Below are 55,107 nucleotides of genomic sequence, written 5' to 3' on the forward strand. Positions count from 1 at the left end.
TGGCGCCCCCCCTGCGAGTATTCGCATTCCAGGCTAGCCCGGACGACCGGCGCAGACGGCCGGAATCACACTGTTACCAGGCGGCATTCGATCGCGATTCGGTCACGGGAGACCGCACCGGTCACGACTCGGGACGGCGCAACGCGCGGATCGTCGCGTCGACGACGAGTTCGGCGTAGTCGTCGTCGACGCTCTGGTCGGGGGTCGCCAACGCGAACAGCGCGTGACTGAGCACGGTGCCGGTGACCATCTCGAGCAGCAGCGTCGCCGAGGTGTCGGCGGGGAGTTCACCGCGCTCGACGGCGCGGTGCACGATCGTGCGCGCCGCGAGCACGCGGCTGCGGTTGAGGGTGTGGATCAGCCGGGCGAGCAGTTCGGGATTGGCGCGGGCATCGAGCGCGACGCGCAGGCTCACCAGGCCCGGGGTGGTCCGGTAACCGCGCAACAGTTGCCGGGCGAGTTCGACGAGATCGGACCGGAGCGCGCCGGTGTCGATCGGCACGGGCAGCGGACTGCGTGCTTCGAGGGCCTGGACCAGCAGGTCGTCCTTGCTCGACCACCGGCGGTAGAGGGCGGCGCGGCCCACCCGCGCGCGTCGCCCGACCGCGTCGATCGTGAAGCCACGCCAGCTCGTCTCGGAATACACCTCGAGCACGGCGTCGAAGACGCGGTCCTCGAGGTCGGCGTCGCGGGGGCGCCCGCGGCGGCGCGGTGCGGGTACTTCGGTCACGTCGGGCAAGTGTGCCAGACCACTCCTCGATTTACAGACTGAAATAGTCCGTATTAAGCTGGCCGCGTCCTCCTCCCCCCGAGCAGACCGAAGGAACGCCATGACCGACCCCACCCGGGTTCCCGTCGTGATCGGCGTCGGCGACCTGCGCTCCGGCCGTGCCGGTGCGCCCGCCGACCCGCGTGAACCGCTCGACCTCATCCACGAGGCCACCCTCGCCGCGATCGCCGACTCCGGCGCCGATCTCGCCACGCGGATCGACACCATCCACGCGATCAGGACCGCGAGCTGGAACTACGACGACCTGCCGGGCCTGCTCGCCGAACGTCTCGGCGCGACACCCGAGCACACGTCGACCACGCCGATCGGCGGCCACTGGCCGGCGGCCCTGCTCGACCGCATCGGCCACGACATCGCCGCGGGCACCAGCACCGTCGCGCTGCTCGTCGGCGGCGAGGCGCAGGCCTCGGCGACCAACTCCTACAAGGCCGGGACGGATCCGGTCACGCTCGGATGGACCACCGCCCCGGGCGGCCCCGCGCCGATCAGCAACGAGGACCTCGGCAGCCCCGCGATGCAGCGCGCCGGCATGATCGTCCCCACGCGCGTCTACCCGCTGTTCGAGAACCGGCTCAGCCACGATCTCGGACACTCGCGCGAGAAGTCGCTCGACTGGTCGGCGACGCTGTACGCCGCCTTCTCCGAGTTCGCCGCCGAGAACCCGGCGTCGTGGAACCCCGAGCGCCGCACCGCCGACGACATCCGCACCATCGCCGGGAAGAACCGCCTCGTCACCGACCCGTACCCGCTGCTGGTCAACGCGATGCCGTTCGTCGACCAGGCCGCGGCCGTGGTCGTCACCTCGCTCGCCGTGGCCCGCGAACTCGGCGTCCCCGACGACCACCTGCTCTACGTGTGGGGCGGTGCCGGCGCGACCGAGCCCTCGGACGTGCTCGCCCGCGGCGACTTCGGACGCTCGGCCGCACTCGACGACGCGCTGCGCCGCACGCTCTCGGCGACCGACCTGCGTCCCGGCGACTTCGACATCATCGACGCCTACAGCTGCTTCCCCGTGGTCCCGAAGCTGCTCATCGAGCAGCTCGGTCTCCCCCGCGACACCGTCCCGTCGGTGACCGGCGGGCACTCCTTCTTCGGCGGCCCGCTCAACAGCTACACGCTGCACTCGGTGGTGTCGGTGGCAAAGCGGTTGCGTCAGGACGGCGAGCTCGCCCTCGTGCACGGCAACGGCGGCTACCTGACCTACCAGCACGTCGTGGTCCTCGGCTGCGCCCCGCACACCGACGGCTACGTCGGCGACCCCGACCACGTGCTGCTCGAGCCGTCGGCACCCGAGGCCGCCACCGACTACAGCGGTGAGGTCCAGATCGTCACCGCCACAGCCGAATTCGGTCGCGACGGCAACCCGTTGATCGGCTTCCTCATCGGTCTCACCCCCGACGGCCGGCGTGTCTCCGGCCAGACCGACGCCGCCGGCGCCGCGGTCCTCGCCGCCGGAGCCGACATCGTCGGCGAGACCGTCCACGTCACCGACAACGGTGGCAATCTCACCGTCACCCGCATCGAGCACCTGTCCCCCGAGGAGTCCCAGTCGTGAGCGAACCCGTCGTTCTCGTCGAGAAGCGCGAGCACGTCCTGCTCGTCACCATCAACCGTCCCAAGGCGGCCAACAGCATCAACGCCGACGTGCACCAGGCACTCGGTGAGGCCTGGGACCGCGCCGAAGAGGATCGCGACGTGCGCGTCGTGGTGCTCACCGGTGCCGGCGACGCCGTCTTCTGCGGCGGCGCCGACCTCAAGGCCCTCGGCACCAAGGGACCGGACGGGGTCACCCCGCCCGAGACCGCCCACTGGGGCTTCGCCGGTGTCGTCAAGCACCACATCTCCAAGCCCGTCATCGCCGCGGTCAACGGCACCGCGCTCGGAGGTGGCACCGAACTCGCCCTCGCGAGCGATCTCGTCGTCGCCTCCGAGACAGCCGAATTCGGCCTTCCCGAGGTGCACCGCGGCCTGATCGCCGGTGCCGGCGGCGTCTTCCGCATCGGCCAGGCCATCCCCCGCGCCGTCGCGATGGAACTCGTCCTGGCGGGCAAGCCGATGTCGTCCGCCGACGCCCTGCGCTGGGGCCTCGTCAACCGGGTCGTCCCGCAGGCCGACGTCCTCGACACCGCTCTCGCTCTCGCCGCCGACGTCGCGAAGGGCGCTCCGCTCGCCGTGCAGGCCAGCAAGACCGTCGCCCGCGGCATCATCGACGGCAACGTCCCCGCCGAGGACCTGCCCTGGGAGCTGACCGACAAGGCCCTCGCACGTCTCACCACCAGCGCCGACACCCTCGAAGGCGTCATGGCCTTCATGCAGAAGCGCGAACCCGTCTGGAAGGGCGAATAGGCATGACCACCACCGAAGTGATCCGCTGGGACACCGACGAGCAGAAGGCACTCCGTCAGCTCGCCGCGGACTTCACCCGCAAGGAGATCGTCCCCCACCTCGACGAGTGGGAACGTGCCGGCGAGATCCCGCGCGAACTGCACCGCAAGGCCGCCGACGCGGGCCTGCTCGGCGCCTCGGTCGCCGAGGAGCACGGCGGCTCGGGCGGCACCGCCCTCGACATGCTCGCGATCCTCGAGGAGATCATCCTCGCCGGTGGTTCGTCGGGCCTGATCTCGGCGCTGTTCAGCCACGGCATCGCGACCCCGCACATCGTCTCGTCGGGCAACACCGACCTGATCGAGCGGTTCGCACGTCCCGCGCTCGAGGGTCGCGCCATCGGTTCGCTCGCGATCTCCGAGCCCAGCGGTGGCTCCGACGTCGCGAACATCCGCACGACCGCGCGTCGTGACGGCGACGAGTACGTCATCAACGGTGCGAAGCTCTACATCACCTCGGGTACGCGCGCCGACTTCGTGACCACCGCGGTGCGCACGGGCGACGCCGGCGCCGGCGGCATCTCGCTCGTCGTCGTCCCCACGGACACACCGGGTTTCACGGTCTCCCGCAAGCTCGACAAGATGGGCTGGCTGTGCTCGGACACCGCCGAGCTGTTCTACGACGACGTGCGCGTGCCGGTCTCGAACCTCATCGGCGCCGAGAACTCGGCGTTCGGTCAGATCGCGCAGCAGTTCCAGGGTGAGCGCCTGTCGCTGGCCTTCCAGGCCGTCGCCACCGCGCAGCGCTGCTTCGACCTGACCGTCGAGTGGGTGAAATCCCGTGAGACGATGGGCCGCCCGCTGTCCAAGCGTCAGGTCGTGCGGCACCGCCTCGCCGAGCTCGCCACCGAGATCACCGCGGCGAGGACGTTCTGCCGTTCGGTCGCCGAGCGGTGGGTCAACGGCGAGGGCATGCTGCTCGAGACCTCGATGGCGAAGAACAACGCCGTCAAGGTGTGCGACCACGCCGTCATGGAGGCGGTTCAGCTCGCCGGTGGTATCGGCCTGATGCGTGAGAGCGAGGTCGAGCGCCACTTCCGCGACGCCCGCGTCCTCGGCATCGGTGGCGGCACCAACGAGATCATGAACGAGATCATCAGCAAGCTGCTCGGCCTGTAGGTCTCCGCCCGAACTCGGGGGAGGAAATGTGCGACTTTCCTTGCGGAAGCGCACATTTCCTCCCCCTACTCGTTTCAGTCACGCGCACGGAGCATCTCCAGGGCGACGACGACCACCACGGCGATCACGACGTGCATCAGCGTCAGCGCGACGGTGCTCGGCGTGTCGAAGTCCGCGGAGATCGTGCCCTGGATCGTCGCCAGCGGCAGCAGCGCCCCGACGACCTGCGCGATCCGCGCGAAACCGTTCCACCACAGGGTGAGCAGGGCGGCGACGGCGAGACCGACGGTGAGCGGGACGACGGACATGAGCACCACGCCACCGGGCGCCGCGCTCACCACCTCACCGGCGTCGGTGTGTTCGAACGAGCCTCCCGCGACGAGCCCGGCGGCCCACAGCACGAGGTTGACCACCAGTGCGGTCACGACGGACGCGGCAATCACCACCGCGGAACGCGCGAGCCGGGACTGCGGGAGATGCGTAGAGGTACCGGATGTTTCGGTGACGGACATGAATCCTCCTGATGGGCGTTCCTTCTGACGACGCCCATCCTGCGACCTCGAGCCGACTCGAGGTCAAGAGGATTCAGTCGAGATCTTCGGCGAGCTCCATCCACTGCTCCTCGGCCGCTTCCTTCTCCGCGACCACCTCGCGCAACTGCGCGTCGAGCTTCTGCAGCCGGTCGGGATCGGTCGCCGCCTCCGCGAGGTCGTGGTGCAGCTTCTCCTCCTTCTCGGTCAGCTTCGCGACGAGACGCTCGAGGCGTGACAGTTCCTTGCGCGCGGCACGTTCGGCGGCACCGTCGCGCTTCTTCGGCTGCTCCGCGGCGTCGCCGGTCTTCGAGACGGTCGACGCCACCGACGGCACGTCGCCGTCGCCCATGGCCGCGCGCCGGCGCAGGTACTCCTCGATACCACCGGGAAGGTTCGTGAGCCGGCCGTCACCGAACAGGGCCCATGTCGAATCACAGATGCGTTCGACGAGATACCGGTCGTGGCTGATGACCACGAGGGTTCCGGCCCAGCCGTCGAGCAGGTCCTCGAGCTGCTGGAGGGTGTCGATGTCGAGGTCGTTGGTGGGCTCGTCGAGGAGCAGCACGTTCGGTTCGGCCATGAGCACGCGCGTGAGCTGCAGGCGGCGACGCTCACCACCGGACAGGTCGCCGACCGGGGTGCGCTGCCGGGCCGGGGTGAAGCCCAGGCGTTCGGCGAGCTGACCGGCGGAGATCTCCTTGTCGCCCAGCGTGATCCGCTCGGCCACCTCCTTGACGGCCTCGAGCACCCGCATGTCGGTGGGCAGATCGTCGAGTTCCTGACGCAGCCAGCCGATCTCGACGGTCTGCCCCTGGATGCGACGTCCCTGCGCCGGTTCGAGTTCGCCCGCGAGCGTGCGCAGCAGGGTCGTCTTGCCCGAGCCGTTGACGCCGACGAGACCGATCCGCTCACCCGGGCCGAGACGCCAGGTGAGGTCGCGGACCAGTTCGCGGCCCTCCGGAGTGGTGAGCGTGGCGTCCTCGAGTTCGATGACGACGCGGCCCAGGCGACGCTTGGCGAACGACGCCAGCGCCACCGAGTCGCGCGGCGGCGGCACGTTCGCGATCAGCGCTTCGGCGGCCTCGATGCGGTACTTCGGCTTGGACGTGCGGGCCGGGGCACCGCGACGCAGCCACGCGAGTTCCTTGCGCGCGAGATTGCGGCGGCGCTCCTCCATCGCGTCGGCCTGGCGGGCACGCTCGGCGCGCGCGAAGATCCAGTCGTTGTAGCCGCCCTCGTAGCTCTCGACCTGCCCGTTCACGACCTCCCAGGTGCGGGTCGCGACGGTGTCGAGGAACCAGCGGTCGTGGGTGACGACGACGAGCGCGCTGCGCCGCGACAGCAGGTGCTCGGCGAGCCACTGCACGCCTTCGACGTCGAGGTGGTTGGTGGGCTCGTCGAGGACGAGCAGGTCGAGATCCTGCACGAGGGCTGCGGCGAGGGCGACCCGGCGACGCTCGCCGCCGGACAGGCCGTCGACGACCGCGTCGAGGCCGAGATTGTCGATGCCGATGCCGGTGAGCACCGAGCGGATGCGTGCGTCGCCCGCCCACTCGTGCTCGGCCACGCCGAGCGGCCCGAGGACGACCTCGCCGACGGTCGAGCCCTCCTGCAGACCGCCGCGCTGAGTCACGACGGCCATGCGCAGACCGTTCACGCGGCTCACCCGGCCCGAATCGGGCTCCTCGATGCCGGCGAGCACCTCGAGCATCGTCGTCTTGCCGCCGCCGTTGAGGCCGACGACACCGATCCGCTCCCCCTCGTTCACGCCGAGGGACACCGAGTCGAGCAACGGCTTGATGCCGAACGACTTCGAGACCTGTTCGAGGTTGATCAGATTCGCCACGTGGAGCAACGCCTTCCGAGGATTGCGGGGATGTACTACAGGATCAGGGGTGTGCGGGATCGGCGTCGCCGACGACACGGGCGCCGGGCACCGGACCGGAGGCGACCCGCACCGTACGGCACACACCGGCACCGGCGAGTTCGGCACTCACGGTGACCGCGGCGTGCTGGTCCTCGACGAGGAACGCGCAGGTGGGGCCCGAACCGGAGACGATGCCCGCCAGAGCACCGGCCTCGACACCCGCGCGGAGCGTGCGTCGCAGCATGGGGTCGAGCGACAGGGCCGCGGCCTGCAGGTCGTTGCCGAGCAGGGGCGCGAGCTGGTGGGCGTCGCCGGAGCCGAGCGCGGAGAGCACGGCATCGGCGCTGCCGACGCGCTGAGGTTCCCCCTCGGCGCGCAACCGGTCGAGTTCGCGGAAGACGACCGGTGTGGACAGGCCGCCCTTCGCGAGGGCCAGCACCCAGTGGAAGGTGCCGCGGGTGAGGACGGGGACGAGGCGCTCGCCCCGTCCGATTCCGATCGCCGTTCCGCCGTGGAGGCAGAACGGCACGTCGCTGCCGAGGCGGGCGGCGAGATCCGCGAGGTCCTCCCGGGGTGCCCCGATCCCCCACAGCGCGTCGAGCGCGACCAGCGTCGCGGCCGCGTCGGCACTGCCACCGGCCATTCCGCCGGCGACGGGGATGCCCTTGTCGATCGTGATCGCCACGTCGGGGGTGCGCGCGGCCCGCTCCGCCATCATCTCGGCGGCGCGCCACGCCAGGTTCGTCGAATCGGTGGGCACCACCTCGGCGCCCGTGCCGCGCACCGTCACGCTCAGGGTGTCGGCGGGGACCACCGACACCTCGTCGTACAGGGACAAGGCCTGGAAGACGGTGTGCAGGTCGTGGTAGCCGTCGGGACGGAGGTCGCCCACCGCGAGATGCAGGTTGACCTTGGACGGGACCCGCACTGTCACGGGGGTCGGCACGACGGAAAGCACGAGTACAGAGCTTACTCGGGATACGGATGCTTCCCGACCGCCGCGGCCACGCTCTACGATCGGGCGACTCGTGAACACTCTGGAGGAAATGTGACTCGATCCGTACGCAATGCGGTCGCCGTCTGCGTCGTCGCTGCGGCGGCCACGCTGGGAACCGCCGGCGTCGCCTCGGCCGAACCGGCCCCGCCGCGCGTCTGCTCGCTCGGCGACCTGGTCCTGCGCTCGCTGAATCTCGTGGACTGCGTCAATCCGCCCACCGGCTCCGCCGGAGTGGCCACCGGTTCGGCCGACTCCGCGGGGTCGTCGACCGGCTCGTCCGGCGTGGGCATCACCGGTTACGGCGCACTGATCGGCTGACCGGACACAACGAATCCGGGCCGGCACCCTTTGAGGTGCCGGCCCGGATTCGGAGAGTTATCGGTATCAGCCGATGACGGTGACGCCGGTGGCCTGCGGGCCCTTCTGGCCCTGGCCGATCTCGAAGCTCACGCGCTGGTTCTCCTCGAGGGTGCGGAAGCCGCGGCCCTGGATCTCGGAGAAGTGCACGAAGACGTCAGCGGAGCCGTCCGAGGGAGCGATGAAGCCGAAGCCCTTTTCGCCGTTGAACCACTTCACAGTACCTTCAGCCATGTTGCTGTCCTTCACTTGCAGGCAGAACGGATATAGACGTTCTGTCTCGTCGGGAGTCGGTTTCGGCTCCCGGGTCTGTCACTACACGGCTGAAACGATTCCATCGTGGCTATCGCCTCCGCTCGCAACCAGAAATGTGCGAGGGGTAAACCACGAACACACTACCTAACGACCGAGGACAACTTAACCACACATCGCAACGGACCACCAGGAAGAGTGACCGGGATCACTCCACCCCCGCGAGCCGCACGAAGGCTGCGGCGTCGAGCTTCTCCCCGCGGGTCGACGGCTCGATACCGGCCGCCAGCAGGCGCCTCTCGGCTTCTGCCGGCGAGCCCGCCCATCCACTCAGCGCTGCGCGCAACGTCTTTCGGCGTTGGGCGAAGGCCGCGTCGACGACGGCGAAGACACGGGCGCGCGTCTGCGCGTCGGTGGGCCACGGCGGCTCTGCGTAACGGTCGATGCGCACGAGGCCCGATTCCACCTGGGGAACGGGCCAGAAGACCGCACGCCCCACGGCGCCGGCCCTGCGGACGTCGCCGAAGAACCGCGCCTTCACGCTGGGCACGCCGTAGATCTTGCCGCCCGGTTCGGCCGCGAGCCGGTCGGCGACCTCGGCCTGCACCATCACGAGAGCAGTTCGCAGAGTAGGGAATTCGGAGAACAGGTGCAGCAGCACCGGCACCGCGACGTTGTAGGGCAGGTTCGCAACGAGCGCGGTGGGCGTGACGGGAAGGTCCTTCGGCAGCACCTTCATCGCGTCCATGTGCACGACGTCGAACCGATCGGCGAGCTGCGGGGCCCGCTCCTGCACGGTCGTGGGAATACGCTGCGCGAGAACGGGATCGAGCTCGACCGCGACCACGCGGTCGACGACGTCGAGCAGGGCGAGGGTGAGCGAGCCCAGGCCGGGCCCGACCTCGAGCACGACATCCTCGGGGCCGACCCCGGCGACGTTGACGATGCGGCGCACCGTGTTCGCGTCGTGCACGAAGTTCTGGCCGAGCTGCTTCGTCGGGCGCACCCCGAACTCCTCCGCGAGTGCGCGGACCTCGGCGGGTCCGAGCAGCGCGGCGAGGCCGCGCGGAGAAGCCGGGGTGGCCCTCGGAGTGGTTTCGGGATCGTCTGCTGACACGTGGTGAACCTAGCGCACTCGGAAGCAGGTCACACCGTGCACACCCGAGCCGGTCAGCGCAGACCGAGCTTGCTGGTGCAGGCCGGCCATGCGCCCCAGCCCTGGGCCGCCTGGACCTTCTCCGCGACGGCGATCTGCTGCTCGCGCGTCGCGAGATCGGCGCGCGGCGCGTACTGGGTGCCGCCGAAGCCGGCCCACGTCTGCTGCGTGAACTGCAGGCCGCCGTAGAAGCCGTTGCCGGTGTTGATGGCCCAGTTGCCGGTCGCCTCGCACTGGGCGATGGAGTCCCAGGTCGACGCGCGGCCCGAGGCCGGCACGGCGGGCTTCGGCTTGGTGCCGACGCGGACCACGACGGGCCGCGGCTCGGCGAGGACCTTCGAGGCGGTCTCGGTGCGTCCGACCTCGACACCGTTGACGATGTGGACGTCGAAGGTCACCGACCGCTCGCCCGGAGCACCCGGGTCGTTCACAGCGGTCTCGCCCTCGAGCATGTTCGGATCGTCCACGCGGTTCTCCGGCGGGGCGATCGGCAGGTTCTCGGTCCGCGACTCGGTCCGGTCGCGGGTGACCACGACCTCCATGCCCTCCTCGAGCTCCGCGTCGAGGGCAGGGGTGACGCTGTCGGCCTGCTCGAGCCTGGTGCCCTGGGACTCCAGGAACTCGGCGACCGTCGGCGCTGCGACGCGTACCTCGGCGGCGGGCGCGCCGTTGTCGGCGAAGCGCACGGTCTTGGGGTTGACGACCTCGAGATCGGCGCCGTCGAGCGGAAGACGGTGCGAACGCGAAGCGGAGACGTAGGCGTCGTCGGAGAGGCGGAACTGGTCGAGTGCCTCGTCGACGGTCAGCGCGGTGGTCCACACCGAGCGCTCCTCACCGTCGACGGTCAGACGCAGTTCGCGAGCCTGTCGCAGGACGATGGTGTCGCCGTCGGAGACGGACGAGTCCACGGCCGGAGCCACGACGTCGTTCTCGTCGACGGTGTAGCCGGCGGCGGCCAGGATGTCGCCGACGTTGGAGTTCATCGTGCCGAAGGCACGCTGCTCACCGTCGACGTCGAGGACGACGTCCTTGTGCTGAACCACAGCAGTGGCACCACCGGCACCGAGGGTGACGAAGACGGCGGCGACCACCGAGTAGAACACCGGCGACTTGACGCGATTGATCTTGGTGAAAGGTGACACGATTATTTCCAGACGGACGACAACTGTGATCACAGCACGGTAACGAGACGGCATTGTTATCGCAACTTCATCGCCTCTAGCTGCACAGATGATGATTTCTGTCAGATCACGACGCACGTCACAGATATCGGATCGGTATTACCTCGATCATTTCCGAGTGTCCGAAATTGCCATTTTCGATCGATACTCGGAAAAAGAAATTCCTCTCGATTCGGGCACCGCGGACACGGGCTCGGTGAGGTGACCGAACATCCCGCGCATCTGTGCTCTGCCCCATACGGGGGCGTTCGAGGTGCCGATGCCCACACCCTCCGACGGAGCGGCCGGCTTCGCGGGCACAGCGGTTTCCGGACCGCTCACCGATGGTCGCGGCTGCCGGTGATCGGGTTCGTCAGCGTCCGGCCGATCCGCTGGGGATCGGGAGATCGGCGGATCCGCTCGGTACGGGGAACCGAGGAATCGGCACGGCCGGGGTGGTGGCCGTGCGGGCCATCACGTCCATCAGGACGGCGTGCATGGTCGCGACCTGCACCGGGTCGAAGTTCGCGAGGTCGAGCGGGTTCGCGCGGTTGCGCGTCTCGAGCGGATCGTCGTGCAGGTCGTAGAGTTCGAACTGCGGCAGCGCGCGTCCCGACGGGTCGAAGTACATCGCGTACTTCCACCTGTCCTGCCGGACGGCGCGAATGTGGTTGGGCTGCTTCACCGTCGTCTGCCCGTTGGCCGCGGCGGCGTTCTCGTCGTCGAAGGTGAACAGGACGGTGTCCTGCACCTGTGGCGGCGTGCCACCGGACGACGCACCTTCGATGACGGGCGTGAGGTCGACGCCCTTGAACGTCCACGCCGAACGGTCGGGCACGGCGGCCATCGTCGCGAGGGTGGGCATGACGTCGATCAGCGACGCGAGCGCGTCGGTGGAGACCGGCCTCGGGAACATCACCGGATTACTCACCACGAGAGGGACATTGAGTGTCTCTTCGTAGGCATTGAAGGCCTTCTGGCGGAGTCCGCCGTGCGACAGGCCCATCTCGCCGTGGTCGGCCACCCGGAAGACGACGGTGCGTTCGCGCATGCCCGAAACCGATTCCAGCGCATCGAGAACGGTTCCGATGTGCTGGTCGACGACCTTGTGCATGTAGGCGTACAGATTGACGTACTGCCGTGCCGCCTCGGGACCGACGAGCGGACCGAGCGCCCCGGCGAGCAGCAGGAGCAGCTCGGCCTGGGCGGTGGGCTTGAAGTTGCGGAGCAGGTCCTCGTCGATGGTGGGCGGCAGGTCGATTCCCTGCTCGAAGGCCTCGGGTGCGAAGGCCCCGTAGTTGTTGCAGTCGCCGTCGACCTGATCCCAGGTCTTCGGGTACGAAAGGATGTCGTGGGGGTTGGCGAACGACACGATGAGCGCGAACGGCCTGTCGTCGGTGGCGCTGCGCGACCGCAGGAACTCGGCGGCATCGGAGGCGATCTTGCCGTCGCGGTCGGCGCAGCCACCGCCGAAGTTCTCGGGTGCGGTGTCCTGCCCGGCCTCCGGTGGCTCCCACCCTGCGAAGCCGTACCGCGCGATGTCGTCGGGCGACGGGTCACCGCCGTCGGCCCCCTTGCTCATGTGCCATTTGCCGCGGTAGTGGACGTCGTATCCGGCGGAGAGCAGCATCTTCGCCATGTTCTGGCCGTCCACCGGCAGCACAGGTTCGGTGGGCGAGAGCGTGCCGCCCTCGGTGAGGGTGCTCACCACCCCGTGCTGGGCGGGATAGAGCCCGGTGAAGAACGTGCTGCGACTGGGCGAGCACATCGCGGCGTTGCAGAACGACCGTGTGAAGGTCAGCCCGGTGTCGGCCAGGCGCTGCCGGTTGGGCAGATTGTTGCGCGCCCAGTCGGCCGGCCAGTGCATCGGCTGACGCTCCTGGTCGGTCATGATGATGAGGATGTTGGGACGCTGCGGCGTCCGGGGCTGTGCCGCAGACGTTCCGGCGCCCACGAGGCCGGCAGCGAGGAGCGCGCCCGCGCCCACGAGGAAGGTCCGTCGATTGACATTCCACGTGGTGTCGCGACGCGGAACAGCTTGCTGCACGGCCATATCGATCCTGTCGGAGAGATCCGTGAACGCATATGTCGTGCAGGAGAATAACAAGACATATGCGAAAAGCGCGCGTCATCGGACGGAAAAGGCGCTGCGGACGATCGGGAGAAATCGTCCACAGCGCCTCGGACCCGCAGGTCAGGCCGTGCGCAGAAGCGGAACCTTCCGCGCGAGGAACCGATCGACGCCGAACGCTCCCGCACCGACCGCAGCGAGCAGGAGAGCCCCTGCGCCGAGTGCGGCGACGAGCTCGAAACCGCCGTCGCCGACGTAGATTCCGTTCTCCACGTGCACGATGAAGAACGCGCCGAACATGAGCAGGAACAGCAGGACGCCGAAGACGGGGACGAGCACACCGAGGATGAGCGCGAGACCGCCGAGGATCTCGATCCAGGTGGCGACGAACGCCGAGACGGCCGGGGCGGGCACGCCCATTCCTTCGAAGCCGGCCTTGGTGCCTTCGTATCCCCACGAGTCGAACTTCTGCAGTCCGTGCGCGAGGAAGATGACGCCGAGTACGAGTCGGGCGACGAGGATGCCGAGGTCGCGGACGAGAGGGGTCTTCATGTCGAGCCTTTCGGGTCGGAGGCCGGAGAGCCCCACTTAGTTGAAGCGACAACTAAGATAGCAACCCATGGTTGTAGCTTCAACCAGCCGTCGGAGCCGGTTCCGGTCGGGTACCGGCGAATGCCTCCCCCAGCAACCGCCGCACGCCCACCTCCGTGACCTCCCGGGGATTCGGATACGGCTTCGCCGTCGCCAGTCGTGCCGCCTCGTCCAGGTCGGACTCCCGCAACCCCAGTTCCTCGAGACTCGTCGGCCCACCGGCCGCCGCCACGAGGTCGTAGACGCCCGCGGACGCCGAATCCGTGCCGAGCGCCTGCGCGACCCGCGCCATGACGTGCGGTACCGACGGTTCGTTGTAGGCGAGCGCGTGGGGCAGCACGACGGTGTGCGTGGCAGCGTGCGGCAGGTCGAACGAGCCGCCCAGCACGTGACAGAGCTTGTGGTGCAGCCCCATTCCCGCCGAGGCGAGACAGGTTCCGGAGAGCCACGCCGCGAGCAACAGATCCGAACGCCCCTCGGGATCGGCCGAATCCGCACCGAGCGCCGGGATACCCCGGGCGATCGCGGCCACGGCCTCGAGCGCGAGGGCGTCGACGATCGGATTGGCCTGTTCGGAGTAGAGGGCCTCGACCGCGTGGGCCATCGCGTTGATCGCGCTGGTCACCGCCAACGGAATGGGCATCGAGGTGGTGAACTCGACGTCGTAGATCACGGTCTCGGGAAGGATGTCGGGCGACGAACGTGTGGTCTTCACCCCGTCGGCGGTCTCCCCGAGAACGGGCGTCACCTCCGACCCGGCGTAGGTCGTCGGCAGGATCACCTGATCGATCCCTGTGCGGCGGGCCAGTGCCTTGGCCAGTCCGGTGGTCGAGCCGCCACCGACCGCGACGACCGCATCGACGTCGTGCTCGGTGACCCGGCCGAGCACCCGCTCGGTCACCTCCACCGGCGTGTGCATGACCGCGCCGTCGAAACGCGCGACCTGCAGATCACCGAGATACTTCTCGACCAGCTCCGCCTGGTGCCGCACGTGCTCGCCGGCGAGCAGCAGGACGCGGGAACGATCGAGTCGACGTACTTCGTCCGCGACCCGCGAGGCGGTACCGGGGCCGAAGATCACACGTACCGGATGAGAGTTGTAGACGAAGGAGCGCATGCCCGTATTCTCACGACGGGAGTGGGGACGCGCGTGCCCTTTACGAAAGTCCGTACACCCGCTCGGCGTTCGCGGTGGTGGCCGCGGCCAGTTCGTCGGCGTCCTCGCCCCGCACCTCGGCGAGCGCACGCACGGTGTACGGCAGGCAGTACGACTCGTTCGGCGCGCCCCGGAAGGGATGCGGGGTCAGGAACGGCGCGTCGGTCTCCACCAGCACCAGCTCACGGGGCACGAGCGGCGCAGCTTCGCGCAGGGCCTTCGCGTTCTTGAAACTCACGGTGCCCGAGAAGCTCAGCAGGTATCCGGCGTCGACGCAGCGGCGGGCCATGTCGGCATCCGACGAGAAGCAGTGGAAGATCACCTTCTCGGGTGCGCCCTCGTCGTGCAGGACACGCAGCAGGTCGGCGTCGGCCTCGCGGTTGTGGATCATCAGCGGCTTGCCGAGTCGCTTCGCGAGGTCGATGTGCCAGCGGAAGCCCTCCTCCTGCTCGGCCGGTTCGGCGCACCCGTCGAGCTTGCCGGGCCAGTAGAGGTCGAGGCCGGTCTCCCCCACCGCGACGCAACGCGGGTCGGCGGCGAGCTTCTCGATCTCGGCGCGGGTGGCGTCGTCGAGACTGTTCGCGCGGGTGGGATGAATGGCGACGGCCGCGTGGACGCGGTCGTCCCAGTGCGCGGCCCGCACGGCGAAACGCGCCGCCTCGAGATCGTCGGCGACGGTGACGATGCGTCCGACCCCCACCGCGGCGGCACGATCGACGATCGCGGAGGTCGTCGCGGCATCCTCGGCACCGCACGCGTCGAGGTGCGTGTGGGCGTCGACGAGGGGGCTCAACGGCTGCGGGGCTTCGGGGGCGGGACGGGCTGCGCTCACGCCCTATAAACTACTGGCCACCATGACTGCGCCTGATTCCTCCCGCCCGGCTACCGGCGAGACCACCCGCCCGCCGTTCTACGTCACGACCGCGATCGCGTACCCGAACGGCGCCCCGCATATCGGGCACGCCTACGAGTACATCTCGACCGACGCGATCGCGCGGTTCAAGCGTCTCGACGGCTTCGACGTGCGCTTCCTGACCGGCACCGACGAGCACGGTCTGAAGATGCAGCAGACCGCCGCGAAGGAAGGGATCCCGGTCACCGAACTCGCGTCCCGCAACTCGGACGTGTTCGAGGCCATGGACAAGCGGCTGAACATCTCGTACGACCGGTTCATCCGCACCACGGACGCCGATCACCTCGAGGCGAGCAAGGCGATCTGGCAGCGCATGGTCGACTCGGGCGACATCTACCTCGACACCTACGCGGGGTGGTACTCGGTCCGCGACGAGGCGTTCTACACCGACGGCGAGACCACACTGCTCGAGGACGGTTCGCGGATCTCCACCGACACCGGCACCCCCGTGGAGTGGACCGAGGAGTCCACCTACTTCTTCCGGCTGTCGGCCTATCAGGACAAGCTGCTCGAGCTCTACGAGAAGCAGCCCGACTTCATCGCCCCGGCCACCCGTCGCAACGAGATCGTCAGCTTCGTCTCCGGCGGCCTGAAGGACCTGTCGATCTCCCGCACCACCTTCGACTGGGGTGTGCCGGTCCCCGATCACCCCGATCACGTCATGTACGTGTGGGTCGACGCGCTGACCAACTACCTCACCGGCGCCGGTTTCCCCGACACCGGGTCGGAGTCCTACCGCCGCTACTGGCCCGCCGACCTGCACATCATCGGCAAGGACATCACGCGGTTCCACACCGTCTACTGGCCGGCCTTCCTCATGTCGGCGGGGCTCGAACTGCCGAAGCGGGTCTTCGTCCACGGCTTCCTGTTCAACAAGGGCGAGAAGATGTCGAAGTCGGTCGGCAACGTCGTCGACCCGCTCGAGATGGTCGACCGGTACGGCCTCGACCAGCTGCGCTTCTTCCTGCTCCGCGAGATCTCCTACGGCCAGGACGGCAGCTACAGCCACGAGGCGATCGTCACCCGCATCAACGCCGATCTCGCCAACGACCTCGGCAACCTCGCGCAGCGCTCCCTGACGATGGTCGCGAAGAATCTCGAGGGCACCGTGCCCACGCCGGGCGAGTTCACCGCCGACGACGAGGCGATGCTCGCCCAGGCCGACGCGCTGCTCGCGAAGGTGCGCGCCGAGTTCGACGCCCAGGCCCTGCACCTCGGTCTCGAAGCGATCTGGCACGTGCTCGGCGAGACCAACCGCTACTTCTCGGCGCAGCAGCCGTGGGTGCTGCGCAAGACCGATCCCGAGCGGATGGCGACGGTCCTGTACGTCACGCTCGAGGTCGTGCGGATCGTGGGTCTGCTCGTCCAGCCGGTGATGCCCGATGCTGCCGCGAACATCCTCGATCTCCTCGGTCAGGCACCCGAGGCACGGCAGTTCGACGCCGTCGCGACCCGCCTGGCTCCGGGCACCGCCCTGCCCGCCCCGGCACCGGTGTTCCCGCGCTACGTCGACGAGGACTGAGCGTCCGGTCCGGCGACGGAGAGCCTTTCACCTGCGTGTTCTCCGTCGCCGCGCAAACCTGTCGGTGCCGTGCGCCACACTGCGGCGCATGCGCAGTGATAGAACACATGTTCGATCCGGTGGTCTGAACGAGCACTCCCTGCTCGCCGAGCTGGGCGGTGCCTACGAGCGGGGATGGCAGCCCGCCGACGTGCTCCACGTGACGGCCCGCTCGGGTGGTCCCTCCGATGTCGCACTGACGGCGGCCACGATGCTGTTCGACGCGCAGATCCGGCGCGCGGCCGAACGCGCCCCCGTCGAGTGGGTGCGGCAACTCGACGAGATCGCCCGCCGGCATCCGCGTCCCGCCCACGCAGCCGGGGCACCGACCCTGGCCGACGGTCTGTTCCGCGCGTGCCCCGACGTCACCCGCTTCGAGATCGAAGGGCTCGCCTTCACCTGGAAGTACCTGCCGTCCTTCGCGATCCTCACACCCCCGCCGTCGCGGTGGCCGTCCGTCCGGTCCGGCGACCCGTCCGTGCCCACCCCGCCCGACACCCGGATCCTCGAACGCATCCGGGCACTGTTGTCGAAGGCCGAGTCCACCGACTTCCCCGACGAGGCCGAAGCGCTCACCGCGAAGGCGCAGGAACTCGTCTCGCGCCATGCGGTGGGTGCGGCGCTGCTGGCCGGGCCCGACTCCGGCACCGACCCGGTCGTCGGCCGGCGCATCCACCTCGACAGCCCGTACATCCGCGAGAAGGTCCTGCTCCTCACCGCCATCGGCGACGCGAACCGAGTGCGCACGGTGTGGTTCACCCGGGTGCAGATCGCGACGATCGTCGGCACCGCCACCGACCTGCAGCAGGCCGAGATGCTGTACACCTCGCTGCTCGTGCAGGCCGGGCGGGCCGTGCAGGCGGCCGGAACTGCGGGGCGGCGCGGGTCGTCCGCGACCTCCTTCCGCCGCGCCTTCCTCACCGGCTACGCGCACCGGATCGGCGAACGTCTCCGCGAGGCGGATGTCCGGGCCACCGCCCACGCCGCCGCCGACGCGCAGATGCCCATCACGAAACTCGCGCCCATCCTCGCCAGGCGGTCCGATGCCGTCGACACCGAGTTCCGGCGGCTGTTCCCCGTCACCCGCGACTCGCGTAGTCGCGGCGTCGACGCCGACGGCTTCCACGCCGGTCGCGATGCGGCCGAGACCGCCTCGCTGACACCGGAATCCCGCACGGTCGGTCGCTGACCGGATCGATCGTCGACGAGCCCGACAGCAGGAGACGGGCATCACAGGAATTCGCGGCGGCGCCGTGTCACATCCCCGCGACGAGCGGTGTCCTATCGGTGACACCACTTCCGACAGCGAAGGGAACAGAGCGATGACGACGCAATTCCATGTGGTGGTCGTAGGGGCGGGATACGCCGGCGTGATGGCCGCGAACCGTCTGCTCGCCGAACACCCTGAGGTGGCGGTCACCGTCGTGAACCCGCGACCGGTCTTCGTCGAACGCGTCCGGCTCCACCAGGTGGCGGCCGGATCCGGAACCGCCACACACGAACTGTCCGATCTCTTGCACCCGCGGGCGACGCTGCACGTCGGTTCGGCCGTACGGATCGAACCGCACGCGGTGTCCCTCGCCGACGGGACGGTCCTGCCGTGCGACGCGGTGATCTACGCCGTCGGCAGCACCTCGGGCTCCGGTGCGATCCCCGGTGCGGAGAAGGCGTTCTCCGTCGCCGACCTCGACTCCGCCACGGCCCTGCACGACGCTCTCTTCGAGGCGGACGATCACGCCTCCGTCGTCGTGATCGGCGGTGGGCTCACCGGCCTCGAGACCGTCACCGAACTCGCACAGTCGTATCCGCGGCGCACCCTCGTCCTCGTCGGCGATCCGGGAGCGGCCCTTCCTGCGAACACGCAGCGTTACATCCTCCACCGGCTCGACGAACTGGGCGTTCAGGTCCGGTCGGGAACGCGGGTCACCCGCATCGACGACGGCTCGGTCGTCCTCGGCGACGGCTCCGAGATCCCCGCGACCCTCGTGGTCCGCACGGCCGGTTTCTCCGTGCCCGATCTGGCTCGTCGCAGCGGCCTGCGGGTCGACGACGACGGTCGTCTCCGGGTGCGCGACACCCTGCAGGCGGTCGACGGCACGCCGATCGTCGGCGTGGGCGACAGCATGCCGATCGTCGGCGTGGGCGACAGCATGCCGATCGTCGGCGTGGGCGACGCCGTGGTGGTGGACGGCAACGACCACCTGCGCATGAGCTGCCAGGCCGCGATGCCGCTCGGCACCCACGGCGCCGACACGGTGTGGCAACTGCTGCAGGGACGCGAGCCGGCACCGCTCTCCCTCGGTTTCGTCACGACCTGCATCTCTCTCGGCCGCGATCGCGGCGTCGTGCAGTTGTCGGCACGCGACGACACCCCGTCGAGGTGGGCCGTGCGCGGTCGGCTCGCAGCACCGGTGAAGGAAGCCGTCGTTCGTGGGACCATCCACTCCATGCGACTCCAGGCGCGCGGACGTGCCCTGCCGACCCGACGCGGACCGGACACCGCCGCACGGGAGAAGGCGCGCGTATGACCGGCGACGACGCCTTCACCGAGCATCGTGGGTTGCTGTTCTCGATCGCCTACGAGATCACCGGCAGTGTCGCCGACAGCGAGGACGTCCTGCAGGAGAGCTACATCCGCTGGGCCCGCACCGACACCGGCAGCGTCGACAATCCGCGGGCCTACGCGGCGCAGATCGTGACGCGTCAGGCGTTGAACTCGCTGCGTTCGGCGCAGCGCCGCCGGGAGGACTATGTCGGGCCGTGGTTGCCCGAGCCGATCCTCACCGCTCCCGACGCAGCCGCCGAGGTCGAACTCGCCGAGTCGGTGTCGACCGCGATGCTGCTGGTGCTCGAGACGTTGACGCCCGTCGAACGCGCGGTCTTCGTGATGCGCGAGGTGTTCGGTTTCGAGTACGGGCGCATCGCCGAGACGGTCGACCGCACCGAGAGCGCCGTCCGGCAGATCGCGCATCGCGCCCGCGAGCACGTCCATGCCCGGCAGCGACGCTTCACTCCCGCAGGCGACGAGACCGACCGGGTGGTCGCGGCGTTCCTCACCGCGGCCACCACCGGCGACCTCGACGGACTGCTGTCACTGTTGGCTCCCGACGTGCGGTACCTCGCCGACGGTGGCGGCAAGGTCAATGCGGCCCGGGTTCCGGTCCTCGGCTCCGCGAAGGTCGCCCGGCTGTTCCTCGGACTGGTCCGGCATCCACTGCCCGACATGACCATCGAGCCGGCCGTGGTGAACTCGATGCCCGGTGTCCTCGTGTACTCGGCGGGTGTCCTCGACATGGTGTTGCACTTCGAGATCGACGACGGCCTGGTCACCGGCGTCTACGTGGTCCGCAATCCCGACAAGCTCGCGCATCTCGGGGCTCGTCCCGATGCCTCCGACCAGGCATGACAAGCTGACGCCATGCGGATGGAACGACTCGGCCGCGGCGGCACCGTCGATCGCGTGCTCGGTGCACTCGCAGAACGCGCCAGGATCCTCGCCGTCCCCGCTCCGGCGGCACTGTCGGGCGAATGGTTCGGGGCGGCGGCCGTGCTTGTCCCCTCCGTGTCCGTCGAATCCGTCCCACCGGAGGGAGTCTTCTCCCTCCCGGCGGACGCTCCCGACGCCGTGGGTGACGATCGGCCGCTCATCGGGGGCGGGCGCATCGGTTATCTCGCGTACCCGGATCGCATCCCGGACCGACCCGCATTGCCCCTCGCCGCGAGCGGGTGGACCGACACCGTCCTGCGTCTCGACGCCGACGGGTGCTGGTGGTACGAGACGCTCGGCACCGCACCCTGCCCCGACGATCTCGCCGCGGCGGTGCTCGCACCACCGTCGAGCGCCGCATCTCCGACCGCATCCGACTGGCACATCGACTGGACACCACCGCCTCGCGACGAGCACCGCCGCGGCGTCGAACGCTGTCTCGACGCGATCCGCGCCGGCGAGGTGTACCAGGCGTGCGTGTGCACGCGGTTCACCGGCCGGTGGGGCGGCGATCCGCTGGCGTTCTTCGCCGACGGGATCTCCCGGACCGCCCCGGCGCGCGCCGCCTACCTGCAGGGATCGTGGGGTGCGATCGCGTCGTTGTCGCCCGAACTGTTCGTCTCCCTCCATGGCGACACGCTGCGGTCGAGTCCGATCAAGGGCACTCTCCCCCGCTCCGCCGACCCCGCCGTGCTACGAGCGTCGGTCAAGGACGTCGCCGAGAACGTGATGATCGTCGATCTCGTCCGCAACGATCTCGGCCGTGTCGCCGAGACGGGTTCGGTGCGGGTCGAGGATCTGCTGACCGTGCGGCCCGCCCCGGGCGTGTGGCATCTGGTGTCCACCGTCGCGGCGGAGCGGCGACCGGGCGTGACTGTCGCCGACGTGCTCGACGCGGCGTTCCCGCCCGCATCGGTCACGGGCTGTCCGAAGCTCCGTGCCCGAACGCTGCTCACCCGGTGGGAGGGTTCGGCGCGAGGGGTCTACTGCGGCACCGTCGGCATGTCGAGTCCGATCGCCGGCACCGAACTGAACGTCGCGATCCGCACCGTCGAGTTCGGCCATGACGATGCCGGCAACGGCGTGTGCGCTCTCGGTGTGGGAGGTGGCATCACCGTCGACTCCGATCCCGATGCAGAATGGCAGGAATGCCTGGACAAGGCCGCCAGCATCCTCGCGCTCGGCGACGCGCGGGCAGCAGCTCAGCACACCTCGTCGGGAGGCGACGGCAACTCGTAGCGGTCGAGTACCTCCTCGAGGTGCACCGAGGTGGAACGGCAGATGCGGGCGACGACGGCGTCGGCGTCGAGTCCCCACGTGCGGAGCAGACCGTCGCCGCCGGCGGCGACGATGGTGCCGTCGGGCGCGAAGGTCACCTGCCATCGGCCCGTTCCCATGTCGGTGACCGGGCCACCGATCTCGTGCATGTCCCCCGGGTCGGCGACGTCCCACAGGCGGACGGTGCCATCGTCGCTGCCGCTGACCGCGCGCGTTCCGTCGGGCGTGATCGAGACGGAGTAGACCGTGCCGGTATGGCCGCTCAACCGGGTCTCACGGGCGACGAAGTCACCGGACCCGGTGCGGTCCCAGACCACCACGTCGTGGTCGTCCCCGCCGGTCACCAGCACGTCGCTCGACCCATCGAAGGCCACCGTGTTCACCCCGGTTGCGTGCCCGTCCGAGACGTTCACTCGTGTCGGGGAGCGCGGATCGGTCACGTTCCAGGCGTAGATCTCGCTGTCGGCGCTCGTGACCACGAGACTTCGGCCGTCGGGGCTGATGACGGCACTGCGCACGAGATTCTTCGGCCCCGTCAACGGTTCGCCCCACGGCACCGGTTCGGCGGGATCCGCGATGTCCCACAACTGCACCGAGAGGTCGTCGGCGCCGGTCACAAGGGTCGTGCCGTCGGGTCCGAACGCCAGCGCGGAGGTGAATCTCGTGTCGAGCGGCACCGGCTCGCCGAACGGCTTCGGTGTCGCCGGATCGCGCACGTCCCACAGTTGCACGCTGCCGCCGGACGTCGGTGCCGTGGCCAGGATCGTGCCCGAGGGCGAGAGCGCGCACACGTACGCACCGCCGAGCGGGCGCGACAAGGCGATCCCACCGGCGCGGTTCCAGTCGCCACCCTGACCGACCCGCCAGAGCGTGACATCCGGTCCGTAGCTGCCGGTCGCGACGAGGGCTCCGGCACGATCGATCGCCGGTCTGGTCAGCGCACCGTCGGCCACCGCCACCCGGGTCTGCGGCATCGTCCACACCCGGACGTTGGAATCCTGTCCGCCGGTGACGATGGTGGTGCCGGTCGGGCTCACCGCGAGCGTCGGGACACCGCCTCCGTGCCCGGTCAGCGGCGGGCCGATCTCGTCGAGGCTCCGCGTGGAGGGATCGACGTCCCACAGTTTCGCGGTGCCGTCCCAGGACGCGCTCGCCAGTGTGCGGCCGTCGGGGAGGAACGCGATGTTCCAGACACCGCCGGTGTGGGCGTTCGTCGGCACCCCCAGCGGGCGGGCCGCACGCGGATCGGTGGTGTCGAACAGGTGCAGCACACCGTCGTCGCTGCTCGCCGCGAGGATCGTGCCGTCGCCGTTGAAGCTCACCGAATGCGCGACGTCGCCGAAACCGGTGAGCGGCTCACCGAGCGGCACCGGCCGCGACGGCGTGCTCACGTCCCACAGCCGGACGGTGCGGTCGTCGCTGGACGTGGCGAGGATCTGCCCACCGGGACGGAAGGCCACCGTCCGCACACCACCGTCGTGTCCGTCGACCAGGGTGACGGGGAACCGGCCCGATCCGGGATCCGAGGTGTCGACGAGCGCGACGTGCCCGTCGTCGTAGGGCACGGCGAGCACCCGGCCGTTGGGCGAGTACCGCACGTTGTGCACGGCGCCGCCGGCGTAGACCTGCCGGTCGAGCACCACGCGCGGCGCAGCACGATCGGATGCGTCGTAGATCCACACACCGCCGTCACCTGCACCGATCGCGAGGAAACGGCCGTCGGGGCTGAACGAGACGGACGCCATGTACTTCGACGACAACTGCAACGGCTCGCCCACCGCGACCGGTTCGTCGCCGTCGAGTGCCCACAGGCGGACGGTGCCGTCGTCGCTCGCCGAGGCGAGGGTGGACCCGTCGGGTGAGACGACGACGCCGTAGACCGGCCCGGTGTGTCCGCTCAGCGTGTAGGCGAGGGGCACGGCCTGGCTGGCGATGAGTCTCGAGTACGCGACCGGGCTGTCGGGCTGGAGTTCGGCCGCGACGAGCGCCAGATTCGCCGAGACGGTGGGGTCCTCGTCGCGCAGGGAGTCGGACAGCGCGACGATCTGCTGGAACTGCGCGGTGCTCCGTGCCGTCTCGGCTCGTCCCTTCGCGTCCCAGGCCAGTCCGGTCATGACGAACGCGATGATCGTGGACAGCGCCATCGCGGCGATGCCGACGCGCCGGGTCCGTGTCTCGCGGGCGATCTGCCGGCGGGAGGCGTCGAGGAAGGCCACGGCCGTGGGGCTGAGCGCGACCGGTCCGCGCCGGTCCTCGGGGGTGCCCGCCGTGGCGAGGTGCGGGTTCTGCTCGGTCACGACGTCCATGCGTCCGCGTTGATAGAGCAGTTCCCGGTTGCGTCCGGAGGCGAGCCAGGTCGATGCGTCGGCCTCGATCTGCTGCCGCAGGGCGGCGCCGGCGCGGTCCTGCTGGATCCAGGACTTGAGGCGGGGCCACGCGTCGATCACCGCGTCGTGGATGAGTTCGACGTAGTCGGCGTCGACGACGAGCACACGTGCCGACACGAAATGGTCGAGGACGCGTTTCGACGCGTCGCGATCCTCGCCGCCCACCGCGAGCAGTTCGTTCAACGACCGGGCGATCTTGACGTCCGTGCCGGTCGTGGTGACGTACACCAGGTGGACGAGCATCGAGCGGGCGCGGGCCCGGTCGGCATCGTCGGCGAGACTCTCCCACGCCCGTTCGGCGCCGGCGGCGACGGATCCGCGGACCCCGCCGGTCGCGCGGTAGGCGGCGACGGTGAGCGTGCCCCCGCTGCGCTTGTCCCACAGCGAGTCGAGCAGGTGGGAGAGCAGGGGAAGCTCGGTGCCACTGATCTCACCGTCGGCCAGACCCGTGAGGTCGTGGAGGATGAGGTCGACGAGGCCGGGCTCTAGGCGGACCCCCACGAGCTTGGCGGGAGCGGTGATGACCTCGACGAGATCGTCGCGGTCGAGGGGCTGGACGGTCTTGGTCCGCCGCTCGAGTGCCCGGGCGAGCACCGGGGTTGCCACCGCCTGGTCGTAGAAGTCCGACCGCATCGTCGCGACGACGAGGGCGGGCGCGTCGCCGTCGGAACAGGTCGACGCCGTCTCGAGCAGAGTGAGGAATGCGGTGCGCAGAGCGACGTCGCTGCACTGGGTGAACAGTTCCTCGATCTGGTCGACGACGATCAACAGCAAGGACGACGACGTGCGCGAGGTCGCGGCGCGCAGGGCCGCATGTACGGCGGTGTGGTCGGCGGGGTCGCCGACGTCGGCCAGTTCGGGGAACGCGTCGACCAGTCGTGCGACCGGGTCGGTGCCGGGGGTGAGGACCACCGGGTGGCAGTCCGGCGCGGAACACAGCTGCGGAATAAGACCGGCCTGTACGAGCGAGGACTTGCCGACGCCGGAGGCGCCGGTCACCACGACCGGGCCCTGCCCGTGGGAGGCGGTCACCACGTCGGCGAGGCTGCGCACGCTCTGGGTGCGCCCGAAGAACAACCGGGCGTCGTTCTGACGGTAGGACGCGAGTCCCTTGTACGGGCGGACCCCGGGCGGCACCGAGGCCGGTGCCGATTCCTTGGTGCGCGGAGCGTTCGCCTGCCCGCGCGCGGCCTTCCACCAGTTCTCCCACTGCTTCAGGGAGTACAGACCGGGGGCCGGCGGTTCGGCGTTGAGTTCCCGCGCCGCGCGGATGAGGACCACGAGCACTGGATGCACCGACTCGAAGTTGGCCGGCATCCGGTTGCCGCTGCGCCAGTCGCTGACCCGCTGGACGGAGACGGTCCGGTCGCTGCCCACTGCCCGGGCGACGATCGCGGCATCCGAGACGACCTTCTTGAGGGCGGGACGACCGGCCGCGGCGAAGAGCATCCGCAACTGGTCGGCGAAGAACTGACGCTGCGCCGAACCAGGCTTTCCGCCGGTGTCTGCCATCCGTTCCGCGCCCCTCGTACTCCCGTTCCCCGCCTGCAAACATCCGCTGCGGAAAAATTCCTCACCACGTCTGAGCAGGGATGATACCGGTTCCGCGCCGGTCGGTATTTTTGGTCCCCGTCGAAGACACGGAAGAGTGGTGACCACGCAAGGTTCGACCTTGCAGCGTGGGGCGGGGGCCTCCACGCCGATAGGGACTGACGAGGGGTAGTTCCGGGTCGGCGTGGAGGCATGCTCCACATACGTTCAGGGCCCCGCATCGCGGGGCCCTTTCCCGTTTCCTCCGGTTACCTGACGGTGTCGGGATCGTCCGTCGCGACGGGGTTGCCCAACAGGTACGGGTCGCGATCGAGATAGGCCTTCGTCTCCCGCGCGATCAGACCCGACAGCACCAGCAGACCGATGAGGTTCGGCAGGGCCATGAGGCCGTTCATCACGTCGGAGAAGTTCCAGACCACCTCGAGCTGGGTGGTGGCACCGATGAACACCACGACCACGAAGATTGCGCGGTAGGGCACCACGCCGCGGCGACCGAAGAGTCGCTCGACGCACCGCTCGCCGTAGTACGACCAGCCGAGGATCGTCGAGAAGGCGAAGAAGACGACCGAGATGGCGACGATCCAGTGACCCCAGTCCCCGCCGAGGCCGTCGGCGAAGCCGGCCGACGTCATGGCGGCACCCTGCTCGCCGGACTCCCAGGCTCCGGTGGTGACGATGACCAGGCCGGTGAAGGTGACGACGATGATCGTGTCGATGAACGTCTGGGTCATCGACACCAGGCCCTGACGGACCGGGTGGGTGGTCTGGGCGGCTGCGGCGGCGATCGCCGCGCTGCCCATGCCCGACTCGTTCGAGAAGATGCCGCGGGCGACGCCGTAGCGCAGAGCGATCATGAAGACCGATCCGATGAAGCCGCCGGTGGCCGCGGTGCCGGTGAAGGCGTCGGTGAAGATGAGCGCGAAGGCCTCGGGGATCTGGGTGAAGTTGACCGCGAGGACGATGATGCCGGCGCCGACGTACAGGAGGATCATGGCGGGCACGAAGCCGGCGGTGACCCTGCCGATGGACTTGATGCCGCCGAGCAGGACCGCCGCGGCGAGCACGGTCATCACGATGCCGCTGAGCCAGGTGGGCACACCGAAGGTGCCGTCGAGCTGGGTGGCGACGGTGTTGGCCTGGGTCATGTTGCCGATGCCGAAGCTGGCGAGCACGGCGAACACCGCGAACAGCAGGCTCAGGACGAGACCGGCCTTGTTGGGGATGGCGCGGGCGAGGTAGTACTGCGGACCACCGCTCTGCTCACCCTTGGCGTCGGTCGTGCGGTACTTCACGCCGAGGAACGCCTCGGAGTACTTGCTGGCCATGCCGACCAGGCCGGTGACCCACATCCAGAACAGCGCGCCGGGCCCGCCGAAGTAGATCGCGGTGCCGACACCGGCGATGTTGCCCACGCCCACCGTCGCGGCGAGCGCGGTGGTCAGTGCCTGGTACTGGGAGATGTCACCTTCGGTGGCTCCGGGATCGTGGCGGGTGATCAGACCCAGCCGCAGTGCGGGCCACAGCTTGCGGAACTGGACGCCCCTCAGCCGAATCGTGAGCACGAGGCCCGTACCCAACAGCAGCGGGATGAGCAGGTACGGGCCCCACACCACCCCTGCCACCTCGACGAGGAAATCGTTCACCGAATCCATCCGCGTCCTCCTGATCGTCCGAAGCCCCCGTCAGCGTCCGACCGGCCGGTGCCGGTGACGTCTGCGCTCGGGACCCGGCAGAGTCTAGGCTCCGGTGGCACGCAGTGTCCTCGGACCCCACGGCGCGTCCGATATGCGTTCTTCTCGATCGGGAGACCGCGTCAGTCGCGACGCGTTTCCAACACCGCGTCAGTCGCGACGCGCTTCCAGCACCGCGTCGTACAGTTCGCGCTTCGAGACCGTCGCTCCGGACGACTTCGACGCGGCCTCGGCGACGACGGCGCAGGCGTCCTTCAGCCGCATCCCGTCCTCGACCTTCCGTTCCACCTCCTCGACGAGGTCGACGGGGTCGGTGGCCACGGCGACCGCCCCTTCGAGCACCACGGTGATCTCACCGCGCGCGCCCTCGACGGCCCACTCGGCGAGTTCGGCGAGCGTGCCGCGGCGCACTTCCTCGTAGGTCTTGGTGAGTTCGCGGCAGACGGCGGCGCGTCGGTCGCCGCCGAGCACGTCGACGGCGTCGGCCAGGCACGCCGCGAGCCGGTGCGGTGCCTCGAAGAACACCACGGCGCGAGGCTCCTGCACGAGCGTTCCGAAATACGCGCGTCGCTGGCCCGGCTTGCGGGGCGGGAACCCGTCGAAACAGAACCGTTCGACGGGCAGGCCCGACAGCGCGAGTGCGGTGGTCACGGCCGACGGACCGGGCAGACAGGTCACCGGCAGACCGGCCTCGACGCACGCCGCGACGAGCCTGTAGCCGGGATCGCTCACCGACGGCATGCCCGCGTCGGTGACGAGCAGGACGGTGCGGCCCTCCTCGATATCGGTGACCAGGCCCGGAAGCCGCGACACCTCGACCTGGTCGTAGAAGCTCACGACCCGGCCGGTGATGGTGACGCCGAGCGCCGCGGCGAGTGCCTTGGTGCGGCGGGTGTCCTCGGCGGCGATCACGTCGGCGGTGCCGAGGGCGTCGCGGAGACGCGCCGAGGCGTCACCGATGTCTCCCATCGGAGTGGCGGCCAGCACGAGCCGGCCCTCTCCCGGATTCGCGCCCTGGACCGGTTTGGCTGCCTGCATACGGCTCAGCCTACGATCGGAACGTGACCGTGACGGACCGCAGCCCTTCACAGGCCCCCGGCCGTGGTCCGTCGGCAACGCAGGATCGTCGCCTTCTCGGTCCCGGCCCGTTGGTGCCCGGACCCGAGCCTCTCCCCGGAGATCGGGCGCGCGGCTGGATCGTCACCGCCTTCGTCACGGCCCTCGCCGCGATCACGCGGTTCACGATGCTCAACTACCCCACCGACGCGAAGACGCCGGTGTTCGACGAGAAGCACTACGCCCCGCAGGGCTGGCAGGTGCTCACCGGCGGCTGGATCGAGGACAACCCCGGTTACGGGCTCGTCGTGCATCCGCCCGTCGGCAAGCAGATGATCGCGATCGGCGAGGCACTGTTCGGATACACGGCGTGGGGTTGGCGTTTCTCGGCCGCGGCGGCCGGTGTCGTGCTCGTCCTGCTGGTCGTGCGGATCGTGCGGCGGCTGACCCGTTCGACGATGCTCGGCGCGGTCGCCGGGCTGCTGCTCGTCGTCGACGGGGTGACCTTCGTGTCGTCCCGCCTGGGCATGCTCGACATCTTCCAGGCGGTCTTCGTCGTCGCGGCCTTCGGGTGCCTGATCGTCGACCGCGACGACGTGCGTGCCCGCATGGCGAAGGTGCACGCCGAGGGCCGTGTCCTCGACAGTGTGTGGGGTCCGCGTTTCGGGGTGCGCTGGTGGCGCTTCGGTGCGGGCATCCTGCTGGGTCTCGCGGTGGGCACCAAGTGGTCGGGCCTGTACTTCATCGCGTTCTTCGGGCTGATGTCCGTCGCCTTCGACCTCGCGACTCGACGCGCCTACCGGGTGCAGCGACCGTGGATCGGGACGGCCCTGCGCGACATCGGTCCGGCGTTGTACGCCCTCGTGCTCGTCCCGCTCGGGGTCTACCTGTCGACCTACTGGGCGTGGTTCGCGAGCGAGACCGGCGTCTACCGTCACGCGGTCGGCTCGCGGATCGGCCACGACGGGATGTTCTCGTTCGTGCCCGACGCGCTGCGCTCGCTCTGGTACTACAGCGCGAGCGTCCTCGAGTTCCACTCCGGTCTGACGAACTCGGCCGGCAACCAGCATCCCTGGGAGTCGAAGCCGTGGACGTGGCCGATGGGTCTGCGGCCGATGCTGTACTACTTCGCCGACGGCGAGCGGATCAGCGGATGCGACGCCGAGCAGTGCGTCAAGGCCGTGATGCTGGTCGGAACGCCGGCGCTGTGGTGGGTGTCGCTGCCGGTGCTCGGGTGGGGACTGTGGCAGCTGCTCGTCCGCCGCGACTGGCGGTGGGCCGCGGTGCTCACCGGCTACGGCGCGGGGATCCTGCCGTGGTTCGCGAGCCTCGACCGGCAGATGTACTACTTCTACGCGGTGCCGATGGCGCCCTTCCTGGTGATGGGTGTCGCGCTGGTGCTCGGCGACATCCTCGGTTCACCGCACGCCTCGACGGAGCGGCGGACGACCGGGCTGCTCGTGGTGTGCCTGTATGTGGGGCTCGTCATCGCGAACTTCGTGTGGTTGTGGCCGATCCTCACGGCACTGCCGATCACGCCGGAGCACTGGAACGACCAGTTGTGGCTCCCCAGCTGGCGCTGAGGAGGGTCCGGGTTCAGTTCGGTTCGTCGAGCACGCTGCCCTCTGGCAGGTCGACGTCGCGGTCCCTGTCGGAGCCGTAGCGGACGCCGTCGAAGCGGCGCGCGAATCGCTCGTCGACGACCGTGAGGAAGCCCTTGAGTCGCTGGAGCAGCTCGGACAGGTGGCGGGGTACGAACGGATCGCCGAGCAGGTCGACGGTGGCGACGAGGCGGTCCTCGACGAGCACCACCTTGATGTGCGGCCACGTCCGGTTCAGCTCGGTGAGCTCGGCCAGCGCGTGGGTGCGACCGGCGGCGGGCGTAGCTCCCGGGGTGTCGTTCTCGGGGATCGCGTGCAGCAGCGGCGCCCACAGCCGGATGCTGCCGTCGTCGTCGATCACGACGAAGACCACCTGGGAGTCGAGGACCACGACGAAGTCGCCGTCGGCGTCGACCGGCACCGGGCGCCCGAGGGCGTGCGCGAGTGCGTCGCTCACGCGCTCGCGGAGGTCGCCGAGGGCGGACGGCGGATGTGCCTGCAGGAAGGCCGGATGCGGGACCTTCCCGCGACCGCGCAGCACCGACACGATGTGCCGGGCGAGCATGTCGGCCTCGGACACCGGCCGGGTGACCGGCTCGGATCCGGTGACCTCGACGGTGGCGTGTCCGCCGGCGCTCGCGTGCACGTGCACGCAGGCCGCGGGCCCGGAGGCGGTCTCGGCGTGCAGCTCGAACGCGTCGGAGCCGGCGAGTTCGGAGATGCGCCGGGCCAGCTGCGAGGCGTAACGGACCCAGTCGCGGTCGAGGGCCTCGTCGAATCGTTCGGTGTCGGTCACGCGCACTCCTCTCGAAGAGCAACTGCCGGGCAGGCGACACCGTACTCGGGGTGGACGACAACTCACCGCAGGCACGCGACGTCGTGTGTCACCCGTGATGCCGCTGTGCGACCGCTGCCCACACCGCGACCCGCGACCCGCGTTCGAGGATGTCGACGATCGCGAATCCTGCCTGTGCGAGAACGGTGCTCACCGTCATCGAGACGGTTCCGGTGTCCTCCCCCGGCCCCGCCTCGTCGATCACCCACAGTTGTCCGTCGCCGGTCAGCAGCGGCGCGAGGGCGGCCACCGCAATGGTGTCCGTGCGGAGTTCGGGAAGGTCGAACGTGTAGATGCGGTCGAACTGCTCCTGCTGCGCGAACTCGTGGGCACGGGTCGCCGAGGGGACCACGCGCACGCGGCCGCGGGGGCCGACCTGCTCGGCGACCACGGCGGAGGCGGGCCCGGTGTCGATCGCGAGGACGGACGTGCCCGGACGCGGATCGAGGACGTCGAGCAGGAACTCGACGCCCTCGATGCGGGACCGTTCGGTCATTCGACCTTGCGCAGTGTCCGTTTCCTGCGCCCGCCCGTGATCAGGGGGTCGCGCTGCAGATCCCGGTAGAGCGACACGCACAGGCCGATCATCACGAGGAGGAAGGGGGCCGCGGCGATGATTGTCATCGTCTGCAGGGCGTTGAGCGCTTCCTCGCCGCCGCTCCACAGCAGCAGGGCCGCGACGCCGCCGGTGAGTCCGCCCCAGAAGATCACGACGCCACGATTCGGCGCGAGGGTGCCGCGCTGACTGAGGCTGCCCATCACCATCGACGCGGAGTCGGCTCCGGAGATGAAGAAGATGGCGATGAGGAGCATCGCGACGACCGTGGCGATACCGGTGAGCGGAAGGTTTCCGAGCACCCCGAACAGCTGTCCTTCGACGCTGTCGGCGCCCGCGATGTCGTACCCGTCCAGTTGCTGTCCGATACCGGCGCCGCCGAAGATCGAGAACCAGATGAGGCTCACGAGGCTCGGGACGAGGATGACACCGACGATGAACTCGCGGATGGTGCGTCCACGGCTGATGCGGGCGAGGAACATGCCGACGAAGGGCGCCCACGAGACCCACCACGCCCAGTAGAAGATCGTCCAGCTCGACAGCCACTCACCTGCGGCCTCGTTGGAGGCGGCCGTGCGCGCCGACATGCGGGCGAACTCCGCGGCGTAGGCACCGAGGGTGGTGGGCACGAGGTTGAGGATGAAGACGGTGGGTCCGAGCACGAACACGAAGACAGCCAGGATCGCGGCGAGCACCATGTTGATGTTCGACAGGTACTGGATGCCCTTGGCGACACCCGTGACCGCGGAGGCGATGAACGCGAGCGTGAGCAGGGCGACGATCGCGACGAGCAGCATCACGCCGGCCGTCTCGAGCCAGCCGGTAACCTCGAAGCCCGATCCGATCTGCAGGGCGCCCAGGCCGAGCGACGCCGCGGTGCCGAACAGGGTCGCGAACAGGGCGAGGATGTCGATGACCTTGCCGAGCGGACCTTCGGCCCGGCGCCCCAGCAGCGGGATGAAGGCCGAGCTGATGAGCTGCTTGCGTCCCTTACGGAAGGTGCCGTACGCGATGGTCAGGCCGACAACGGCGTAGATCGCCCAGGGATGCAGGCTCCAGTGGAACATCGAGGTCGCCATCGCGACACCGGTGCCACCGTTGGTGCCCGGTGGCGGCTCGACGAAGTGCGAGAGCGGTTCGGCGACACCGAAGAACATCAGACCGATACCCATGCCGGCGGCGAACATCATCGCGATCCAGCTGACGGTGCGGAACTCCGGCTTCTCGTCGTCCTTGCCGAGCGGGATCCGGCCGTAGCGGCTCACCGCCAGCCAGAGCGCGAAGAACACGAATCCGCTCGCCGTGAGCACGAACAACCAGCCGAACTCGACGACGATCCAGTCGAGGATGTTCCCGGTAACGGTCCCGAAGTTCTCCGTGGCGGCCAGACCCCACACCACGATCGCCGCCACCAGCGCGGCAGCGACTCCGAAGACCACCTTGTCGGTCTGCGGCGGATGCGCCGCGGACGCGGCTACTTCAGAAACACCGGCGCCCGAGACCTCGTCGATCTCCTCGGACCCGGGCCGATCACCAGGGACGTTCATGCGAACAAACCTTGCAAGTTTCGGCCGCCTGCGGAGCGGAATCGCCGAACCCGAGAAAATCGTCACATTTCGGACGCGACATGCATACTCTGCGTGAACCCGCAGGCCGGCAGGTCAGCCCGCACGCAGGGCGGCCGAGACGAAGTCGAGGATCTCCTCGTCGGACATCCCGAGTGCCCTCACCTCGGCGACGTACTCGTTGGTGGATCGCTGGGCCCGCGTGCGAGTGGGATCGCCCGTGTCGGCGACGAACGTCCCCGCCCGCCCGCGGGCCTCGAGCACACCGAGCTTCTCGAGTTCCCGATAGGTCTTGGCGACCGTGTTCGGCGCGATGCCGAGGGTGTCGGCGAGACCCCGGACGGTGGGCAGCTTGGAACCTGCGATCAGCTCACCATCGTGTACCAGGTCGACGATGCGTCGGCGCAGTTGCTCGAACGGCGGGACGGGCGAGTCGGGATCGATGGTGAGGTCGAGCATTCTCGCAGGTTATCAGCGCTCGGTGACCTTGACGGGCGCTTCGGCCGAGGGCGCGTCGGCGGGCGCGGTGTTGTAGCTGCCGGTCTCGAGCAGGTCGCGGATCTGGATGAGCAGATCGGTCTCGCTCAACGGCTCGTCCTCGGGCTCCTTCTCCGGAGCGAAACGGGCCTTGGCGGCATTGACCGGCACGATGAGCACGAAGTAGACGACGGCGGCGATGATGAAGAAGTTGATCGCCGCGGAGATGACGGCACCGAGGTTGACGAAGGTCGCGTCGTTCGACGAGAGCAGGCGGAAGCCGAAGCCCATCTCGTTGTCGCCACCCACAGCAGCGACCAGCGGGTTCACGATGTGATCGGTGAACGCCGTGACGATGGACGTGAACGCCGCGCCGACGACCACTGCGACGGCGAGTTCGACGACGTTTCCGCGCAGCAGGAAATCCTTGAAACCTTTGAGCATCGTGCTCCGTGCCTTTTCTGAGAGGGAATTCGAAAACTTCAGGGCGCGGAAATCGTAATAATGCTTCCCAACAGCTTCAACAGGGACGAATCGGGCAACACGAGCGCGAGTGACACCGGAGTATGGGCTGCGTCAGGGCACAATCGGGCCATGGCAACCACGGCGACGATCTATCACAATCCGCGTTGCAGCACGTCACGCAACACTTTGGCGTTGCTGAAGGAAAACGGGCTCGAACCCACGGTCATCAAATATCTCGAAACCCCGCCCTCCCGCGACGAGCTGCGGTCGCTGCTCGATGCGGCAGGTCTCACACCGAGTCAGGCGATCCGGAAGAAGGAATCGCTCTACAAGGAGCTGAACCTGGCCGAGGCATCCGAGGACGAACTGCTCGACGCGATGGTCGCGAACCCGATCCTCATCGAGCGCCCGCTGGTCGTCACCGACAAGGGCACCGTGCTCGCGCGTCCGGTCGACAAGGTGCGCGAGATCCTCTGACGCCAGTTACAGGACCGCCCGCGAGAGCGGGCACGACATGCATCGCGGACCGCCGCGGCCGGAACCGAGTTCCGACCCGGCGATCCGCAGCACCTCGACCCCAGAATCCTCGAGGCGGGTGTTCGTCTCGACGTTGCGTTCGTAGGCGACGACGACGCCGGGCGCCACGGCCAGCGTGTTGTTCCCGTCGTCCCACTGCTCACGCTCGGCGACAACGGAATCCAGACCGGTGTCGATGACGCGCAGTTTCTCGATCCCCATCGCGTCGGCGGCCGCCTCGAGGAAGGGGCGCGGTCCCGAGATCTGTACCGCGCCGTTCTCGCCGTGGATGGCGAACGCCTGCAGGCTGTCCCGGATCGCCGGGTACATCACCACCGCGTCGACGTCGACCATCGTGCACACCGTGTCGAGGTGCATCGACGCCCGTCGCTGCTCGATCGGGACCGCCAGCACGGTGTGCGCGAGACCGTCGTCGAAGGCGCTGCGCGCCAACGCTTCCGCACCGGCCGGGCTGGTCCTCTCCCCCACCCCGACGGCCACGACGCCGGGCGCGAGCAGCAATACGTCGCCGCCCTCGACGGGCGCGGTGTGCGATTCGTACGCGCGTCGCACGTGGAGGAACTGCGGATGGAAGGCGTAGATGAGGTCGGTGAGGCTGGTCTCGCGCCGGCGCGCGGGCAGCGCCAGATTGGGGATCGCCACGCGCGTTCCGATCCAGAACGACGAATCGCGCGTGAACAGCAGGTTCGGAAGCGGTGCGATCGCGAAATCGGAGCCGTGGTGCATCAGGCGCACGAGGGACGGGGCCGCGCCACTGCCTACCGCGGGCAGTTCGTCGAAGGTCATGCCCGCGATGAGGATCCGGGCGAGTTCGGCAGCGGGCAGGGCACGCAGATGGCCCGTCAGCTCCTCTGCGAGCGCATAACCGAGACGTTGCGCGTCGACGGCCGACGACACGCTCTGCACCCGCGCGGCGCCACTGGCCTCGAGTGTCTCGGTGAGCAGGTCTGCCAGCAGGAACACCTCGACCCCGCGGCTGCGCAGCAGCTCGGCGAAGGCGTCGTGCTCCTCCTGGGCGCGCGCCACCCACGGCAGGGCGTCGAAGAGCAGCTGGTCGTTGTTGCGGGGCGTGAGGCGTTCGAGTTCGGCACCGGGCCGGTGCAGCATCACGGCGCGGAGTTCACCGACTTCGGACTCGACACCCCAGCGATGACTCATATGCTCACGGTATCGCGCAGGACGGCGGCATCCGGGTCAGGCGCGTCGAGTACGGCGACAACGATTGCGAAGAACACACCGAGAACACGAGGGAGATTTCATGGCCGACGACCCGCTCGGGTGCCTGGCACCGTACGCCGGGCGCTGGACCGGAGGTGGCGACGGCCACTACCCCACCATCGACGACTTCGCGTACGACGAGACGATCGAGTTCGCCACCCTTCCCGGCAAGCCCTTCCTGATGTACGTCAGCCGTACGCGGCACCGCACGGAGGGACGCCCGTTGCACACCGAGAACGGCTACCTGCGTCGCAGCGGCGACGACGTCGAACTGCTCGTCTCGCAGCCCACCGGGTTCGTCGAGATCCAGCGGGCCAGGCCGGAAGGCGGCGTGCTGGACTTCACCACCCTCACCCTGGAGCGCTCACCCGACGCCAAGCCCGTGCACGAGGTCCGGCGGCGTTTCGAGGTCGACGGCGACGTGCTGGTCTACGACTTCTGGATGGCCCACGCCGACACTCCTCTGACGCACCACCTGCACGCCGAACTGCACCGCGCGTCGGAGTGATCCAGGTGGATCCGGCCCCGCTCAGCGGGGTCGGAACCACCGGAATTCACTTCGTGCCGACGACGCGACGGAAGTAGTCGTTGGCGGCCTGCATGACGAGGTTGTAGGGCGGCGCGAACTTGCGGGCCCACCAGTACCCGAACCGGGTGTCGAACGACGTGTAGACCATGAAGCGGTTCTTCAGGATGCCGGCGACGATGCGTTCGGCAACCTTCTCGGGCGTCGCGGCGTGCCGGACGAACTGCTTGGTGAGCTTGCGGACCTCGGGGCGGTCGCGGTCGACGCCGACGATCTGCACGGTGTCGACGAGCGGTGTGCGCACGGCCCCCGGGACGACGAGCGAGACACCGATGCCGTCGCGCTTGAGGTCGAACCGCAGCACCTCCGACACCCCACGCAGACCGAATTTGCTTGCGCTGTAGGCGGCATGCCACGGCAGGGCGAGCAGCCCGGCAGCCGAGGAGACGTTGACGATGTGCCCGCCGCGGCCGGCCTCGATCATGGCCGGCACGAAGTTCTCGATGACGTGGATGGGCCCCATGAGGTTGACGTCCACCATGAGCTTCCAGTGCTCGTGCTCCAGCCGGTCGACCGTGCCCCACACCGACACTCCCGCGACGTTGGCGACGATGTCGAGCGCCCCGCACGCCTCGTGCACGTCGCGGGCGAAGGCGGTGACGGCCTCGTAATCGGAGATGTCGAGGGCGGCCGAGTGCAGCACGGTGCCGCCGCGTTCACGAACGCTGCGGACCACCTCGCCGAGGGCCTCCTCCTGCAGATCGGTGAGCACCAGCCGGGCCCCGCGATCGGAGGCCGCATGGGCCAGGGCGCGGCCGATTCCGCTGGCCGCGCCGGTCACAAGGAATTTGGTGCCGCGCAGGTCGGTGATCGCCATGGCGACACCCTAACGTCGCCGTGACGACGCGACGCTCCGGCGCGCCACGGATAAGACCGGATGCGCCGGAGCGAAGCGACTTGTGTGGCCGGAGCGAAGCAAGTTGTGCGGCCGGAGCGAAGCGACCTGTGTGGCCGAGCGAACCGACCTGTGAGCCGGAGCGTGCGGCTCCGGCGGATGGAACTCGCAGAATCGAACTCAGAGCCGCTGTGCCATCTCCTCCTGGTATTCCCGAATCGTGCGCTCGATCATCTCGACATCGTCGTGGCGATTCTCGCTGCGCGCGAGGTCGGCGCGCTCGCGCAGTACCCGGATCGCCCGACGCAACTCGTCGTCACTCATCCTGTGGTCCATGCCACACAGTCTGCCGGGTTCGGCGAGGACCCGCCAGCGGATGGCCCCGCATACGACGAAAGCCCCGCCGAGGGCGGGGCTTTCGGGGGTGGAGCTGAGGGGAATCGAACCCCTGACCTCTTCGATGCGAACGAAGCGCGCTACCAACTGCGCCACAGCCCCGTAGGTTCCGAGGGAACCGACTCGCAAACTCTAGCAAACCACCCCGTCCATCACGAAATCGGAGTGTCGGCGCAGGTGACGGGCGATTTCGCGATCTGCTCCGAAGACGGGTCGGGGCCCGCACCGATTCGGTGCGGACCCCGCCGGAAGCATCGTCGGACGATCATTCCCCCACTGCGCGGGGAACGACGTAGTCGCCGGGCTCGTCGTCGCCGTCGCTCGCCCGGACGTCGTAGCCGTGGTCGATGCCGTAGTCGTCCTCGTAGCGATCGAGATGTTCGAACTCCGGATCCTCGTCGTCGACCTCGAGGACCACGGCCCCCGGGCGACGCAGACGCTGCGGAACGTCGTCGTGGCCGCCGCGGGCTCCTGCGCGGGACCGCTGCAGTCGCGCGAGCCGACGCCGCCGGATCTCCTGTTCGAGACGCACCTGGCGCCGCAGGTAGAACAGGTAGGCCACGAGGGCCACAGCCGCGAGACCGGCGAGCCACCACATGACCGACGAGACGATCAGGGCGAGCGCCGACGTCATGATCGCGGCGATCAGCAGGCCGAGGACGGTCCGCTGACGGAATTCGTATCGTGCAGCGCTCGCGACGGCATCGGCGTGCGGGTCGAATCCGCCGCGACCCCGGCGCTGCGGTGCGTGTGCGCGCACGGGCTCACGGTCGGGTGCTGCTTCGTCGTGGACGTCGGCCTCGTCGGAATCGATCTCCGGCCTGTCGTCGAGTTCAGTGTTCATGCGGTCCTCCGCGGGGGTGCGGTGCGTGCGGTCACGAGTCGGACGCCAATGAGGATCGCTGCGGTGTCCGGCGGCCGGCCCCCGAGGGGTGATCGGCTCGTCGTCTCCGCGGTGCAGAACTCGAGTTGCGAGAGCGGCGTCGGTCGTCTGCCGGATTCGAGGACGCTTCGTGACCAGCATGGGCACCAGAACGAACAACCACACGGCAACGAGCCCGATCCACAGAAGCGAGTTCGGCATCCGGTGGTCCTCCCTCCAGTCGTCGCCCTACCAGCCCGTCGACGCCACCGACCTACATGAGGCTAACGGCATCACTGCGCTTACCTGTACAGAAACGCCGACTCAATCGACTACAGAAGTCACTCGAGTCACGCGAAACCAACTGACACTTTCTTCACTCTAATCACAGAGATCCCACACGCGCTGGGGATTGTTACTCGAGTTGCGAGTAACCTGCGTTACATAACGGACGAACCCGACTCGAGACGGGAAGTGATCAGGACCAGGTCGCGCGACCGGCCCGGACGAGGCGATCCGAGACCGAGCCCGGAACCTCCTCGACCGTCATCGCGACCAGCAGATGGTCGCGGAATCGACCCTGGACGTCGAGATAGCGCTTCAGCAGACCTTCCTCGCGGAAGCCGACGTTGCGCAGCACCGCGCGACTGGGCTCGTTCTCGGGCCGCACGGTGGCCTCGACGCGGTGCAACCCGACCGGGCCGAAACAGTGATCGAGACCGAGGGCGACGGCAGCGGTCGCGACGCCGAGGCCGTTGACCTCCTTCTCCACCCAGTAGCCGATCCAGGCCGAGCGCAGTGCCCCGCGCACGATGTTGCCCACCGTCAGCTGCCCGCAGAACCTACCGTCCAGTTCGATGGCCATCGGCAGCATCAGGCCCTTGTGGGCCTCCGACCGCAGGCTCCGATACAGCCCCGGCCACACCGAGATGTGGTGCCGCATGTCCCACGGCGCCTCACCGGTCGGCTCCCACGGCTCGAGATGCGCACGATCACGCAGACGCAGGCGACTCCAAGCCGCGGCATCGCGCAGTCGGATCGATCGGACGGTCACGACGCCCCCGGCCACCCGCAGCGGCCCGAGCTCGGCCGGCCAGCCGGGATGACGGGACATCAACCACGCTGCCCGAGGAACGCCACGTCCACCGGGTCGCCCGTGCGGATCTCGGAGACCTCGGGGTCGACGATGACGAGACAGTTCGCCTCGGCGAGGGTCGCGAGCAGGTGCGACGACGAGCCGGCAGCGCCACCGAGCGCCTGCACGAGATAGTCGCCCGTCGTCTCGTCGCGCATGAGCTGGCCGCGCAGGAAACCCTTGCGACCGGGGATCGAGGTGATCGGGGCGACCGTGCGAGCCGAGACGACGCGGCGCATCGGCTGGCGCCGGCCGAGCGCGATGCGGATCAGCGGCCGGACCATCACCTCGAAGACGACGAGCGCGCTCACCGGGTTGGCGGGCAGCAGGAAGGTCGGCACCTCGTCGCGGCCGAGACGTCCGAAGCCCTGGACCGAACCGGGATGCATCGCGATCCGCTCGACGCCCAGCTCACCGAGATCGGACAGCGCCTCGCGGACCTCCTCGAGCGCGCCACCGCCCACGGCACCGGCGATCACGACGATCTCGGCGCGGATCAGCTGACCCTCGACGACCTCGCGCAGCCGCTTCGGGTCGGTACTCGCGATGCCGACCCGGTTGACGTCGGCACCGGCGTCGCGCGCGGCCGCAGCCAGCGCGTACGAGTTGACGTCGTAGACCTGCCCCGGCCCGGGGGTGCGGTCGACGTCGACGAGTTCGCCGCCGACGGAGATGACCGACAGTCGCGGCCGCGGATGGACGAGCACCTTGTCGCGGCCGACCGCGGCGAGCAGACCCACCTGGGCGGCCCCGATGATCGTCCCCGCCCGCACCGCGACGTCGCCGGGCTGGACATCGTCGCCGGTGCGACGCACGTAGTCGCCCGAACGCACCGGTTCGAGCACCTTGATGCGCGCGGCACCGCCGTCGGTGTTGTCGAGCGGCAGCACCGCGTCGGCGAGCGTCGGCAGCGGCGCACCGGTGTCGACACGCACCGCCTGACGGGGCTGGAGACGGATCGGCTGACGCGAACCGGCACGCACCTCGCCCACCACCGGCAGCGTCACCCCGGCGGGTGCGGAGTCGCCGTCGGTCTCGGCCGGGGCCTGGAGGTCGACGCTGCGCACGGCGTATCCGTCGATCGCCGCCTGGTCGAATCCGGGTAGGGGTCGCTCGGTGACCACTTCCTCCGCGCACAGCAGACCCTGCGCCTCGGAAATGGCCACCCGGACCGGCCGGGGTGCGACTGCCGCCGCCGTGACCCTGGCCTGCTGATCCTCAACCGACCGCATACCGCTTCTCGTCCTCCAGCCCGTCCTGCAGTCAGCGCTTCAGGCGCTCGAGGAGCCACTCGCGCAGCGAGGGCCCGTACTCTTCCGTGTTCAACGCCGAGTCAACCGCAGCGCGCAGATAGCCCCCGGGATTTCCGAGGTCGTGTCGGGTGCCGCGGTGCACCACCACGTGGACGGGGTGGCCCTCGGAGATGAGCAGGGCGATCGCGTCGGTGAGCTGCAGTTCTCCCCCCGCTCCAGGCTCGATGCGACGCAGTGCGTCGAAGATCGCCCGGTCGAGCAGGTAGCGGCCGGCGGCAGCGAAGGTCGACGGTGCGTCCTCCACGGCCGGCTTCTCGACCATGCCGAGCACCTTGAGCACGTCGGGGTTGGCGGCATCCGGTACGACCTCGACGTCGAAGACGCCGTACGCGCTGACCTGATCCTTGGGCACGTCGATCGCGCACAGCACGGAACCGCCACGCTTGGCGCGGACGCGCTGCATCGTCTCGAGCACGCCGACCGGCAGCACGAGGTCGTCGGGCAGCAGCACGGCGATCGCGTCCTCGTCGGGATCGAGCGCCTCCTCGGCGCACGCCACGGCGTGACCGAGGCCGAGCGGCTTCTCCTGGACCACGGACTCGACCTCGAGCAGCCCCTGGGCCTTGCGGACCTTGGCGAGGAGCTCGTACTTGCCCTTCTCCTCGAGCTTGGACTCGAGGACGAGATCCTCGACGAAATGCGCGACCACGCCGTCCTTGCCCGGCGCCGTCACGATGAGAAGGCGTTCGGCGCCCGACTCGGCGGCTTCACCCGCCACGAGCTCGATGCCGGGCGTGTCGACCACCGGCAGGAGTTCCTTCGGGACCGTCTTGGTCGCGGGAAGGAACCGCGTCCCCATACCTGCTGCGGGGACAACCGCGGTCTTGAAATGCCGCGTGCCTCCGGTCGTACTGTTCGTCATAGACTCCCACCCTAAACTTCGGCCACCGAGGACGGTGGTTCGGCGATCGTAAGGCTCAGACATGCCCCCACCCCCGAAAGCGGTCTGGCGTGACCGCATTCTTACAGCTCGGCGCGAGCTGAGTGCTGCGAGGCGCAGAATCGAGGACACCGCGCTCGCCACGGTGGCCTCGACGCTCGCCCCGGCGGGGTCGGTGGTGTGCGCATATGTGCCGGTGGGTTCGGAGCCCGGATCGATCGCGCTCCTCAATGCCCTGACCGAGGCCGGAACGACGGTGCTCGTCCCGGTGACCCGCACCGGCGAACCGTTGTCGTGGGCCCGCTACATGGGCGAGAAGACGCTGATGGCGGCCGATTTCGGGCTGCGCGAGCCGGGTGGTGAGATCTTCCCGCCCGAGGCGGTGGCGAAGGCTCACACGGTGCTCGTCCCGGCCCTGGCGGTGGACGCGCGGGGCGTGCGGCTCGGCCGCGGCGCCGGCTTCTACGACCGCACCTTGCACCTCGCCTCACCCGAGGCCGTGATCATCGCGGTGGTCCGCGATGAAGAGCTCGTCGACGAACTCCCCGAGGATCCCCACGACATCCGTATGGGATGGGCGCTGACACCCGGGAAAGGGCTGGTCCGGCTCGGTAGCGGCGACCGTGCGGAACAACACACTCCCTAGCGCTGTTGGCACTGTCGGCGGTAGAGTGCCAAAACTGCAGTACGACGAATACTGCGGTTCGACGAACTGGCGGAGGATCAACCGGTGCCCACCTACTCATATGCCTGCACGGCCTGCGACAACAAGTTCGACATCGTGCAGTCCTTCAGCGACGACTCCCTGACCGAATGCCCGCAGTGCGAAGGCAAGCTGCGCAAGCTCTTCAACTCGGTCGGCATCGTGTTCAAGGGCAGCGGCTTCTATCGCACCGACTCCCGCAGCGGCAGCACCGCGAGCGAATCCGCGTCGACGAGCTCGAGCAGCTCCTCGTCGAGCGACAGCAGTTCGTCGAGCAGTTCGTCGTCGAGCAGCACCTCCTCGGCTCCGGCTGCCGCCGCGAGCTGACCTTCCCGGACTCCTTTTGTCCACAGGCGGTCGAGTCATCCACAGACCGCCGTTTCCGAGGGCTCATCGGGGCCGACAGAGCATCCCCACCTTCTAGGTTCGGGGCATGCCCGTCGGCCCTTTCTCGTTCCTCCAGCGTGCGCGCGCGCATCCGCACCACTCGCGCTCCTCTGCGGGTGCCTCGCTGCAGCCCACCCTCCCCGACCGGTTCGTCGAACTCCTCCGCCCCGGCTGGTCGCGCATCGTCCGGGCCCGCCGGATCGCCGCCGGACTCCTCGCCGTCCTCGCGGTGATCCTCGCGCTGCGCGGCGATCCCGACACCGATCGCATGGGTGTCGTCGTCGCGGCTCGCGATCTCGCGCCCGGGCACACCCTCACGGCCGACGATGTCGCTCACGTGGAGCGAGATCGGTCCACTGTGGTCGCCGGGACCCTGCACGCCGTAGGCGACGCCGTGGGCCACACTCTCGCCGGCCCTGTGCCGGCCGGTGAACCCCTCGTGGACACCCGCCTTCTCGGTCCTCGTCTCGCCGCAGTCGCCACCGGCTCCACCGAGGCCCGCGTAGTGCCCATCCGGCTCGCCGATGCCGGGGTGAGCGAACTGCTCCGTGAGGGCGACCGCGTCGATGTCCTGACGGTGACGGAGACCGAAGAGGGACCCCTGCCCGGCGCCCACGTCCTCGCTCGGGGTGCAGTGGTGGTGCTGGCCGAATCCGGCGGTTCGACGAGGGATCGGAACGAGCGGGTCGTGCTGGTCGCGCTGGAGCCCGAACCTGCCACGGCGGTCGCGGCGGCGTCGCTCGTGAGCGCGCTGACCGTCACGCTGCACTGAATGTCCCGGTGGTTACCGAGCGTCCCGGACGTTTGCCCTGCACAATCGCCACGAGGAACCGACCTCGCGGTTTATCGTGTGGACGTCCGTGTGACCTACCTCATGTGCGCGGCTCCGGCGGACAGGCCGCGAGAAGGAGCACACCATGCTGAAGGGCTTCAAGGACTTCATATTGAGGGGCAACGTCCTCGATCTCGCCGTCGCGGTCGTGGTCGGTGCCGCGTTCACCGCCATCGTCACGGCCTTCACCCAGTACATCATCGAGCCGCTCGTCAGCGCGATCGGCGGCGACAACGAGATGGGCTGGGGCTTCGAGATCGTGAGCGGCAACCCGGAAACCTTCGTCGACATCGGCGCGGTGATCTCCGCGATCATCAACTTCATCATCATCGCCGCCGTGGTCTACTTCGTGCTCATCGTCCCCGCCAATGCCGCGAAGAAGAAGTTCGTCACCGAGCCGGAGGACAAGCAGGCCAGCGCCGAGGACCTGCTCATCCAGATCCGCGACATCCTCGAAGCCCAGGCCGCGCAGTCGGGTCAGGGCGGCGCGCACGCCAAGCCCAGCCCCGGAATCGAATAGGTGGCCGACGAAAAAGACCGGACCCGCTCGAGATTCGAGCGAGCCCGGTCTTCCGTGCTGTGTTCGGCGTGAGCCGGACGTCTACGTCCTAGACGGTCCAGGGAGCGCCGTAGGTGGTGACGTTGTCGCCGTTGGCCGTGATGGCGCGAACGAACGGACGGACCTGGACAGCGCCGAGGACGCCGGAGGCCGTGCCGTGGACGTTGGAGAACTGAACGGTCTTGAAGTCACCGTCGAACTCGCCCTCGGCGACGACGAGCTCCTCGATGCCCGGAGCCGGGGTCAGCTCGAGCTCGGCGTAGGCCTGCGGAAGGATGTCGGTGACCTTGGCAGTCGGGCCGTCCTTGGCGCCCAGTCCGACCTCGAGCTGAGGGGTGGAGTAGGTGACGCCGATGGCACCGTCGATGCTGCCGGCCCAGGCGAACTGGTAACCGAACTGGAAGGTCGTGCCCTCGGCGTCGGCTGCGCCCTCACCGATCAGGTTGGCGGTGCCACGGCCGTTGTGGAAGAACTCGCGGTTGAACGGGCTGCCACCGAGAGCGGGGACACCCTGGATGAAGGTGTCCTCCTGGGTCACGACGACCTCGAGGCCGTCGGAGACGATGCGGTTCTGGTCGTTGACCTCGGCCGAGGCGGCACCCGAGGCACCGAGGACCAGGCCGAAGACAGCGGCACCGGCGACGGCGGCGTTACGAGCGGCCTTGAAGCCACGCGACTTGATTCCCATGATTACTCCGTTTGTGGTGGTGGGGATTTCTTGCGGGATGGCGCGGAGCAGGACTAGAGGGTCCAGACCTGGCCGTAGGTGGTGACGTTGTCGCCGTTGGCCGTGATCACGCGGACGAACGGACGGAGGGAAACCGGTCCGATGACGCCAGTGGCGGCACCGTGGACGTTGGCGATCTGGACTTCCTTGAAGTCGCCGTCGAACTCGCCCTCGGCAACGACGACCTCCTCGATGCCCGGAGCAGGAGTCAGTTCGATACCGGCAGTGCCCTGCGGAAGCAGGCCGCCTACTTTGGCAGAGGGCGCAATCACGTTGGTCTTGGTGTATGCGGGGACTGGCTTCCCGTCCTTGTCGAGGATCGGATTTCCATCCTTGTCGTACTGGTAGACAGGCTTTCCGTCCTTGTCGACAATCTTTTCCTCCACCTGCGTGGCGGTGAAGGTTGCGTCAAGGCTCGGGCTCTGCCATCCGAAACCGATGGCACCGTCGACCGACGCCGACCATGCGACCTGGTAGCCGAACTGGAAGGTCGAGCCCTCGAAGTCCGCCGCCTCGGGGCCGACGATGTTCGCGATGCCGCGGCCGTTGTGGAACCATTCGCGGCTCATCGGGCTGCCGCCGATCGGGGGCACACCGTTGATGAAGGTGTCCTCCTGCGTGACGATGACCTCGTGGCCGTTGGAGACGATCCGGTTCTGGTCGTTGACCTCGGCACCTGCGGCGCCGGCCGATCCGAGAACCAGACCGGCCACAGCAGCTGCTGCCACCGTGGCGTTGCGGGCGGCCCGGAAGCCACGTCGCGTCTGAATCTTCATGAATGCCTCATCCGTTCTCTGCGTGCCGGGTTGCGCACCGCGTCCGACAACAAGTGGTCGCCCTGTCGCCCGCGGGTCGCTGTCCACAGCGAACACACCGGCGGATCAGCCGTCGGTGTGTCGGTTACGTCCATCGTCCGCACGGTTTTGCTTTACCGATTCGTGACCGAGCCCAGGCTGTGAAGCCTGGGCTCGACCGGTTTGAACCTGAGAGGGAGATTAGACCGTGACCATTCCTAGAGCAACGCCTAGCTTTCGTAACGCTCCGGTATAGGCGCGGTGCAGATCACACGCCCGACCGTTCACCGAAGCGGTCAAATAGGACACCTATCAGGTTGGAATATGTAACCCAGGATTACACGTACAGGACTCGATCAGCGCCACATCGGCGCAGGTAGAAGCCACATTCTTATTGCACCCGGAGTGCAGGACAAAATACCTTATGTGACCGGAAACACAGATCACAAACATCGCGCGGACCAGACGGAGATGAACGGATCGTTGCGGCGACGTTTCGTTGCGGTCGACAACGGGTTGGAATCCGGTTGAGCGCAACTCGACGTCAGTGATGCAGATCACTCACCGGAGTGGTGTGGAGGCACCTGCCTGCGCAGCCATTCGTCCGAGCCGCCACCGCCGGAGTCGCTCTCGCCCCGTTCGTCGCGTGTCGTCTCGGGAAGTACATCTCCGAAGATGCGCGCCAGCCGTGCCCGGTCGATCCGGGCACGGCTCTCACGCTTTGCTTCGGTCACCTCGTCGGGCTCCTGCGGGTCCGCAGGGTCGCCGGACATGGCGTCACTCCTCCATCCAGGACAGCTCTTCGATGACGTGCGCCGCGAGAGGAAGCAGGGTCGCCATCCCGTCGCGGATGGCGGGACGCGACGACGCGAGGTTCACCACCAGCGTCGATCCGGAGACGCCCACGAGACCGCGGGAGAGGCCGGCGTCGACGGCACCCGACGCCAGGCCCGACGAACGCAGCGCCTCGGCGATGCCGCGAATCTCGTGATCGAGCACGTCCTCGGTCGCGTCGGGAGTCACGTCGCGCGGGGTGACACCGGTGCCACCGACGGAGATCACCAGGTCGACACCGCCGATCACCGCGGTGTTGAGTGCATTTCGGATCTCGACCTCGTCGGCCGCGACCGTCACGACACCGTCGACCGCGAAGCCACCTTCGACGAGAAGCTCCGTGACCAGCGGGCCCGCGGAGTCCGGACTGTCGCCGTGGGAGACGCGGTCGTCGACGACGACGACGAGCGCGCGGCCTTTTCTGGGAGCTTCGAGTTCCATGAGGTCCACGGTAGTTTGCGGGTCGAGAGCATGCGGCTCTTGTACCGAAATGTGAGCTATGTCCATGTCGTCCCTCATCGTCCGGCGGAATCTGCGGTGGTCACGACGTCGACGGTGTTCTCCTCACCGTCGGCCGTGCGGTAGGTGATCTTCACGGTCTCGCCGGGAGCGCGGGAGCGGATCGCGGCGATGAGCGAGTCGCCGTCGGTGATGACCCGCTCGTCGACGCGGACGATGAGCGCGTTGTTCGGGATGCCCGCACGATCGGCCGGCCCGTCGGGTACGACTTCCACGACGCGCGCGCCGTAGGCGTTGTCCCGGGACGGGACCTGGACACCGATGATCGAGTGCGTCGCCTGCCCGGTGTCGACGAGTTCCTGCGCGATGCGCCGGGCCTGCTCGACGGGGATCGCGAAGCCGAGGCCGATCGAGCCCGACTGTCCGCCGGCCGTGGCGATCGCGGTGTTGATGCCGACGAGGCGACCTTCCATGTCGACGAGCGCGCCACCGGAGTTGCCCGGGTTGATCGCCGCGTCGGTCTGGATCGCGTCGATGACCGACGCCTGGTTGGCAGTGTCCCCGCTCGTGGAGACGGGACGGTTGAGGGCCGAGACGATGCCCGCCGTCACGGTGCTCTGGAGTCCGAGTGGCGAACCGACGGCCACGACCTCCTGGCCGACCGCCAGGTTCTCGGCGCTGCCGAGTTCGATAGGTGTGAGGTCGGTGCGACCTTCCGTCCGGATGACGGCGATGTCCGAGACCGCGTCCGCGCCGACGACCGTCGCCGGTGCGGTGGAACCGTCCGAGAAGTAGACCGTCAGGCGCGCGCCCTGCCCGCCACCCGCCACGACGTGGTTGTTGGTGAGAATCAATCCGTCCGAGGACAGGACCACACCCGAACCCTCACCGGCACCCGTGCGACCGAGGACCTCGATCCGTACGACGCTCGGCACGACCCTGTCGGCGACGGCCTGCACGCTGCCCTCGGGAGCGGCGGCGATCGTCTGTGTCTCGGGCCGCGGGGCGTCGAGGGAGTTGACGACCGGTCCGGACGAGTCGCGCATCGACCACGCGCCGACCGCGCCACCGATGCCGCCGCTCACCAGCGCCAGTGCGATGGCACCGACGACGAGGGCGGAACGGCCCGGCATGCGATTCGATGCCGTGTGATTCGGTGCTGGGTGATTCGGTCCCGGCGCCGGCGGCGGAGGTGCCGGCTGCTGGGCGGCCTGCGCGTAGGGGTCGGTGTATCCACCGGGGCCGTACGGATGGGGTTGCGGTTGCGGTGCTCCCGCGCCGCGGGTGGGGTCCTCACTCATTCGTCACTTCGCCTTCGTCCGCCGGGGCCACCGGACGCATACGGGTCGACGTCGGCGTGCGGTGGCCGATCATGCGGGGTGCGTCGAGCACCTCCGCCCTTCTTCGTCCAGCATGGACCGGGCAGCTGAGAGTCGCCTCAGAAGTACCCGCGATTTCGCTGTCGAATTCATCCGATCTCGGTGGGGTGCGTCTCTCCATCGAGGGTCGGTGTGCCGGGCAACACGATGCGGATCAGCGCGCCACCACGATCCGACCGTTCGACGGCGATCGTCCCGCCGTGCTTCGTGACCATCTGTCGCACGATGGCCAGTCCCAGACCGGATCCCGGCATCGACCGCGCGGTCGTCGCCCGGTAGAACCGCTCGAACACCAGCTCGCGTTCCTCCTCCGGGATCCCCGGGCCGGCGTCGTCGACGGTCAGTTCCATCAGGCCACTGGCGATCTGCCGCATGTTCACGACGACGTCCTCCCCCGCCGGGCTCCACTTGGCCGCGTTGTCGAGGACGTTGACCACGGCGCGGGTGAGTCCGGCCTGGTCGCCGAAGACGAACCACTGCTCGGTGGTCGCCCGGAACTCGATGTCGGTACGCCGTCGACGCGCGCGTTCGAGACTGCGGTCCACCACCTCGGCGACGTCGACGACCTCGAAGACCGTCTCCGGCGCATCCTCACGGGCGAGGTCGACGAGATCACCGACGAGCGTCGACAACTCCTCGATCTGGCCGATGACGTCGGCCCGCAACTCGGCCATGTCCTCGTCGGGCAGGCTCGGTGCACCGGGACGGCTCGCCGCGATGAGCAGTTCCATGTTGGTCCGCAATGAGGTCAGCGGTGTCTTCAGTTCGTGACCGGCGTCGGCGACCAGCCGGCTCTGCCGTTCCCGCGACTCGGCGAGCGCGCGCAGCATCATGTTGAAGCTCTCGGTGAGACGGGCGAGCTCGTCGTGGCCGGTCACCCGGATGGGCCGCAGGTCGTCGGTGCGGGCGACCCGCTCGGCGGCGGCGGTGAGCCGGGCGACGGGACGCAGACCCGTACGGCCGACCGTCGCACCCACGGCGGCGGCGAGCACCACCCCGCACCCGCCCACGATGAACAGCACACTCGCCAGGCGGTTGAGGATCTCGACGGTGGGACGCAGGCGCTGCGCGATCACGACCGTGCTGCCATCGGGCATGCGCTGGGCCAGTACGCGCTGCTGGGCGACGGTGCGAAGCGACGACTCACGGTCGCCCTCGGCCACCGCCAGTTCGGATTCGCCGATGGGGACCGACGAGCCCGGCGGCACGTACCTGCCGAGATCCGGGTAGATCAGGGCCACGCTGATGTCGGAGCTGTAGAGCTGGGCCCCACCGATATAGCGCGGGTCATAGGTGATGAGGGTGCTCGACTCGACGAGCGCGGCGGCCCGCGCCCGCAACTGGGTGTCGACCTCCGAGTACAACGCCCGCGAGACGACGGCGTAGGCCGCGATGGAGGTGACGGCGACGGCGAGCGCCACCGCGCCGGCCGCGAGGAGCGTGACGCGGGTGCGCAGCGGCACCGAGCGGGTCAGAAGAAGAGGTGGTCGCATCGGGTCGCTCACGGCGGGGTTTCGCGCAGCACGTACCCGACGCCGCGCACCGTGTGGATCAGGCGCGGTTCTCCACCGGCCTCGGTCTTGCGTCGCAGGTACCCCACGTAGACCTCGAGGGCGTTGCCGGAGGTCGGGAAGTCGTAACCCCACACCTCCTCGAGGATGCGGCTGCGCGTGAGCACCCTCCGCGGGTTCGCCATGAGCATCTCCATCAAGGAGAACTCGGTGCGGGTGAGGCTGATCTGCCGGTCACCGCGGGTGACTTCGCGGGTCGCGGGGTCGAGGCTGAGGTCGGCGAACCGCAGCACCTCGTCGGCGGACGAGTCCGGGTCGGGCGCGGCACGACGCAGCAGCGCCCGCAGCCGCGCGAGCAGTTCCTCGAGCGCGAACGGTTTCGGCAGGTAGTCGTCGGCGCCCGCGTCGAGACCCGCGACCCGCTCCGAGACGGAGTCGCGCGCGGTAAGGACGAGGATCGGCAGGTCGTCGCCGGTGCTGCGCAGTCGGCGGCACACCTCGAGACCGTCGACGCGCGGCATCATCACGTCGAGCACCATCGCATCCGGACGCGACGCCGCGACCTGCTCGAGGGCGTCCTGCCCATCCGTCGCGAGGTCGACCGTGTATCCGTTGAAACTCAGTGACCGGCGCAGCGACTCCCGCACCGCACGGTCGTCGTCGACCACCAGAATGCGCATGATCACCATTGTGGCCTGCCCCTACTGAGAGCGCGCTGAGAACCCGCGGTGGCGGGCGGGCTCTACGACTCAGTCGGTCCGGGGATCGACGTCACCCCTGTGCACGGCCTCGACGAGCCTGCGGGGCACCTTCACTGTCGTTCCGTCGACCGTGACCGGCACGAGATCGGGGACCTTCGCCGTCCACTGCGACCGGCGATGACGGGTGTTCGAGCGGGACTTCCTGCGTTTGGGGACTGCCATGTCGTTCTCCTTCGATGTCGGGAGGTTCGGGGATCAGGGTCGGCGCCGGCCGTACTTGCGCTCGAACTTCTCGACGCGACCGGCGGTGTCGAGCAGGCGGGCGGCGCCCGTCCAGAACGGGTGCGAGTCGCTCGTGACATCGACGACGATCAGCGGGTAGGTACGGCCGTCCGACCAGACGGTCGTGCGTTCGGATGTCGCGGTGGAACGGGTCAGGAAGGTGGCGCCGGTGTTGGCGTCCCGGAAGACCACGGGGTGGTAGTCGGGATGCAGGGCCGCCGGTTTCATCGGTGTTCCTCTCTCTCGTTGTCGCGGCGGTCTGCCGGGAGGTCGTCACATGGGTCTTCGTGGAATCGACCGAAGGGGTCGTGCCAGGTCGGCCACAGGTCGGGGCGGTCGAACTCGTCGTCGGTCACGACTGCCGCACGCAGGGTGCGGTCGATGAGATCCGGGTCGGCGTCGTGGACGAGGACGACGATGCTCGTGTCCCGGTCGCCGTAGCGTTCGTCCCAGCGCAGCGACGCCATCGCGCGGCGTTCCGGCGGGATCTCGCGCTGTTGCTCGGGAGTCATCGACACGAGCCACGGCCCGGCATGCCGGCATGAGCGACCCGCAGTCCTCCACCGGCGGATTCGACGAGCAGCGCATTGTCGGGTTGGGTGGCGACCCACAGTCGCCCTCGGGCGCGCACGACGCCGTCGAGCAGCACGTCGATCGCGTGGTGGAGACGTTCCGGATGGAACGGCCGGTCGGCGGAGAACTCGACGAGGCGGATTCCGCAGTCGTCGTCGAGGGGCGGTTGACCTCGTAGGAGAGGCGAGTGCGCCCCGTCGATCGTCCCCCGACGGGCGGTGGCGGGTATCTCGCGGAGGAGCCGCTCGACGTCCGGTTCCCCCGCCCACGCGATCGGCGCGTCCGGGGCGAGTCGGGTGAGCACCGCGTGCAGGCGTGCCTGCTGCCAGCCGTCCGCTCCCGGAAGCACCACCAACGCATCGGCGAACTCGACCTGGCCGACGACGACCTGCGCCAGGGTGCGGTCGTCGTCGACACGCTCGTTCAGTTCGTCGTCGCCCGTCGCGTCCTCGAGCCAGGTCGCGGCGTCGAGGCAGGTCACGACGCCGTCCACTCGGACATCGAGGGACGCGGGTCCGTCGACACGACCGACGATCCCGCTCACCACGACATGTTCGACTGCCCAGCACAGTGCCTCGGGTTCGAGTTGCGGGTCGAGGTGCAGCACGATCCGGTCGACGCTGCTGTAGTCGCGCATGCGGCGCAGAAGCGGCAACAGATCCTCGCGCAGCGTGCAGGAGACGCACCCGTGCGCGAGTTCGAGGATCTCGGTGCGTTCGCCCTCGACGGTGAGCACTGAGCGGCGGAGTACGCCCTGGTCGAGACCGGACAGGTCGTGGTGGACGACCGCGGTGCCCGGACGCAGGAGCGACCGCGCGACCTGCGCAGTCCGTCCGCGCCATCCGCAGACGATGACGAGCGGCGTCCTGGTGTCCACAGGACTCCTTTCGATAACGATTGTCATTAACGACATCTGAGCGTACAGTCGGCGAAGCACTTTGTCGAAAATGATTGTCGTTACCTACGAAAGGAGCCGACGTGTCGGCCACGTGCCAACTCACCGGACGGCGACCCGGTTTCGGGAGATCCGTATCGCACTCCCATGTCCGCACCAGCCGGCGGTGGAACCCGAACATCCAGCGCAGAACCTATTTCGTACCTTCGCTCGGACGCCGGGTCACGCTGAACCTGTCCACCAAGGGCATCAAGATCGTCGACCGCGACGGCATCGAGAGCGTCGTCGCGCGTCTGCGCGCCCGCGGGGAGAAGTTCTGATGGCAGCACGCAGCGAGATCCGGCCCGTCGTCAAGCTTCGCTCGACCGCGGGAACCGGCTACACCTACGTCACCCGGAAGAACCGCCGGAACGATCCCGACCGTCTCGTCCTGCGCAAGTACGACCCCGTGCTGCGCAGACACGTCGACTTCCGCGAGGAGAAGTAGTCGTGGCGAAGAAATCGAAGGTCGCACGCAACGAGCGACGGAAGGCGATCGTGGCCCGGTACGCCGAGCGGCGCGCGGAACTGAAGGAGGTCGTGCGCCGACCGTCGTCCTCGCCCGAGGAGCGCAGCGAAGCCCAGCGGACACTGCAGCGTCTACCCCGCGATGCCAGTCCGGTACGATTGCGCAATCGAGACGCTGCGGACGGCCGCCCGCGCGGCCACCTGCGAAAGTTCGGGCTCTCACGAGTGCGTGTGCGTGAACTCGCCCACCGCGGGGAACTACCCGGCGTCCACAAGTCGAGCTGGTGAGGAGCGAGATATGGCAGTCAAGCGAGGACCGTCGAAGAAGTCGCGTGCCGTAGAGGGACGCAAGCCCAAGAAGAACCCCCTCTTCGCGGCGAAGATCGAGTACGTCGACTACAAGGACGTCAACCTGCTCCGCACCTTCATCTCCGACCGCGGCAAGATCCGCAGCCGTCGCGTCACCGGCCTGACCCCGCAGCAGCAGCGTCAGGTCGCCGTCGCGGTGAAGAACGCCCGCGAGATGGCTCTGCTCCCCTACGTCAGCAGCAAGTAGGTCGTAGCTTCCGACGCCGCCTCTCCATCGGGAGGGGCGGCGTCGTCGTATGTGCAGGTCTTGTCGAAATTCGTCGGAATTTTCGACGAGAAGTGCACGTCACACGGGTGCGCCCGACGCCCGCAGCGCCCTGCGGACCCGTTCGACGATCGTCAGCGGACGCATTCGGAGTTGCTCGGAGTTCACCCGGATCACCGACCAGCCCAGCGAGGCGAACGACTCGTAGCGCTCGATGTCCTTGGTGCGCTGACGCTCGTCGGTCCAGTGGTGCACCCCGTCGTACTCGACGGCGGTGCGCCATTCGTGCCACCCCATGTCCGCCCAACCGATCACCCTGCCCTCGTCGACGATCGGCACCTGGGTGGCCGGCGCCGGTAGTCCGTGGTGCACGAGCAACAGGCGGACCCTGGTCTCGGGTGGAGACTCGGCGCCGGGATCCACGCGGGGTACGACCGCGCGCACCTGCGGAAGTCCGCGCTCCCCGCGGTGCCGGTCGGCGACGGTGAGGATGTCTGCCGGGTCCAGCCCGGTGGCTCGACACAACGCATCGAGTTGTTCGACGGCTCGCGCGGGTGCCAGCCACCGGGCGAGATCGAAACCGGTCCGCGCAGCAGTCGTCACCGACATCCCCTCGCGCTCGCAGACCTCCTCCTCGAGCACGGTGTCGCCGTGCACCCTCACCCCGGCCGTGCCGCGGCGACTCCCGGTCCGGAGCAGCTCCGCCGGCGCACGACCGTCGACCCATCTGCTGCCGTGCACCGCGGCAGCGGACAGCCCTGCCAGTACGCCACCGCCTCGCGTCCACAACCACGCCGCACGCGCACGTCGCAGCGCAGTCATCTCCGCGTCGGGATGGATGTACACGTCGCGATGCAGCCGGCGCATGGTCCGCAGTCGGTACGGCGTCAGGCATTTTCCGGCCAGCGCGTCGGTGCCGCTGAACGGTTCGTCGAATTCCCCCATGGCGGAAGCCTGCACAACGTACGCCCGACGTGGAACCCCGGATCGTCGCCCTGTGGATGAACGTTCCTGAGTGAGCAGTTGTCGTCGAAAAATTCGGCTTTGATCGACAAGAACTGCGCTCCGGGCGCCTGCCTCGGGAACTCATCCACAGGGTCCTTAGACTAGGCAACCGTGTCGGGTGTGATCGCGGGGTTCAGTGTCATCTTCGTGATCATCGCCATCGGCTTCACGCTGGGGCGCCTGGGCACACTCGGGCACGAGGCGCAGACGGTGCTCAGCCGGCTCGTCTTCTTCGTCGCCACCCCCGCGCTGCTGTTCGACGTGCTCGCGACGTCCGACCTGTCGGTGATCTTCTCGCCCAATCTCTACATCGCGGCGGCCACGGCGTTCGCCGTCGCGATCGTGCACTTCGTCGTCGCGAAGCTCTGGCTGCGACGTGCAGTTCCCGAGGCCACCATCGGCGCGCTGTGCGCCGGCTACGTCAACTCCGCGAACCTCGGCATCCCCATCGCGGTCTTCGTGCTCGGCGACGCGTCGTTCGTCGCTCCCCTGCTGTTGTTCCAGATCGTCGTGCTCTCCCCCATCGCGCTGACGATGCTCGACCTGTCGACGATGCGCGCCGGGGTCTCGCGCCTCGACACCCTGCTCGCGCCGTTCAAGAACCCCATCGTCCTGGCCGCCGCGGCCGGGCTCGCCATCGCGATCAGCGGGTGGACGCCTCCCGAAGCGCTGCTGCAGCCGTTCCATCTGCTCGGCGGCGCGTCTGTTCCCGGTGCGCTGCTCGCGTTCGGGTTGTCGCTGCAGGGCGTGCGAGTGCTCGAGAAGGG

At 68.8% G+C, this 55,107-nt stretch carries 57 protein-coding genes, 1 tRNA gene and 1 pseudogene (1 of these 59 cut by a window edge); 21 read left to right on the forward strand and 38 right to left on the reverse strand.

The window, feature by feature from the left end:
• Nucleotides 1–121: 121 nt before the first annotated feature.
• Nucleotides 122–730: a TetR/AcrR family transcriptional regulator gene (locus tag ACPCXD_RS12890; protein WP_016695774.1), complete on the reverse strand. Its 609-nt coding sequence runs from the start codon at nucleotides 728–730 to the stop codon at nucleotides 122–124.
• A 100-nt stretch (nucleotides 731–830) separates the two neighbouring features.
• On the opposite strand from ACPCXD_RS12890, the gene ACPCXD_RS12895 reads away from it, so the two are divergent.
• The 3 genes from ACPCXD_RS12895 to ACPCXD_RS12905 are packed head-to-tail and all read left to right on the forward strand — an operon-like array spanning nucleotide 831 to nucleotide 4,293.
• Nucleotides 831–2,345, forward strand: coding sequence for a TLP1 C-terminal extension domain-containing protein (locus ACPCXD_RS12895; RefSeq protein WP_423659841.1), 1,515 nt, complete (start codon nucleotides 831–833; stop codon nucleotides 2,343–2,345).
• Nucleotides 2,342–3,136 (forward strand): enoyl-CoA hydratase/isomerase family protein, encoded by a 795-nt coding sequence (locus ACPCXD_RS12900; RefSeq protein WP_088899083.1) that lies wholly within the window; start codon nucleotides 2,342–2,344, stop codon nucleotides 3,134–3,136. Before ACPCXD_RS12895 ends, ACPCXD_RS12900 begins: the two co-directional genes overlap by 4 nt.
• A gap of 2 nt (nucleotides 3,137–3,138) precedes the next feature.
• A complete protein-coding gene (locus tag ACPCXD_RS12905) occupies nucleotides 3,139–4,293 on the forward strand; it encodes an acyl-CoA dehydrogenase family protein (protein ID WP_088899082.1) in 1,155 nt (384 codons plus the stop codon).
• Between the two features lie 74 nt (nucleotides 4,294–4,367).
• Here the strand turns inward: ACPCXD_RS12905 and ACPCXD_RS12910 are convergent, their stop codons facing one another.
• The 3 genes from ACPCXD_RS12910 to ACPCXD_RS12920 form a co-directional block, all read right to left on the reverse strand.
• Complete coding sequence (locus tag ACPCXD_RS12910) at nucleotides 4,368–4,805, reverse strand: DUF6069 family protein (protein WP_088899081.1); 438 nt, start codon at nucleotides 4,803–4,805, stop codon at nucleotides 4,368–4,370.
• Between the two features lie 73 nt (nucleotides 4,806–4,878).
• Nucleotides 4,879–6,672: an ABC-F family ATP-binding cassette domain-containing protein gene (locus ACPCXD_RS12915; protein WP_160873883.1), complete on the reverse strand. Its 1,794-nt coding sequence runs from the start codon at nucleotides 6,670–6,672 to the stop codon at nucleotides 4,879–4,881.
• 43 nt (nucleotides 6,673–6,715) lie between these two features.
• Entirely contained in the window at nucleotides 6,716–7,651 is a 936-nt protein-coding gene (locus tag ACPCXD_RS12920) for a 4-(cytidine 5'-diphospho)-2-C-methyl-D-erythritol kinase (RefSeq protein ID WP_301846263.1), read from the reverse strand.
• Between the two features lie 90 nt (nucleotides 7,652–7,741).
• Here ACPCXD_RS12920 and ACPCXD_RS12925 point away from each other — a divergent pair, with 90 nt between their 5' ends.
• Nucleotides 7,742–8,008 (forward strand): hypothetical protein, encoded by a 267-nt coding sequence (locus ACPCXD_RS12925; protein ID WP_088899079.1) that lies wholly within the window; start codon nucleotides 7,742–7,744, stop codon nucleotides 8,006–8,008.
• Nucleotides 8,009–8,074: 66 nt separating this feature from the next.
• Here the strand turns inward: ACPCXD_RS12925 and ACPCXD_RS12930 are convergent, their stop codons facing one another.
• From ACPCXD_RS12930 to ACPCXD_RS12960, 7 genes are all read right to left on the reverse strand, one after another.
• Nucleotides 8,075–8,281: a cold-shock protein gene (locus ACPCXD_RS12930; RefSeq protein ID WP_026061436.1), complete on the reverse strand. Its 207-nt coding sequence runs from the start codon at nucleotides 8,279–8,281 to the stop codon at nucleotides 8,075–8,077.
• 226 nt (nucleotides 8,282–8,507) lie between these two features.
• The gene (gene rsmA, locus ACPCXD_RS12935) at nucleotides 8,508–9,416 is read right to left on the reverse strand and encodes a 16S rRNA (adenine(1518)-N(6)/adenine(1519)-N(6))-dimethyltransferase RsmA (protein WP_016693584.1); all 909 of its coding nucleotides are present in this window, start codon (nucleotides 9,414–9,416) and stop codon (nucleotides 8,508–8,510) included.
• A 53-nt stretch (nucleotides 9,417–9,469) separates the two neighbouring features.
• The gene (locus tag ACPCXD_RS12940; RefSeq protein WP_160873882.1) at nucleotides 9,470–10,597 is read right to left on the reverse strand and encodes a resuscitation-promoting factor; all 1,128 of its coding nucleotides are present in this window, start codon (nucleotides 10,595–10,597) and stop codon (nucleotides 9,470–9,472) included.
• Between the two features lie 391 nt (nucleotides 10,598–10,988).
• Nucleotides 10,989–12,668 carry a sulfatase family protein gene (locus ACPCXD_RS12945; RefSeq protein WP_229567397.1) on the reverse strand — a complete coding sequence of 560 codons (1,680 nt, stop codon included), beginning with the start codon at nucleotides 12,666–12,668 and terminating at the stop codon, nucleotides 10,989–10,991.
• 141 nt (nucleotides 12,669–12,809) lie between these two features.
• Nucleotides 12,810–13,238, reverse strand: a complete 429-nt coding sequence (locus tag ACPCXD_RS12950; RefSeq protein WP_160873880.1) for a DoxX family membrane protein — start codon at nucleotides 13,236–13,238, stop codon at nucleotides 12,810–12,812.
• 79 nt (nucleotides 13,239–13,317) lie between these two features.
• Nucleotides 13,318–14,394, reverse strand: coding sequence for a maleylacetate reductase (locus ACPCXD_RS12955; protein WP_088899075.1), 1,077 nt, complete (start codon nucleotides 14,392–14,394; stop codon nucleotides 13,318–13,320).
• Between the two features lie 40 nt (nucleotides 14,395–14,434).
• Nucleotides 14,435–15,265 (reverse strand): TatD family hydrolase, encoded by an 831-nt coding sequence (locus ACPCXD_RS12960; RefSeq protein ID WP_160873879.1) that lies wholly within the window; start codon nucleotides 15,263–15,265, stop codon nucleotides 14,435–14,437.
• Nucleotides 15,266–15,287: 22 nt separating this feature from the next.
• Between ACPCXD_RS12960 and metG the strand changes: the two genes are divergently transcribed.
• The 5 genes from metG (at nucleotide 15,288) to ACPCXD_RS12985 (ending at nucleotide 21,633) form a co-directional block, all read left to right on the forward strand.
• Complete coding sequence (metG, locus tag ACPCXD_RS12965; protein ID WP_423659848.1) at nucleotides 15,288–16,868, forward strand: methionine--tRNA ligase; 1,581 nt, start codon at nucleotides 15,288–15,290, stop codon at nucleotides 16,866–16,868.
• A gap of 88 nt (nucleotides 16,869–16,956) precedes the next feature.
• Nucleotides 16,957–18,096, forward strand: a complete 1,140-nt coding sequence (locus tag ACPCXD_RS12970; protein WP_016693591.1) for a DUF2786 domain-containing protein — start codon at nucleotides 16,957–16,959, stop codon at nucleotides 18,094–18,096.
• Between the two features lie 133 nt (nucleotides 18,097–18,229).
• Nucleotides 18,230–19,435 (forward strand): NAD(P)/FAD-dependent oxidoreductase, encoded by a 1,206-nt coding sequence (locus ACPCXD_RS12975; RefSeq protein ID WP_423659851.1) that lies wholly within the window; start codon nucleotides 18,230–18,232, stop codon nucleotides 19,433–19,435.
• On the forward strand, nucleotides 19,432–20,313 hold the full coding sequence (locus tag ACPCXD_RS12980; RefSeq protein ID WP_423659853.1) for an RNA polymerase sigma-70 factor: 882 nt from the start codon (nucleotides 19,432–19,434) through the stop codon (nucleotides 20,311–20,313). Before ACPCXD_RS12975 ends, ACPCXD_RS12980 begins: the two co-directional genes overlap by 4 nt.
• Nucleotides 20,314–20,325: 12 nt before the next feature.
• A complete protein-coding gene (locus ACPCXD_RS12985) occupies nucleotides 20,326–21,633 on the forward strand; it encodes an aminodeoxychorismate synthase component I (RefSeq protein ID WP_088899240.1) in 1,308 nt (435 codons plus the stop codon).
• On the opposite strand, the gene ACPCXD_RS12990 is transcribed toward ACPCXD_RS12985, so the two are convergent.
• The 3 genes from ACPCXD_RS12990 to rsmI all read right to left on the reverse strand — a co-directional run bounded on the left by ACPCXD_RS12990 (nucleotide 21,597) and on the right by rsmI (nucleotide 28,339).
• Complete coding sequence (locus ACPCXD_RS12990; RefSeq protein WP_423659855.1) at nucleotides 21,597–25,571, reverse strand: nSTAND1 domain-containing NTPase; 3,975 nt, start codon at nucleotides 25,569–25,571, stop codon at nucleotides 21,597–21,599. The genes ACPCXD_RS12985 and ACPCXD_RS12990 overlap by 37 nt on opposite strands.
• Nucleotides 25,572–25,858: 287 nt before the next feature.
• Nucleotides 25,859–27,262: an alanine/glycine:cation symporter family protein gene (locus ACPCXD_RS12995; RefSeq protein WP_088899238.1), complete on the reverse strand. Its 1,404-nt coding sequence runs from the start codon at nucleotides 27,260–27,262 to the stop codon at nucleotides 25,859–25,861.
• A 189-nt stretch (nucleotides 27,263–27,451) separates the two neighbouring features.
• Nucleotides 27,452–28,339, reverse strand: a complete 888-nt coding sequence (rsmI, locus tag ACPCXD_RS13000; protein ID WP_423659857.1) for a 16S rRNA (cytidine(1402)-2'-O)-methyltransferase — start codon at nucleotides 28,337–28,339, stop codon at nucleotides 27,452–27,454.
• A gap of 23 nt (nucleotides 28,340–28,362) precedes the next feature.
• Between rsmI and ACPCXD_RS13005 the strand changes: the two genes are divergently transcribed.
• Nucleotides 28,363–29,940: a dolichyl-phosphate-mannose--protein mannosyltransferase gene (locus ACPCXD_RS13005; RefSeq protein ID WP_160873874.1), complete on the forward strand. Its 1,578-nt coding sequence runs from the start codon at nucleotides 28,363–28,365 to the stop codon at nucleotides 29,938–29,940.
• 13 nt (nucleotides 29,941–29,953) lie between these two features.
• Here ACPCXD_RS13005 and ACPCXD_RS13010 read toward each other — a convergent pair whose 3' ends face one another.
• The 5 genes from ACPCXD_RS13010 to mscL (ACPCXD_RS13030) form a co-directional block, all read right to left on the reverse strand.
• Entirely contained in the window at nucleotides 29,954–30,754 is an 801-nt protein-coding gene (locus ACPCXD_RS13010; RefSeq protein WP_088899248.1) for a T3SS (YopN, CesT) and YbjN peptide-binding chaperone 1, read from the reverse strand.
• An 88-nt stretch (nucleotides 30,755–30,842) separates the two neighbouring features.
• Nucleotides 30,843–31,289: a hypothetical protein gene (locus ACPCXD_RS13015; protein ID WP_088899235.1), complete on the reverse strand. Its 447-nt coding sequence runs from the start codon at nucleotides 31,287–31,289 to the stop codon at nucleotides 30,843–30,845.
• Entirely contained in the window at nucleotides 31,286–32,896 is a 1,611-nt protein-coding gene (locus tag ACPCXD_RS13020; protein ID WP_301846244.1) for a BCCT family transporter, read from the reverse strand. The genes ACPCXD_RS13015 and ACPCXD_RS13020 overlap by 4 nt, the downstream gene beginning before the upstream one ends.
• Before the next feature lie 114 nt (nucleotides 32,897–33,010).
• A complete protein-coding gene (locus ACPCXD_RS13025; protein ID WP_016692907.1) occupies nucleotides 33,011–33,373 on the reverse strand; it encodes a GntR family transcriptional regulator in 363 nt (120 codons plus the stop codon).
• Between the two features lie 12 nt (nucleotides 33,374–33,385).
• Nucleotides 33,386–33,835 carry a large conductance mechanosensitive channel protein MscL gene (mscL, locus tag ACPCXD_RS13030; protein WP_016692908.1) on the reverse strand — a complete coding sequence of 150 codons (450 nt, stop codon included), beginning with the start codon at nucleotides 33,833–33,835 and terminating at the stop codon, nucleotides 33,386–33,388.
• A 150-nt stretch (nucleotides 33,836–33,985) separates the two neighbouring features.
• On the opposite strand from mscL (ACPCXD_RS13030), the gene arsC reads away from it, so the two are divergent.
• A complete protein-coding gene (arsC, locus tag ACPCXD_RS13035) occupies nucleotides 33,986–34,333 on the forward strand; it encodes an arsenate reductase (glutaredoxin) (RefSeq protein ID WP_085468971.1) in 348 nt (115 codons plus the stop codon).
• A 6-nt stretch (nucleotides 34,334–34,339) separates the two neighbouring features.
• Here the strand turns inward: arsC and arcA are convergent, their stop codons facing one another.
• The gene (gene arcA / locus ACPCXD_RS13040; RefSeq protein WP_423659862.1) at nucleotides 34,340–35,551 is read right to left on the reverse strand and encodes an arginine deiminase; all 1,212 of its coding nucleotides are present in this window, start codon (nucleotides 35,549–35,551) and stop codon (nucleotides 34,340–34,342) included.
• A 100-nt stretch (nucleotides 35,552–35,651) separates the two neighbouring features.
• Between arcA and ACPCXD_RS13045 the strand changes: the two genes are divergently transcribed.
• Nucleotides 35,652–36,119: a heme-binding beta-barrel domain-containing protein gene (locus ACPCXD_RS13045; protein ID WP_145693398.1), complete on the forward strand. Its 468-nt coding sequence runs from the start codon at nucleotides 35,652–35,654 to the stop codon at nucleotides 36,117–36,119.
• A 46-nt stretch (nucleotides 36,120–36,165) separates the two neighbouring features.
• On the opposite strand, the gene ACPCXD_RS13050 is transcribed toward ACPCXD_RS13045, so the two are convergent.
• The 7 genes from ACPCXD_RS13050 to ACPCXD_RS13080 all read right to left on the reverse strand — a co-directional run bounded on the left by ACPCXD_RS13050 (nucleotide 36,166) and on the right by ACPCXD_RS13080 (nucleotide 41,600).
• Nucleotides 36,166–37,014 (reverse strand): SDR family oxidoreductase, encoded by an 849-nt coding sequence (locus tag ACPCXD_RS13050; RefSeq protein WP_160873871.1) that lies wholly within the window; start codon nucleotides 37,012–37,014, stop codon nucleotides 36,166–36,168.
• Between the two features lie 198 nt (nucleotides 37,015–37,212).
• Nucleotides 37,213–37,356, reverse strand: a complete 144-nt coding sequence (locus ACPCXD_RS13055) for a hypothetical protein (protein WP_157788873.1) — start codon at nucleotides 37,354–37,356, stop codon at nucleotides 37,213–37,215.
• Nucleotides 37,357–37,457: 101 nt separating this feature from the next.
• Nucleotides 37,458–37,530 (reverse strand) — tRNA-Ala (locus ACPCXD_RS13060).
• Nucleotides 37,531–37,693: 163 nt separating this feature from the next.
• Nucleotides 37,694–38,512 (reverse strand): divisome protein SepX/GlpR, encoded by an 819-nt coding sequence (sepX, locus tag ACPCXD_RS13065; RefSeq protein WP_229567385.1) that lies wholly within the window; start codon nucleotides 38,510–38,512, stop codon nucleotides 37,694–37,696.
• Between the two features lie 256 nt (nucleotides 38,513–38,768).
• Nucleotides 38,769–39,404, reverse strand: a complete 636-nt coding sequence (locus ACPCXD_RS13070; RefSeq protein ID WP_059381672.1) for a GNAT family N-acetyltransferase — start codon at nucleotides 39,402–39,404, stop codon at nucleotides 38,769–38,771.
• A complete protein-coding gene (glp, locus tag ACPCXD_RS13075) occupies nucleotides 39,404–40,657 on the reverse strand; it encodes a molybdotransferase-like divisome protein Glp (protein WP_423659865.1) in 1,254 nt (417 codons plus the stop codon). Before glp ends, ACPCXD_RS13070 begins: the two co-directional genes overlap by 1 nt.
• Nucleotides 40,658–40,688: 31 nt before the next feature.
• A complete protein-coding gene (locus ACPCXD_RS13080; RefSeq protein WP_016692916.1) occupies nucleotides 40,689–41,600 on the reverse strand; it encodes a UTP--glucose-1-phosphate uridylyltransferase in 912 nt (303 codons plus the stop codon).
• Between the two features lie 61 nt (nucleotides 41,601–41,661).
• Between ACPCXD_RS13080 and ACPCXD_RS13085 the strand changes: the two genes are divergently transcribed.
• From ACPCXD_RS13085 to mscL (ACPCXD_RS13100), 4 genes are all read left to right on the forward strand, one after another.
• Nucleotides 41,662–42,264, forward strand: a complete 603-nt coding sequence (locus ACPCXD_RS13085) for a 5-formyltetrahydrofolate cyclo-ligase (RefSeq protein WP_423659867.1) — start codon at nucleotides 41,662–41,664, stop codon at nucleotides 42,262–42,264.
• Nucleotides 42,265–42,348: 84 nt separating this feature from the next.
• Nucleotides 42,349–42,648, forward strand: coding sequence for an FmdB family zinc ribbon protein (locus tag ACPCXD_RS13090; RefSeq protein WP_229567379.1), 300 nt, complete (start codon nucleotides 42,349–42,351; stop codon nucleotides 42,646–42,648).
• Between the two features lie 106 nt (nucleotides 42,649–42,754).
• Nucleotides 42,755–43,480 carry an SAF domain-containing protein gene (locus ACPCXD_RS13095; RefSeq protein ID WP_423659869.1) on the forward strand — a complete coding sequence of 242 codons (726 nt, stop codon included), beginning with the start codon at nucleotides 42,755–42,757 and terminating at the stop codon, nucleotides 43,478–43,480.
• Nucleotides 43,481–43,625: 145 nt separating this feature from the next.
• Nucleotides 43,626–44,060 carry a large-conductance mechanosensitive channel protein MscL gene (mscL, locus tag ACPCXD_RS13100; RefSeq protein WP_423659871.1) on the forward strand — a complete coding sequence of 145 codons (435 nt, stop codon included), beginning with the start codon at nucleotides 43,626–43,628 and terminating at the stop codon, nucleotides 44,058–44,060.
• A gap of 88 nt (nucleotides 44,061–44,148) precedes the next feature.
• Here the strand turns inward: mscL (ACPCXD_RS13100) and ACPCXD_RS13105 are convergent, their stop codons facing one another.
• The 10 genes and pseudogenes from ACPCXD_RS13105 to mrf form a co-directional block, all read right to left on the reverse strand.
• A complete protein-coding gene (locus tag ACPCXD_RS13105; protein WP_255162310.1) occupies nucleotides 44,149–44,787 on the reverse strand; it encodes an MspA family porin in 639 nt (212 codons plus the stop codon).
• 53 nt (nucleotides 44,788–44,840) lie between these two features.
• Entirely contained in the window at nucleotides 44,841–45,602 is a 762-nt protein-coding gene (locus ACPCXD_RS13110; RefSeq protein WP_255162854.1) for an MspA family porin, read from the reverse strand.
• A gap of 575 nt (nucleotides 45,603–46,177) precedes the next feature.
• Entirely contained in the window at nucleotides 46,178–46,393 is a 216-nt protein-coding gene (locus ACPCXD_RS13115) for a hypothetical protein (protein WP_229567372.1), read from the reverse strand.
• Between the two features lie 4 nt (nucleotides 46,394–46,397).
• Nucleotides 46,398–46,895 carry a MogA/MoaB family molybdenum cofactor biosynthesis protein gene (locus tag ACPCXD_RS13120; protein ID WP_006553786.1) on the reverse strand — a complete coding sequence of 166 codons (498 nt, stop codon included), beginning with the start codon at nucleotides 46,893–46,895 and terminating at the stop codon, nucleotides 46,398–46,400.
• A gap of 74 nt (nucleotides 46,896–46,969) precedes the next feature.
• Nucleotides 46,970–48,214, reverse strand: a complete 1,245-nt coding sequence (locus ACPCXD_RS13125; RefSeq protein ID WP_202399329.1) for a S1C family serine protease — start codon at nucleotides 48,212–48,214, stop codon at nucleotides 46,970–46,972.
• 167 nt (nucleotides 48,215–48,381) lie between these two features.
• Nucleotides 48,382–49,785, reverse strand: a complete 1,404-nt coding sequence (locus tag ACPCXD_RS13130) for a HAMP domain-containing sensor histidine kinase (RefSeq protein ID WP_202399328.1) — start codon at nucleotides 49,783–49,785, stop codon at nucleotides 48,382–48,384.
• A gap of 8 nt (nucleotides 49,786–49,793) precedes the next feature.
• A complete protein-coding gene (locus ACPCXD_RS13135) occupies nucleotides 49,794–50,483 on the reverse strand; it encodes a response regulator transcription factor (protein WP_088899223.1) in 690 nt (229 codons plus the stop codon).
• 69 nt (nucleotides 50,484–50,552) lie between these two features.
• Complete coding sequence (gene rpmF, locus ACPCXD_RS13140; protein WP_088899222.1) at nucleotides 50,553–50,726, reverse strand: 50S ribosomal protein L32; 174 nt, start codon at nucleotides 50,724–50,726, stop codon at nucleotides 50,553–50,555.
• A 33-nt stretch (nucleotides 50,727–50,759) separates the two neighbouring features.
• The gene (locus ACPCXD_RS13145) at nucleotides 50,760–51,014 is read right to left on the reverse strand and encodes a type B 50S ribosomal protein L31 (RefSeq protein WP_423659875.1); all 255 of its coding nucleotides are present in this window, start codon (nucleotides 51,012–51,014) and stop codon (nucleotides 50,760–50,762) included.
• Nucleotides 51,011–52,236, reverse strand: a pseudogene (gene mrf, locus ACPCXD_RS13150) (ribosome hibernation factor-recruiting GTPase MRF). Before mrf ends, ACPCXD_RS13145 begins: the two are co-directional and overlap by 4 nt.
• Before the next feature lie 101 nt (nucleotides 52,237–52,337).
• Here mrf and rpmB point away from each other — a divergent pair.
• The 4 genes from rpmB to rpsR are packed head-to-tail and all read left to right on the forward strand — an operon-like array spanning nucleotide 52,338 to nucleotide 53,317.
• Nucleotides 52,338–52,574: a 50S ribosomal protein L28 gene (gene rpmB / locus ACPCXD_RS13155; RefSeq protein ID WP_159416487.1), complete on the forward strand. Its 237-nt coding sequence runs from the start codon at nucleotides 52,338–52,340 to the stop codon at nucleotides 52,572–52,574.
• A complete protein-coding gene (rpmG, locus tag ACPCXD_RS13160) occupies nucleotides 52,574–52,741 on the forward strand; it encodes a 50S ribosomal protein L33 (RefSeq protein ID WP_006553778.1) in 168 nt (55 codons plus the stop codon). The genes rpmB and rpmG overlap by 1 nt, the downstream gene beginning before the upstream one ends.
• Before the next feature lie 2 nt (nucleotides 52,742–52,743).
• On the forward strand, nucleotides 52,744–53,049 hold the full coding sequence (rpsN, locus tag ACPCXD_RS13165; RefSeq protein WP_258259761.1) for a 30S ribosomal protein S14: 306 nt from the start codon (nucleotides 52,744–52,746) through the stop codon (nucleotides 53,047–53,049).
• A gap of 10 nt (nucleotides 53,050–53,059) precedes the next feature.
• On the forward strand, nucleotides 53,060–53,317 hold the full coding sequence (rpsR, locus tag ACPCXD_RS13170; RefSeq protein WP_006553776.1) for a 30S ribosomal protein S18: 258 nt from the start codon (nucleotides 53,060–53,062) through the stop codon (nucleotides 53,315–53,317).
• A gap of 99 nt (nucleotides 53,318–53,416) precedes the next feature.
• Here the strand turns inward: rpsR and ACPCXD_RS13175 are convergent, their stop codons facing one another.
• On the reverse strand, nucleotides 53,417–54,280 hold the full coding sequence (locus ACPCXD_RS13175; RefSeq protein ID WP_258259760.1) for a DUF559 domain-containing protein: 864 nt from the start codon (nucleotides 54,278–54,280) through the stop codon (nucleotides 53,417–53,419).
• 171 nt (nucleotides 54,281–54,451) lie between these two features.
• On the opposite strand from ACPCXD_RS13175, the gene ACPCXD_RS13180 reads away from it, so the two are divergent.
• Nucleotides 54,452–55,107 carry the 5' portion of an AEC family transporter gene (locus ACPCXD_RS13180; protein WP_026061586.1) on the forward strand. Its footprint extends 271 nt past the window's final position, so 656 of the gene's 927 nt are visible here — the first part of the coding sequence; it begins with the start codon at nucleotides 54,452–54,454; the stop codon falls past the right edge of the window.

This window comes from Rhodococcus sp. AB351 (genome assembly GCF_049538275.1).
Classification (GTDB): Bacteria; Actinomycetota; Actinomycetes; order Mycobacteriales; family Mycobacteriaceae; genus Rhodococcus.

Excerpts from the sequence above, each read along its gene's own strand:
- ACPCXD_RS13025 (WP_016692907.1), bottom strand. The coding sequence starts at position 33,373 with ATGCTCGACCTCACCATCGATCCCGACTCGCCCGTCCCGCCGTTCGAG.
- ACPCXD_RS13050 (WP_160873871.1), bottom strand. The coding sequence starts at position 37,014 with ATGGCGATCACCGACCTGCGCGGCACCAAATTCCTTGTGACCGGCGCG.
- ACPCXD_RS12910 (WP_088899081.1), bottom strand. The coding sequence starts at position 4,805 with ATGTCCGTCACCGAAACATCCGGTACCTCTACGCATCTCCCGCAGTCC.
- ACPCXD_RS12955 (WP_088899075.1), bottom strand. The coding sequence starts at position 14,394 with ATGCGCTCCTTCGTCTACAACTCTCATCCGGTACGTGTGATCTTCGGC.
- ACPCXD_RS13110 (WP_255162854.1), bottom strand. The coding sequence starts at position 45,602 with ATGAAGATTCAGACGCGACGTGGCTTCCGGGCCGCCCGCAACGCCACG.
- ACPCXD_RS12985 (WP_088899240.1), top strand. The coding sequence starts at position 20,326 with ATGCGGATGGAACGACTCGGCCGCGGCGGCACCGTCGATCGCGTGCTC.
- ACPCXD_RS13145 (WP_423659875.1), bottom strand. The coding sequence starts at position 51,014 with ATGAAACCGGCGGCCCTGCATCCCGACTACCACCCCGTGGTCTTCCGG.
- ACPCXD_RS12895 (WP_423659841.1), top strand. The coding sequence starts at position 831 with ATGACCGACCCCACCCGGGTTCCCGTCGTGATCGGCGTCGGCGACCTG.
- mscL (WP_423659871.1), top strand. The coding sequence starts at position 43,626 with ATGCTGAAGGGCTTCAAGGACTTCATATTGAGGGGCAACGTCCTCGAT.
- metG (WP_423659848.1), top strand. The coding sequence starts at position 15,288 with ATGACTGCGCCTGATTCCTCCCGCCCGGCTACCGGCGAGACCACCCGC.
- mscL (WP_016692908.1), bottom strand. The coding sequence starts at position 33,835 with ATGCTCAAAGGTTTCAAGGATTTCCTGCTGCGCGGAAACGTCGTCGAA.
- ACPCXD_RS13085 (WP_423659867.1), top strand. The coding sequence starts at position 41,662 with ATGCCCCCACCCCCGAAAGCGGTCTGGCGTGACCGCATTCTTACAGCT.
- ACPCXD_RS12980 (WP_423659853.1), top strand. The coding sequence starts at position 19,432 with ATGACCGGCGACGACGCCTTCACCGAGCATCGTGGGTTGCTGTTCTCG.
- ACPCXD_RS13175 (WP_258259760.1), bottom strand. The coding sequence starts at position 54,280 with ATGGGGGAATTCGACGAACCGTTCAGCGGCACCGACGCGCTGGCCGGA.
- ACPCXD_RS12990 (WP_423659855.1), bottom strand. The coding sequence starts at position 25,571 with ATGGCAGACACCGGCGGAAAGCCTGGTTCGGCGCAGCGTCAGTTCTTC.
- ACPCXD_RS13095 (WP_423659869.1), top strand. The coding sequence starts at position 42,755 with ATGCCCGTCGGCCCTTTCTCGTTCCTCCAGCGTGCGCGCGCGCATCCG.
- ACPCXD_RS12970 (WP_016693591.1), top strand. The coding sequence starts at position 16,957 with ATGCGCAGTGATAGAACACATGTTCGATCCGGTGGTCTGAACGAGCAC.
- rpmF (WP_088899222.1), bottom strand. The coding sequence starts at position 50,726 with ATGGCAGTCCCCAAACGCAGGAAGTCCCGCTCGAACACCCGTCATCGC.
- arcA (WP_423659862.1), bottom strand. The coding sequence starts at position 35,551 with ATGAGTCATCGCTGGGGTGTCGAGTCCGAAGTCGGTGAACTCCGCGCC.
- ACPCXD_RS13080 (WP_016692916.1), bottom strand. The coding sequence starts at position 41,600 with ATGACGAACAGTACGACCGGAGGCACGCGGCATTTCAAGACCGCGGTT.
- ACPCXD_RS12950 (WP_160873880.1), bottom strand. The coding sequence starts at position 13,238 with ATGAAGACCCCTCTCGTCCGCGACCTCGGCATCCTCGTCGCCCGACTC.
- ACPCXD_RS13115 (WP_229567372.1), bottom strand. The coding sequence starts at position 46,393 with ATGTCCGGCGACCCTGCGGACCCGCAGGAGCCCGACGAGGTGACCGAA.
- ACPCXD_RS13055 (WP_157788873.1), bottom strand. The coding sequence starts at position 37,356 with ATGAGTGACGACGAGTTGCGTCGGGCGATCCGGGTACTGCGCGAGCGC.
- ACPCXD_RS13130 (WP_202399328.1), bottom strand. The coding sequence starts at position 49,785 with ATGCGACCACCTCTTCTTCTGACCCGCTCGGTGCCGCTGCGCACCCGC.
- ACPCXD_RS12945 (WP_229567397.1), bottom strand. The coding sequence starts at position 12,668 with ATGGCCGTGCAGCAAGCTGTTCCGCGTCGCGACACCACGTGGAATGTC.
- ACPCXD_RS12930 (WP_026061436.1), bottom strand. The coding sequence starts at position 8,281 with ATGGCTGAAGGTACTGTGAAGTGGTTCAACGGCGAAAAGGGCTTCGGC.
- rsmI (WP_423659857.1), bottom strand. The coding sequence starts at position 28,339 with ATGCAGGCAGCCAAACCGGTCCAGGGCGCGAATCCGGGAGAGGGCCGG.
- ACPCXD_RS13135 (WP_088899223.1), bottom strand. The coding sequence starts at position 50,483 with ATGCGCATTCTGGTGGTCGACGACGACCGTGCGGTGCGGGAGTCGCTG.
- arsC (WP_085468971.1), top strand. The coding sequence starts at position 33,986 with ATGGCAACCACGGCGACGATCTATCACAATCCGCGTTGCAGCACGTCA.
- ACPCXD_RS13120 (WP_006553786.1), bottom strand. The coding sequence starts at position 46,895 with ATGGAACTCGAAGCTCCCAGAAAAGGCCGCGCGCTCGTCGTCGTCGTC.
- ACPCXD_RS12975 (WP_423659851.1), top strand. The coding sequence starts at position 18,230 with ATGACGACGCAATTCCATGTGGTGGTCGTAGGGGCGGGATACGCCGGC.
- ACPCXD_RS13020 (WP_301846244.1), bottom strand. The coding sequence starts at position 32,896 with ATGAACGTCCCTGGTGATCGGCCCGGGTCCGAGGAGATCGACGAGGTC.
- rpmG (WP_006553778.1), top strand. The coding sequence starts at position 52,574 with ATGGCAGCACGCAGCGAGATCCGGCCCGTCGTCAAGCTTCGCTCGACC.
- ACPCXD_RS13045 (WP_145693398.1), top strand. The coding sequence starts at position 35,652 with ATGGCCGACGACCCGCTCGGGTGCCTGGCACCGTACGCCGGGCGCTGG.
- ACPCXD_RS12905 (WP_088899082.1), top strand. The coding sequence starts at position 3,139 with ATGACCACCACCGAAGTGATCCGCTGGGACACCGACGAGCAGAAGGCA.
- ACPCXD_RS13105 (WP_255162310.1), bottom strand. The coding sequence starts at position 44,787 with ATGGGAATCAAGTCGCGTGGCTTCAAGGCCGCTCGTAACGCCGCCGTC.
- sepX (WP_229567385.1), bottom strand. The coding sequence starts at position 38,512 with ATGCCGAACTCGCTTCTGTGGATCGGGCTCGTTGCCGTGTGGTTGTTC.
- rpsR (WP_006553776.1), top strand. The coding sequence starts at position 53,060 with ATGGCAGTCAAGCGAGGACCGTCGAAGAAGTCGCGTGCCGTAGAGGGA.
- glp (WP_423659865.1), bottom strand. The coding sequence starts at position 40,657 with ATGCGGTCGGTTGAGGATCAGCAGGCCAGGGTCACGGCGGCGGCAGTC.
- ACPCXD_RS13125 (WP_202399329.1), bottom strand. The coding sequence starts at position 48,214 with ATGAGTGAGGACCCCACCCGCGGCGCGGGAGCACCGCAACCGCAACCC.
- ACPCXD_RS12995 (WP_088899238.1), bottom strand. The coding sequence starts at position 27,262 with ATGGATTCGGTGAACGATTTCCTCGTCGAGGTGGCAGGGGTGGTGTGG.
- ACPCXD_RS13070 (WP_059381672.1), bottom strand. The coding sequence starts at position 39,404 with ATGTCCCGTCATCCCGGCTGGCCGGCCGAGCTCGGGCCGCTGCGGGTG.
- ACPCXD_RS13015 (WP_088899235.1), bottom strand. The coding sequence starts at position 31,289 with ATGACCGAACGGTCCCGCATCGAGGGCGTCGAGTTCCTGCTCGACGTC.